Genomic DNA, 57671 nt, shown 5'->3' on the forward strand with positions numbered 1-57671 from the left:
TAGATCTTAAAAAACCAATTTTAATGCTTACCGACGCCGATTATATCGAAAACGGAATGAGCGATTTATTGGCAGATTCAGGTCCGGCATACGACATCAACATTAAAATATTCAATAAACTTCAAAATACAATCACGGGCTGGCCGGGTGGAAAACCAAATGCAGAAGACACCAACCGTCCTGAAAGAGCAGAACCTGCTAAAAAACGTGTCTTGATTTTCAGTCCGCATCCTGATGATGATATCATTAGTATGGGAGGAACATTCATGCGTCTGCAGGAGCAGGGACATGAGGTACATGTTGCTTACCAGACTTCAGGAAATATCGCTGTTGCGGATGATGAAGCATTACGTTTTGCAAGATTCGTGATTGATTACAATGAGAAATTCAACATAAAAAGCGAAGAAGCTGATAATATTTACAAAAAAGCACAGACATTTTTAGAAAATAAAAAGAACAGTGAAATTGATATTCCCGAAGTAAGATATATCAAAGGCTTGATCAGAAAAGGAGAGGCGAGAGCGACAAGTCATTTTGTTGGATTAACCGATGATCAGATTCATTTTATGGAACTTCCTTTTTACGAAACTGGAACAATCGAAAAGAAACCAATTGGACCCGAAGATATTCAATTGACAATGGATTTAATTGAAAAAATCAAACCACACCAAATATATGCTGCAGGAGATTTAGCAGATCCACACGGAACACACAAAGTTTGTCTGGATGCAATTTTTGAAGCTGTAAAAGCTTTAAAACCAAAACCATTCATGAACGACTGCTGGCTTTGGTTATATAGAGGAGCTTGGCAGGAATGGGGAATTGACGAAGTTGAAATGGCAGTACCGATGAGCCCGGATCAGGTTTTGGCAAAACGCCACGGTATCTTCAAACACCAATCACAAAAAGATGGAGTTGTTTTTCAAGGAACAGATGCCAGAGAATTTTGGCAGAGAGCCGAAGACAGAAATGCGGAAACAGCTGCGTTATATCAACAATTAGGTTTATCAACTTACGCAGCGATGGAAGCTTTTGTGAGATGGCATTATTAAGATGCTAAGGTTCTGAGATGCTAAGATTCTAAGGTTTTTTGCCATTACTCGAGCGATAGCGAACAGGCGAAGCAATCACACAAATTTCCACAAATTAAATTCGTGATAATTCGAGTAATTCGTGGCGAAAAAAAAATCATTTTAATCCGTTTAATCTGTGGCAAAAAGAAAAATAATAATAGCTTTGTAAGCAATTAGAAGCAAGAAGAAAGAATGAGTCTATATTTTCTTTTCTCTTGCTTCTTTTTTCTTTAAAAAATGGAACAAGACAAAAAACTTCTCATAAAATTAGCACATACCAAAATGCCTTTCGGGAAATACGAAGGTCGTTTTTTAATTGATTTACCTGAATATTATGTCGTTTGGTATCATAATAAAGGTTTTCCAAAAGGAGAATTAGGACAGCAGTTACAGCTTATTTATGAGTTGAAATTAAATGGGCTGGAAGAGTTGATTCGGAATATTAAAAAGCAATATCCCAAAGGACAGTAATTAAAAAAAGACTGTTTTAATTGTTAGTAACTTTGTCTCAGTATATTAACTTCTTTTTAGTGTTTTTATATTTTTACAGTAAATATTAAAAACCTAGTAATGGAAAACAATTCCCAACAATCAAAACCGGGAGAAAGCCAGGGCAGATATGCGATAATACTGGCTGTATTGGCACTTATTTTTGTTTTTGTACCACATTTAGCTTTTAAAATAGCTTATATAGTATTGGCTGTTCTCGCAATAATTTTGGGAGCAATTGGTTTATCAAAAGCAAAAAAAGCAAACGTTTCGACCGGACTTGCCAAGATAGGGCTTGGGTTAGGAACAGGATTGATTTTTATTCCTTTAATAGTATATTTTTCTGTCTTTTTTGCTGTTAAATCTGACTATGTGAAAGATAAAGTGTCTAAAAGTCAAGTAGAAGCTATTAGAGCAGATATAAAACGCCATCGTGATTCTGTAATCAAATCTGAAAAAATAATTAAAGATACTGCTCAGGTGAAAGACTTAAAATAATTGATTTTTGACATTATTGAGTAACAGTATCGAACCCATTTTAAAGATATTTCTTAAAAATAATGCTAATAAAAGCTTAAAATTATCGATTACAAAACCAAGTAGTCAATCTGTTTAAAAATTTGCAAATTATCTCATTCTGGAATTGATAAATTATCTAATTAAATTTGTACTTTTGCCAAGTTTTTTACACAACTACTTACAAACAACAACAGAATGAATCAAACAAAATATATTTTTGTTACAGGCGGTGTGACTTCTTCATTAGGAAAAGGGATCATTGCAGCATCTTTAGCAAAATTGTTACAAGGAAGAGGATACCGTACAACTATTCAAAAATTTGATCCGTATATTAATGTGGATCCGGGAACATTGAACCCTTATGAGCACGGAGAATGTTATGTAACAGATGATGGTGCCGAAACAGATTTAGATTTAGGTCATTATGAGCGTTTTTTGAACGTTCCTACTTCTCAGGCAAATAACGTTACAACAGGAAGAGTTTATCTTTCGGTTATTGAAAAAGAAAGAAGAGGGGAATTTTTAGGAAAAACAGTTCAGGTTGTTCCTCATATTACAAACGAAATTAAAGACAGAATGCAATTGCTGGGTAAATCTGGCGATTATGATATTGTAATTACTGAAATTGGTGGAACAGTGGGTGATATTGAATCATTACCTTACATTGAGTCTGTTCGTCAGTTAGTTTGGGAATTAGGAGAAAATAACGGAATCGTTATTCATTTAACATTAGTTCCTTATTTGGCTGCTGCGGGTGAGTTGAAAACAAAACCTACACAGCACTCTGTAAAAACTTTGATGGAAAGCGGAATCAAAGCTGATATTTTGGTTTGTAGAACGGAGCACGAATTGTCTCAGGAATTACGTCAAAAACTGGCTTTGTTTTGTAACGTTAAAAAAGAAGCAGTTATTCAGTCAATCGACGCTTCAACGATATACGAAGTTCCAAATTTAATGCTTGAAGAAGGATTAGATGTTGTGGCTTTGAAAAAATTAGATTTACCTAAAAAAGCATCTCCGGATTTAAAAACATGGAATACTTTTTTACGCAGATTAAAAAATCCGAAACAAACCGTAAATATTGGTTTGATTGGAAAATATGTAGAAATGCAGGATTGTTACAAATCTATTTTAGAGGCATTTATTCATGCAGGTGCTGCAAATGAAACTAAAGTAAATGTAATTTCTATTCACTCAGAACACATCAATATTGATAATGTTGCAGAGAAATTAAGTGTTCTTGACGGAGTTTTAGTTGCTCCGGGATTTGGTGAAAGAGGTATTGAAGGAAAAATTGAAGCAGTTCGTTATGCACGTGAAAATAACATTCCGTTTTTTGGAATTTGTTTAGGAATGCAGATGTCTGTTATCGAATATTCAAGAAATATTTTAGGTTACACTGAAGCCAATTCTACTGAGATGAACGAAAAAACGCCTCATCCGGTTGTGAGTTTAATGGAAGAGCAAAAAAATGTTACAGATAAAGGTGGAACAATGCGTTTGGGAGCTTGGAAATGTAATATTAAACCAAATACGCTGGCACACAGAATTTATGGTGAAACAACCATTTCAGAGCGTCACCGCCACCGTTATGAGTACAATAATAAATACGCAGACGAATTGCAAAAAGCGGGTTTAAAAGCTTCTGGAGTTAATCCTGATACTGGATTAGTAGAGATTGTAGAACTTGAAAACCACCCGTTCTTTATTGGTGTACAATACCACCCTGAATACAAAAGTACAGTAGCAAATCCACATCCAATTTTTGTGAATTTTGTAGCTGCTGCGGTAAATGCGCATAAAAAATAATAATTAATATTCTAAGAGGTTGTAACTTTTAAGCTATAATCATAACTAATAACTTCTGACGGATAACTTTTTTAAATAAATAATGGAAGAAAAAAAATTTGACCTTAATTCAATCATTGGTTTTGTATTGATATTCGGAATCCTGATTTGGATTATGTACCAAAATCAGCCTTCTGATAAAGAAATTGCTGCTGAAAAAGCCAAGAAAGAATTAGTAGCTAAACAAGAAGCTCAGGCAAAAGCCGATAAAGCTAAAACTATTGCTGCACCAGTTGCTGCGGCTACACCAGGCGATACAGTTCAGTTAGCACAATTGCAAAAAACTTTAGGCGGATTTGCATATTCTGCTACGCTTCCTTCTGCAAAAGACTCTTTTACAACTATCGAAAACGAAAAGATTAAACTTAAAATCGCTAATAAAGGTGGTTATATAGTTGAAGCAACGCTAAAAGAATTCGAAAAATTTAAAAAAGGTTCAGGACAATTAGTTGAATTAATTAAGGATAACAATTCTAATTTAAATATTCAATTACAAACTACAGATAACAGAACTTTAAACTCTAAAGATTTGTTTTTTGAACCAACATTGACAAAAAATGGTGCAGACCAAATTTTAACAATGCGTTTAAAAGCTGGAGCTAATGAATTTTTAGAATATAAATATGTATTAAAACCAAACGATTATTTAATTGGTTTTGATGTTCGTTCTCAAGGATTGAACAGAGTTTTAAATTCTTCTAAACCATTAAACTTGGCTTGGGATTTAAAAACATACAGAAATGAAAAAAGTGTTTCTTACGAGAATCGTTATGCTGAAATTTACTATAACTATGCAGATGGAAAAGAAAGTTATGTAGGTCAGGGAGATCACAAAGAAGAAACACCTGAAAAAGTAGATTATATTGCATTTAAACAACACTTTTTTGCTACAATTCTTCAAACAAATACTGCTTTTGAGAAAGCTGATTTAGTTTCTGAGAATTTAGTTAAGGACGAAAAAGTGGATACTCTTTTTACAAAACAGTTTAAAGCAACAGTTCCATTGGCTTTCTCTAACGGAGAAATTGATTATAAGATGAACTTATACTTTGGTCCGGCTGATTATAAAGTATTGAAATCTTATGATAAAGAATTCCAAAAAATTATTCCGTTAGGATGGGGAATTTTTGGATGGATCAATAAATGGATTTTCGTACCATTATTTGGATTCTTAAGCTCTTATATTGCTTACGGAATTGCGATTATCATTTTTACTATTATTATCAAATTGGCTATGTCGCCAATTACATATAAGTCGTTTTTATCACAGGCTAAAATGAAAGTTTTACGTCCGGATATTAATGAGTTGGGTGAAAAATACAAAAAAGACCCAATGAAGAAACAACAGGAAACAATGAAACTGTACAACAAAGCAGGAGTAAACCCAATGGCAGGATGTATTCCGGCATTGATTCAGCTTCCGTTTATGTATGCATCGTTTCAATTCTTCCCATCAGCTTTTGAGTTAAGACAAAAAAGCTTCCTTTGGGCAGACGATTTATCATCTTTTGACTCGGTTGTAAAATTACCTTTCCATATTCCTTTGTATGGAGATCATATCAGTTTGTTCCCAATTTTGGCAGCAATTGCAATTTTCTTCTATATGAAAATGACTTCTGGAGATCAGCAAATGGCTGCGCCTCAGCAAGAAGGTATGCCGGATATGGCAAAAATGATGAAAATCATGATTTATGTTTCGCCATTAATGATGTTAATTTTCTTTAATAGTTATGGTGCAGGTTTAAGTTTGTACAACTTTATCTCGAACTTAATTACTATTGGAATTATGTTTGTAATTAAAAATTACATCGTAGACAGCGAGAAAATTCACGCTCAAATTCAGGAAAACAAATTAAAAGAGCCTAAAAAGCCAAGCAAGTTTCAACAGCGTCTTCAAGATGTAATGGAGCAGCAAGAGGCCGCAAAAAAGACTCAAAATAAAAAGAAATAAATTTTAAAAATCCCGATCTAATCGGGATTTTTTATTTTAATGAGTGTGTTCCCTTTTCAAATAAGAATGAAAATTTTAACTTTGAGAATGAATAAACATACTTTATGAAACTAATTTTCGTTTAAGTTAAAAATTGAATACAAGATGATTTCTAAAAAAATAATAATTGGGCTGCTATTGCTAAATGTTTTCTTTGTAAATGCCCAGACTGAGTTTAATAAATTAGATGCTAACGGAAAGAAAGATGGTGTTTGGAAAGGTGTTTACGAATCAAAACGTCCGCGATATGTAGGAACTTTCAGCCATGGAAAAGAAACCGGAATTTTTAAGTTTTTTGATGATACTAAAAAAGGCGACGTAATTGCAACACGCGATTTTACGGCTAATGATGGAAGCTCATATACTATTTTTTATGATCAGAATAAAAATATAGTAAGCGAAGGAAAAGAAATTGGTAAGGATAGGGAAGGCGAATGGAAATATTATCACAAAGCTTCTAAGATTTTGATGACTTCTGAAACTTATAAAAAAGGTAAACTACACGGTTTAAGAACGGTTTATTATCCGAATAACCAAGTTGCTGAGGAAATGACTTATGTGAACGGTTTAAAAGAAGGAAATTATAAAAAAATAGGGCAAAACGGAACCATTCAGGAACAGTCTGTATTTAAAAATAATGAATATGAAGGCGATGCTGTTTTTTATGATTCAGATGGAGTTGTAGCTTCTAAAGGAAAATTTGTAAAAGGAAAAAAAGCCGGAATGTGGCAGTTTTACACGAAAGGTAAATTGACTAAAGAAGTTAATATGAGCGATCCAAAAAGTGCTTACAAAGCCAATTCAAAACCTAAAAACGAATAATATTAGTGCCCTCTTGTGCGGGCATTTTTTTGCCACGAATTACACGAATTTTCACGAATTAATTTTTTGCTTTCTTTAGTTAAATGAAAATTCGTGGAAATTTGTGTAATTCGTGGCAAACCTTTTTTATTCAAAATAAATTCGTGAATTCGTGGCTGTTTTTTTGTTCAAATGTTTAAATTTGATTGAGCTAATATTTTGATTCAATGGATTTAAACGAACTTGCTGGAAGATTCTTTTTATTGTTTTTTTCGATTTTGGTTTTGTACTTTTTCTCCAATAGAAAAGATAACGAAACTATAAATCCGTTGATGGTTATTGTGGGTTTGTGTACTTTTTCGCTTTGCTATTTATTCACCAAAATTGAAATAGGAGTCGGGATTGGTTTTGGTTTGTTTGCTATTTTTTCCATTTTAAGATTTAGGACACAATCGTTTACTGTAAACGCAATCATCTTTCTTTTTGCTACGATTACGCTTTCTATTTTGGACATTATGTATCCTTTTGAGAAAATAGAAATACTCTTGTTTTTTCAAATTATCATTATTGGTTTTTATGTTGTGGCGTCTATTATCGTAAATAGAAAAGCTTCAAAATATCTGAATACTGTTGATGTAAAAATTGCATTTGCAGGTGATTTTTCTTTAGAAAATGGAACTATCCGCAAAGCAGTTCAGGAAAAAATCAATATTCAGGATTTTGATTTCAAGATCGTTTTAGTGAATACAGTAACCAACGAAATTGATCTTTTAGTTTTCTATTAATTATTAAAAGGCCGAACCTGTTTAATATATAAATCCCGATTTTCGCCAACGATTTTAAATTCTATATCTACAGGATGAAAGAGGTTTTTTCGCCAATAACGGTACATTTTTTCTTCAATTTTACTGCTCACAAGAAAAAGTCGGCTCATTTCTTTTCGGCTTAACAAAGGCTCGTTATTATTGAGATTTGAATTTGAAGTATAATCCACATCAAAATCATCATCGTCGGTTCCGGAGTTTAAATGATACGCTACAAACTGCTCGCAGATTTCTCTTTTTTCTGGTTTTACAACCGAGTTTTCTCCTTTTTGAACATTTACTGTAATTCCGGGAAAATCTCCTCTGAAAATGTTTTTCGTAATCACAACACCATTTGCTAATTCATCAGGAAACGAACGATGGACTAAAACGCCCATTGCAATATTTTGCTGGTCGATTCCAAAAAGTTCTCTTTCGTTGTATGAAGCTTCATTCCATACACTTGCCCAAACCTGTTTAATCGCTTTTTCGAAAGTTTTAATGCTGTCTCCAAGAATTCCGGTTTTAGAATCATATAATCCGGCGCCGTTAAAATCGTCTAAATCTTCGGCATTTGTTGAGGAACGGAATCTGAAGTTTTTAAATTTAGCATCTTTAAAAGTCACATTCAATTTTGAAATTAATTCAGGATCAATCGGTTCTTTTTTAATGGCATCACGAATCTTTTTCAATTGCTGATCCACCCAAACCGTTGAATCTTTCTTTGTAGAATTCAAAAGTTCTTGTATTAAGGAAGAAATCGATTCTTTCTGAATGTGTTTGGTATAAAAATAAAACGGAATGGCATGAGCATTTTCAGGAACTTTAAATGGAATTTCTTTTGAAATTGCAATTAAATACGACATGTTTTGTGCTTTTGAACCAATGTAATTAACTCCTTTTTTAGGAATTTTAGACAAATCAACTAAATCAGTAATGCTATTATCAATGATTAATTTTTTCTTTTTAGAATTCGTTTTGATGACAATTTTTTTATCAGTCTCTTTTATAAAAAAAGTATCAACCTGAATTTTTAGTTCTACTTTTTTGGAAAGTAATCTTTTGATGTTTTCATCTTTTAAAGCCAATGTATAAGCCATAATTGGAATTTTTCTGTTTTTACCTAAAAGGACCAAATGGCTCAATGGTGTTTGCAGTTCGTTGACAATAATTCCTCTTACATTTGGTAAAATATCCGGTGTTCCATCTAAAACTATAATTTCGTCAGGATTTGGTTTTACTTTATCCAGCTCTTTGATTTTGTATTGTTTTAAAATGCCAATGTTATTTCCTGAAACGACTTCCTGATATTTTATTTCATTAAAAATATAATCTGATTTTACACACGGAATTTTAAATTTTTCTAAACGAAACCATTCCATCTGCTCAGGATTATTCAAATAGAATTTTAGATTTTCTCCAATAAAAGTTGATTTTTTAACCAAATAGAAAAAACGTTCGATTTGTTCAATTGGCATATGATCTGAAGCGGCGAGTTCAAAAATCCATTTATCAGTTCCTTTGATATGATTGAGATTTCCCAATAAAAAATCCCTGTCTTTTAAAGTGTTGCTGTAATTTTCATTGTTGAAAATTTGGAGATCATAATTGTAATGCAGATAATTCGTTACAAAATCATAATGCAGCGGAATCAATGTACTGTTGAAATAATACATTTTTTGTTTTCGTAAATCATAAACCACTTTTACCGATTCGATATTGGAGAATTTATCAGATAAAGGTTTTCCTCTAAATGCTTTATACGCTTCATAATCAGCTAATGATGAAGAATATCTTTGTGCACTCAAAGACATGAAAATGAAAAAGAAAACTAAGCCGTAAATGTGTTTTTTCATGACAATTGTATTGAATATTAAAAGTAAGTATTTAAACCATAAGTTTTATCTACCATGGGATTATATAAACTAATTGAAACGAGTTAGATTATATAAAATATGGCGTATCTTTGCACCCTTGTAAAATTAAAGATTTTAAAATGAAACGTGTAGTTGTTGGTCTTTCTGGTGGAGTAGATTCTAGTGTTGCCGCTTATTTATTGCAGCAGCAAGGATACGAAGTTATTGGGCTTTTTATGAAAAATTGGCATGATGACTCGGTTACTATTTCTAACGAATGTCCTTGGTTAGAAGATAGTAACGATGCTTTATTAGTGGCTGAAAAACTTGGAATACCGTTTCAAACTGTTGATTTAAGCGAAGAATACAAAGAAAAAATCGTTGATTATATGTTCAACGAATACGAAAAAGGACGAACTCCAAATCCTGACGTGCTTTGTAACCGTGAAATCAAATTTGATGTTTTTATGAAAATCGCACTAAGTCTTGGTGCCGATTATGTTGCAACCGGACATTACTGCCAAAAAAGCGAAATTGAGGTTGACGGAAAAACGGTTTATCAATTGATTGCCGGAAATGATGTGAACAAAGATCAATCTTATTTTTTATGTCAGTTATCTCAGGATCAATTGTCTAAAGCATTGTTTCCAATTGGTGCGCTGACAAAACCTGAAGTTCGCGAAATTGCGGCTGAAATGGAATTGGTAACTGCAGAAAAGAAAGATTCGCAAGGACTTTGTTTTATTGGAAAAGTTCGTTTACCTGAATTTTTACAGCAAAAATTGCAGCCAAAAGAAGGTACAATTGTTCAGATTGATAAAAACGATCCAATCTACAACTTTGAAAAACCAGCTGAATTATCTTTAGAAGAAAATCTAAAAATTGAAGCTCAAAAATTGGATTATCTTCCAACAATGGGAAAAATTATGGGTAAACACCAAGGTGCACATTATTTTACTGTTGGTCAAAGAAAAGGATTGAACGTGGGTGGAACTACAGATCCGTTATTTGTAATCGCTACAGATGTTGAAACCAATACAATTTATACCGGTTTAACCAGCAATCACCCTGGATTGTTTAAAAAAGCTTTGTTTGTTGGAGAATCTGAAGTACACTGGGTTCGCGAAGATATGAAGTTAAAAACAGGTGAAACAATGGAAGTTATGGCGAGAATTCGTTACCGTCAGCCATTGCAAAAAGCGACACTTCATCAATTTGAAAACGGAATGTATGTTTCTTTTGAAGAACCACAATCTGCCATAACAGAAGGTCAGTTTGTTGCCTGGTATTTAGAGAATGAATTAGTTGGTTCGGGAGTAATTTCTTAGCTTTATACTTTTTTACGAAGGATTTCCTTTTAAAAGAGTATATATGAAACAGAACTTTACTTTTCTTTTACTATTGTTTTCGACTTTAATGTTTTCTCAGGAAGAAGATGCCTGGGTATATTTTAACGGAAAACCAAATTCACAGGATTTTTTCAATAATCCATCGTTGACTCTTTCGCAGAGATCATTAGATCGCCGTACAGCACAAAATATTGCTTTAAATATTACAGATGCACCTCTGGAAATTACTTACGTAGATCAGATAAAAGCGAGTACAGGAATAACAGTTTTGGCACAGTCAAAATGGTTAAATGCACTTCATGTTAGAGGAACTCAAACTAATATTACGGCTTTAAAGCTGCTTTCGTATGTTGATAAAGTAGTTTTTGCCAATAAGACATTAAATGTAACTTCAAAAAAAGTTTCTCAAAATAATATTGCTGCAGTAAAAAATAAGCTGGAAACAACAATTGATTATGCATACGGAAATTCTGCAAATCAAATCCAAATGCTTAACGGTCAGGTTTTGCATCAGCAAAATTATACAGGTTCCGGAAAAATAATTGCTGTTCTGGATGCCGGATATCCTGGTGTAAACACAGCTGAACCTTTTAAACGATTACGAGATAATAATTTGATTTTAGGAGGTTATGATTATGTCAACAGAAGCACGAATTTTTATACCGGCGACGATCACGGAACTTTAGTATTATCGACAATGGGCGGTTACAAAGAAAATTCTTTAGTAGGAACAGCTCCAGATGCCTCTTATTATTTATTTATAACAGAAAATGATGCTTCTGAAAATCCGGTTGAAGAATCGTATTGGGTTGAAGCCGCAGAACAAGCTGATGCTTACGGAGTTGATATTATTACCACTTCATTAGGGTATTTTGGTTTTGATAATGCCAATTACGGCCACACTTATAGCGATATGAATGGCACGACAAACTTTATAACAAAAGGCGCCGAAATTGCTTTTAGTAAAGGAATTATCGTTTTGGCATCTGCCGGAAATGAAGGAAACCAAGTTGAAAATCATGTTGGATCGCCTGGAGACGGTATTTCTGTTCTTACAATTGGTTCTGTAAATGCTATAAAAGTTAAAGCTGCTTCTAGTTCTATCGGGCCAAGTTTTGACAATCGTATAAAACCAGATGTAATGGCGCAAGGTGTTGCAGCTGTTGTTGCAAACACGACTGGAGGGATTGGTACGGCAAACGGAACTTCTTTTTCATGTCCTATTATGGCAGGAATGGTTGCTTGTCTTTGGCAGGCATTTCCATCAAAAACAAATCAGGAAATTAGACAGATGATTATTGAATCTGCAGATCGATATACAACTCCGGATAATAATTATGGTTATGGAATTCCTAATTTTGGATCGACTTTAAGTGTAGATGTTTTTCAGTCTTCATCGAATTTTTCAGTTTATCCAAATCCGACAAAATCTAATATTTCTTTTTTGTTTGCAGATGAAACGGCTTCTGTGTCTATTTATTCCATTTTGGGACAAAAGCTGATTGAAAAACAAATAACAAATCAAAATCCGGTTCTTTCTGTAGAAAGCTTAACCAGCGGACTGTATTTTTATACTTTTAAATCTGGAGGTTTACAAAAAACAGGAAAAATAATAAAACAATAATAGTTTTAATGAACAGAATTACACAGCTTTTCAATATAAAATACCCAATTATTCAAGGAGGAATGATTTGGAACAGTGGTTATAAATTAGCATCGGCAGTAAGTAATGCCGGAGGTTTAGGTTTAATTGGAGCAGGTTCAATGTATCCTGAGGTTTTAAGAGAACATATTCAGAAATGCAAAAAGGCGACTGATAAACCGTTTGGAGTTAATATCCCGATGTTGTATCCCAATATTGAAGAGATCATGAATATCGTGGTTGAAGAAGGCGTGAAAATCGTTTTTACATCGGCAGGAAACCCTAAAACCTGGACTTCATTTTTAAAAGAAAAAGGAATAACGGTTGTACACGTTGTAAGCAGCAGTGTTTTTGCATTAAAAGCTCAAGAAGCAGGCGTAGATGCCATTGTTGCCGAAGGCTTTGAAGCAGGCGGACACAACGGACGTGACGAAACTACGACTTTAACGTTGATACCAATGGTTAAAGAAAAAATACAAATCCCTATTATTGCTGCAGGCGGAATCGCAACCGGAAGAGGAATGCTGGCTGTTATGATTTTAGGTGCTGATGGAGTACAGGTGGGAAGTCGTTTTGCGGCATCAATAGAATCTTCTGCCCACAATAATTTTAAAGAAACGATAGTTAATATAAAAGAGGGAGGTACTCAATTGACTTTGAAAGAATTAGCTCCAGTTCGATTGGTAAAAAATAAATTTTATAATGATGTTCAGGCTTTGTATGAAAAATGTCCTTCTAAAGAAGAATTAGTAGAACTTTTAGGAAGAGCAAGAGCCAAAAAAGGAATGTTTGAAGGAGATCTTGAAGAAGGAGAACTTGAAATAGGACAAATTGCCGGACTGATTCATGAAATTTTGCCTGTAGAACAAATTGTTCAACAAATGATGGCCGATTTTAAAGCTGCTCGCGAAGAAAAAGCTACATTTGAGTTTTAATTACCTGCAAGAAATATTTTATGAATTCTATTCGCACTTATATAATAGCATTGTTTCTGGCTTTTGGATTACAACAAGTTCAGAGTCAATCGTATCATTTTAAAACGTCGGGATTTAGTGTTTTAGAAAAAAATGAAAAAGGAAAGTGGGGACAGTGGTCTGATCTTGATTTGGTTAATCTCTCTGTAGTTTTAGATACTGATAAACACAGGATTGTAGTTTATTCTCAGGAAATACAGCTTTTTAGCATTCTGGATTACATCGAAAGGGAGGAAAACGATACCGATATTGTATATTCTTTTATGTGCAAAGATAATGACGGACGAGAATGCAAACTTTCTATTATTACACGTAAAAAGCAAGATAACCGCAAACAGCTTTATATCAACTACGACGATCATATTATCGTATATAATATTTTTACGGTATAAATTTTTAAGTAATGTACTATATAGCAAACCCGGCAGATTTTAAAATCTGCCGGGTTCGCTATATAAAAAAACTTAGTATCTCAGAACCTTAGCAACTTTCCTCTAAACTTCAATATCCTTAATAAACTCATCATATTCCAGATAAAACATTTCCAGAGCATGCATGTTTTCGTTGAAGAAATCAAAAATAGCATCCCAGTTATTGCGATTGCTAAAACCTACTCCAGGTTTTTCAACCCAAATTCTGCTAATCGTTTTACCACTTTCTAAAGTGTAGTTTTTTTCGAAAACCAAGTCTTTAATAAATTCCTCTTCAAGGATGTTTTTTAAAGCTTCAATCTTTTCAAAATACGCATTTCGTTTTTCGTCGCTGCGATGTTCAATATCAATTAAAACCTGCGCTTTTTTATTGTCTACATAAAATTTAAAAGAGAAATCTTTTATTTTGGTATCATAAAGAACCCATTTTCTTGGATACTTTTCTGCAAAAGCAACCCAAAATTCCCTTTTTATTCTTTGTGATTCTTCTCTGCTGTACATTTTTATGGCTTTGTTTTAGAAAACTTGTAGAACCGCATTTTCTAGAGTATATTTATATTTTAATTTGAAAGTACAAAAATAAACTTTGAATATGGATTTTCAAGATTTTTTGCAATATGTTCCTAATTTAATTCCAGTTGAACTTCCGGCAGAATCATCACACGCAAAAATGGCGCCTCTAGAGCGCATTCAGGCGTTGAAAAATTTAGATATTGACGCAAAAAATCCAAGAATTGCTGCAGTTATGATGTTGTTTTATCCCAAAAACGGAAAAACACATTTAATTTTAATTGTTAGAAATGCATACAATGGTGTTCATTCATCGCAAATCGCATTTCCAGGCGGAAAATATGAACTTACAGATCACGATTATAAGGAAACAGCCTTACGAGAAACCAGTGAAGAAATTGGTGTCAATCCCGAGAAAATTGAAATTATAAAGCATTTTACACCTATGTATATTCCGCCAAGTAACTTTTTGGTGCATCCATATCTGGGAATTGCCAAAGAAGAACTTGTATTTTATCCAGATGCCCGAGAAGTAGCTGATGTTCTCGAACTGCCGTTATCTGTTTTTTTAGACGATGAAATTATAATCGAAAGCAAATTATCAACTTCTTACGGAAATGATATTTTGGTTCCGGCGTTTAATATCCAAAATCATATTGTTTGGGGAGCAACCGCAATGATTTTAAGTGAATTGAGAGATGTACTAAAATTTACTTTCTCAGAAAAATCACAATAACGTTAATTTAACATTTTGATAATCATTGAGATACAGATTTATTTCGTAAATTGTATATTAGTATTGCTAAAAGAATAATTTTTGTATGTTTGCGACTTAACCTAAAAAACACAAAAAGACGTTATGGGATTGTTTAAACGAAATCCTTTTGGGCATATATTATTCATCAAGAAATGGTTAATCCGTATTTTGGGAGCCATGACTCATAGAAGATATAGAGGTTTTAATGAATTACAGATTGAAGGATCTGAAATTATTAAAACACTTCCAGACAGAAACGTTTTATTTATATCCAATCACCAAACTTATTTTGCCGATGTTGTGGCAATGTTTCATGTGTTTAACGCAAGTTTAAGCGGACGTCAAGATACCATTAAGAACATTGGTTATTTGTGGCAGCCAAAAATGAATATTTACTACGTGGCTGCAAAAGAAACGATGCAGGCCGGATTACTGCCAAGAATTTTAGCTTATGTTGGCGCAATTACCGTAGAAAGAACTTGGCGTGCAAAAGGCGTTGACGTAACCGAAAAACGTGACGTAAATCCAAACGATACCGAAAATATCCGTATTGCCCTTGAAGACGGCTGGGTTATTACTTTTCCGCAGGGAACAACAAAATCTTTTAAACCCGTTCGTAAAGGAACAGCACATATAATCAAACAGCATAAACCTATCGTAATTCCTATTGTTATTGATGGTTTCCGTCGTTCTTTTGATAAAAAAGGACTTCGTATGAAAAAGAAAAATATCCTTCAGTCTTTCATTATCAAAGAACCTCTTGAAATTGATTATGAAAACGACACAATCGAAGAAATCGTAGAAAAAGTAGAATACGCTATCGAACAGCATCCATCTTTCTTAAAAGTAATTCCAGCCGAAGAAATCAAAGCACAGGAAGAACTAAATAAATTCAGACAGTGGGAGTATTAGGAATTTTAGATTTCTGATTTTAGAGTTTAGATTGTTTTTTTTGTTTCAAGTTTCAGGTTTCAAGTTAAAGGAGAGACCTTAGAATCTTAGCAACTTAGAACCTCAGTATCTTAGAAATCAATTTTCTTCAACTCCTTATAGTTCACATACAATCTGCGTAGTAAAGTTCCGTATAGCAATCTGTAGAAGCACCAGAACAATCCAAAGAAACCTAATATTACTAAGGTTAATATTCCAATTGTAGCAAACATTGCTTTTCCGTCTATGGCAAGTTTTTCTCTTAAAAAAGCCATATCAGGATTGTAAACAAAAGCGATAAAGAAACTTAATATGGATGTAATTACAATCATTCCCAAGTTGTACCAAACATAATACTGAACCGTTTTTCTGGTTCTTAAAATGGCACTCATTAATGATTTTGTGGCAACAGTTGTAGAAATTGTAGTGTAGTTTTTGTAAAAAATAAACACGAAAACTAATCCAACTAAATAATTCAAATAAGTTAAGTATTCAAGCGTAACCACAATTTCCGGATGATTTATTTTTCTTAAAACATCATCAGTATTGATAAATAAGTTTGAAAAAGTCCAAAACGAAATCTCCAAAATACTGATAATCAAAATCCATTTCACAATTGAAGATGACTTTTTGTGAATCATTTTATAGATTTCTTTTTCAGAAATTTGTTCAAAAGAATCAGAGTTCTTCTGCCAGTCTTTTTTTAGTAAATCCAGTTCTTTCATAATAATTTTTAAGGATTTAGTATTTTTTTAAGTTTCCCTTTAATTCTGTTCATTTTCACGCGCGCATTCACTTCGCTGATTCCTAAGGTTTCGGCTATTTCCTGATAATCTTTGTCTTCTAAATACATAAAAACTAATGCTTTTTCGATGTCGTTAAGCTGATAAACAGCTTTATACATCAATTTAATCTGTTCTTCCTCTTCGTAGTTGTAATCTACATCTTTTACAAAATGCTGATGACTCTCATAATCTACGGTAGATATGGTTCTTTTGGTTTTACGGTATAAGGTAATGGCTGTATTTAAAGCGACACGATATGTCCAGGTCGAAAATTTACTGTCGCCTCTAAATTTCGGATACGCTTTCCAGAGCTGAATAGTAATTTCCTGAAACAAATCTTTATGAGCATCTTCGCCAGCAGTATATAACCTACAAATTTTGTGGATTATATTCTGATTTGCCTGCAATTGCGCAACAAATGACTGTTCTAGATTTTCGCTCATAAAAGTATTAGTAGTGTTGAAATCTATTTTGTTACAAGACTTAATTATTTTTTCGCCACGAATTTCACAAATTTTCACGAATTACTTCTCAAAATAGTAAAGATAAAGTTGAGTTTAAGTTTTTGAAAATTCGTGCTAATTCGTGCAATTCGTGGCAGCCTGTTACAACTGACGTGTTTTGTAATAATTAATCATCAAATCAATAAACTTGCTATAGCTTTCCATTCCATCTTTTTGATTGTTTGATTTTAAGAAACTATCATATATAAAATGAAAACCTTCATCAATAAAAGTATCATATTGTTTCCAAAAATCCTGACTTTCCTGATAGTTTTTTAAAATTCCCGGATTTACTTGTTTCTTTAAAACCTCAAAGATTTTCTCGTTTTTAAACTTCCAGATTCCAAGGCAATAACGCAAAGCAAAACTATATCCTGAATACTGATAATATAAATTATCATTTTTTACAGTTGCCAAAACGCCTATAAAATTGCATTCGTTTTCACTCGCAAAACCTATTTGATGTGCCATTTCATGAGATGCTGTAAGCGGAAAAGAATACATCGGTAATAAATCATTCACCTGCGCCTCATTTGTAAACGGATTCAAATAACCGCCAAATCCCATATAAGTTAGCGGTACACTAAACAGCGATTTTTTTACGCTTAAAGTTTTATATTTAAAATAAGGATGTTCTTCGGCTAAATTATCATATCCGTTAAGATTCATCTTAAAAACCTCTTCCTGAGAATAGGGAAAATTGATTTTTTCATCTTTATTTTTTGTGATTTTAAACTGAACTTCATTCGTTTTAACAATCAGTCTTTTTGTAAAGGCCAATAAATCAGCATCGGTATATTCTCTTTTGATTTCCATTTTTTCGAAAAGAGGTTTACGATAATAATTGAAAGCCCAAAGAAGATGAAAGAAAAAGTAAAAAACAGAAATTTTGCCTATAATTTTTAAAAGATGATCTTTCCAGTCTGTCCTCCATGTTTTTCGTATTCTCCAAAACCAGCTTATCATAGATAAAATTAAAACTGCGTAAATACAATCACCGACAGAAAATGAAATTTTGCCCAAAAGTATTCGTGAGAAATGCGAAATTCTGATGTATAAATTATTACTGTAAAGACCTTCTACAAAATCAGGAAAAAACGGCAGGATTTTAAAAAAAATAATCTGAACTAAAAGAAATAGGGGAAGGATATATTTTCGTGTCACGGTTTTACTTTTGGGTTAAAAATAATAATTAAAATACTAGTTCGTTTTCTTTTTTGTAAATTTGTTACTCAATAACAAGGAAAATGACACGAATCACTTTAAATATTCCTGATAATGAATTGTCATTCTTTATGCAGTTGATAGAAAAATTCAATTATGAAACCGTAATTAATGAATTTTCTGTAACTGAAGAAATGAAAAATTTGTTAGATGAAAGAAGATCAACTTCAAAAGCAGATGATTTTCTTCCTTGGAACGAAGCCAAAAAACAATTACGTTTCAAATCAGAGAAATGATTTTTAATATTGTTATTGAGCCGAGAGCACTTATTGATATACAAGATGCGATTGATTATTATGAGTCTAAACAAAGTGGTTTAGGCGAATATTTTTATCAAGTGATTGATGAACATTTAGATAAATTATCTAAAAATCCTTTTTTTGAAATCAGATACAAAGATTATCGAGGTCTTCCCACTAAGAAATTCCCGTTTATTATCTTTTATTTTATAGATGAGAATGTGAAAACAGTATATGTTATGTCTGTTTTTAATACCTCGTTAAATCCCTCAAAATATCCTCTTTAAAAAGTTTGACTTTACTTTTAAAATTCTTTGATTTAAATTGAGTATTTGTATCATTCAATTTTAGAGCCATTATAATTTGTGCTAATTCGTGGAATTCGTGGCGGAAAAAGCATTTAAACTTTGTAACTTTGAAGCTCTTAATTGTTAAACTTCAAACAAAATATAATGAGTCAGGAAATAAGAAATCTGGAACCAAAAGCACTTTGGAACAAATTTGCAGATTTAAACGCCGTTCCGCGTCCGTCAAAGAAAGAAGAGCGTGTAATCGAGTTTATGAAAAACTTTGGAAACAGCTTAGGTTTAGAAACATTCGAAGACGAAATCCGAAATGTAATCATCAGAAAACCGGCAACTCCGGGAATGGAAAATCGCAAAGCCATTGTAATGCAAGGTCATTTAGATATGGTTCACCAAAAAAATGCCGATACCGTTTTTGATTTTGATACACAAGGAATCGATATGTATGTTGATGGTGACTGGGTTCGCGCTCGCGGTACAACGCTTGGTGCAGACAATGGGCTAGGAGTGGCGACAATTATGGCAATTTTAGAAAGTAAAGACATTCCGCATCCTGCAATTGAAGCTTTGTTTACAATCGACGAAGAAACCGGAATGACTGGTGCTTTAAATTTAAAAGGAGGAATTCTTCAAGGGCAGATTTTATTGAATCTGGATACGGAAGAAGATGATGAAATTGATATTGGATGCGCTGGCGGAATCGATGTAACGGCTACAAGAGGTTATAATGAAGAAGAAGTTCCAGAAAGCTCTGTTGGATATACTATTACCGTAAAAGGCTTAAATGGAGGTCATTCTGGAATGGATATTCATAAAGGTTTAGGAAACGCAAATAAAATCATGAACCGTTTATTATTTGATGGCTTTGAAAACTTTGGATTACAGGTTTCTGAAATTAACGGAGGAAGTCTTAGAAATGCAATTCCGAGAGAAAGTGTTGCTAAAGTAATTATTTCTCAAATGTTTGATGAAGCGTATGTTTACGATATGCAGGAAATTATTGCTGACATCAAAGCAGAATACAAAACAACTGAACCAAATTTATCTATCGAAATTGTAAAAGGTGATTTACCTGAAAAAATAATGGATTTAGGTGTTCAGGAAGGAATTATCAGAGCGATTTACGCAGCACAAAACGGAGTTTACAAAATGAGCGCTGATATGGCTGATTTGGTTGAAACTTCAAATAATATTGCTCGTGTAGTTGTAAAAGACGGAGAAATTTTGGTTGGATGTTTAACGCGTTCTTCTGTAGAATCTTCAAAATTTGATTTGGCTAATTCTTTGCGTTCTGCTTTTGAATTAGTAGGATGCGAAGTTGAACTTACTGGTTCTTATCCGGGATGGACTCCAAACGTAAACTCTGAAATATTAGAAGTTTTAACAGATATTTACGAAAAGCAAAATGGGGAACAGCCAAAAGTTGTGGCTTGCCACGCTGGTTTAGAATGCGGAATTTTAGGAACAAATTATCCTGAAATGGATATGATTTCTTTTGGACCAACAATTCACGGAGCACACTCTCCAGATGAAAGAGCTAGTATTTCATCTGCTCAAAAATATTGGAAATTTGTATTAGAAATTCTTTCGAATATTCCGGTTAAATAGTCTCAGTTTACAGTCTCAGTATTCAGTCACAGTTTTCAGTTTTCTTAGAGACTGAAAACTGCGACTGCGACTGAAAATTTAATCCCTTTTAGGAGAATTTTTCTTCTCTCTTTTTTCTTCTTTCTTTTCTTTAGCCGTTTTTAACGGTTCTTTTTTTGCTGTTTTTTTAGCATCTTGACCTTTTGCCATAATGTATTGATTTTATTTGTTTTACTGTTTTGTTATAGTAAATATAGCTTTTTAAAAAATCATAAGGCATAAAAAAATCCCCAATTTTAAAAATTGAGGATTCATATGTTTTTTGTAAAAGTGAAATTTTAATTTCTTTTTAATACTTTATATTGTTCATAGCAGCCGCTTATGGCATCTAAAATCTGTAAGTCATTTGCAGACTGAATAAAAGCATCAGAATAGTTGCAGCGATGCATAATTTCTGGAATTTCATCTTTGCTGATTCCTAATAAAACGGCAATAGTTTCACGATCGTATTTAGTCTCTAAAAGATTTCTAATCGTATCGTCTTTTTTCATGTCCTTGAGTTTTTTAAGCTCCCGGCTGTTTTTTCCAAAGAAATTATAAAGCATATCGGCCGGATTAAAAATAGAACCCAATACTTTTCCAAAAGCATTTGGAGAATATTCACCCGCTTCATAACCTTGTGTAAGACCCGAAATACTGTAACGATAATTTTCTTTGGTTGGAATTAATTTTGAATCAATTTCAAGATAACCAGTTAAATTAAAAGGAGCAATGACAACTTCTTCAAGGGCAATTGCTTTTTCAGTAAGCTGAATTCGAGTTACTTTATTTTTTATCCAGTCATTTGTTACTCTGATTCTAAGAGATTGAAATCCTAAAAGAGAGAAATGAATCGTATCATTTGGCTGTACATCAATTTCAAAATACCCTTTTGCATCAGATTTTGCGCCGCGTACTTTGTTGGTGTTAATGATATTTACATTTGGAAGAGGTTGTTTACTATCATCGTTTATAATATAACCCGAAACTCTTTGCGGAGTTGTAGATTCAGCATCTTGTGCAAAACTTATGGCAGAGAATAGTAAAAAAAAGAAAACTGCGAAATATTTCATATCCTGATTTAAAGCACTAAAAGTAGTAAATAGAGATTAAATATTTCGTAGTCTTCGAATATAATTATCAGAAAATTAACAAAGTCAGCAATGTTGCTTTTTGTGTTTAAATAAAAAGGGATCAGGAAGGTTGAGTTGTATTGTTTTAGATTACAAAACTCATTTCTAGAGATTAAATTTACCCATTGGTCGTAAAAAAACATTTAACACATAGAAACATAGGTTTTATATGTGTAAAAGGATATAAAAAGAAACTTGTTTCTAACACATAGCTCTCTATGTTTGCTTTAAATAAGTGAAACGCCTTTTTTGAGAGTACTAAGTCTATGTTTCTATGTGTTAAAATTAATTATAATCAACGGGTTAAGATTCTTTAATGAAAAAAAATCCCAAATTCCATTTATGTCAGGAATTTGGGATTTTGTATTAAGATATTAAAGTATTAATCTCTTCTTGGTCTTCTTGGTCTTGGTGAATCACCGAAACTTTCAGAACGTCTTGGAGCTCTGTCAGAACCACCTTCGTTTCTTGGAGCAGAACTTCTAAAACCACCTTCTCTTTTTGGAGCAGATGAATTTCTGTCGCTTCTGAAACCACCTTCTCTTGGAGCAGAGTTTCTGTCGCTTCTAAATCCGCCGCCGCCAGAACCTTCACGTCTTGGGCCGAAACCTCCAGAACCTTCTCTTCTTGGTCCGCCAGAACTACGTCCGCCGCCACGGTTATTGTGGTCACGTCTTCCTCCGCCGTCATTTTTAGAAATTTCAACATTAATACGACGTCCTTCTAACTGAACGTTGTTTAAAATATCCATTACTTTATCAGTATGCTCAGGATCAGTATTAAAGAAAGAGAAACCTTCTTTTACATCCACTTTGAAAACGTCATCACGACCTAAGTCTAATGTTTCTTTCAAGTAATCTTTAAGAGACATCCAGTCGAAATTATCTCTAGAACCGATATTTACAAAATAACGAACTGCTCCGTTGTTATTGAATTCTCTTGGCTCAGAATCGTTTCTTTCACGTCTTTCTCCAGAAGATTGAGTAGAGATATCTCTATTCTTTTTGTAGTAAGCAATGAAACGGTTAAATTCTACCGAAACCATTTTCTTAATCAATTCTTCTTTAGATAAACCTTCAAGAACATTGTTAATAGCTGGTAAATAGTTGTCAATTTCGTGATCAACCTCAGTATCTTTAATTTTATTAGCTAAGTGTAATAATTGAATTTCACAGATTTCGATTCCAGAAGGAATAGTTTTTTCTTCGAATTTTTGTTTGATGATTCTCTCGATAGAAGAAATTTTACGCAACTCACTTTTTGTAACAATTACAATAGAAGTTCCTAATTTTCCAGCTCTACCAGTACGACCAGAACGGTGGTTGTACGTTTCGATTTCATCAGGTAATTGGTAGTTTACAACGTGCGTTACGTTATCAACGTCAATACCACGTGCAGCAACGTCAGTAGCAACAAGCATCTGAATTTGTCTTCCACGGAAAGATTTCATTACACCATCACGTTGTGCCTGAGATAAATCTCCATGCAACGCAGCAGCGCTATATCCATCTTCAATTAATTTTTCAGCTACAGCTTGTGTGTCTCTTTTAGTACGACAGAAAACTACAGAGAAAATATCTGGATTTGCATCGGCTAAACGTTTTAAAGCTTCGTAACGGTCACGAGCATTTACTAAGTAAAATTCGTGAGAAACTGTTGCAGAACCAGAGTTCTTAGTTCCAACAGTAATTTCAACCGGTTCGCTCATGAATTGTTTTGCAATTCTGGCAACCTCTTGCGGCATAGTTGCAGAGAACAACCATGTACTTTTTTGATCTGGAGTATCTGATAAAATAGATACGATGTCTTCATAGAATCCCATGTTTAACATCTCATCAGCTTCATCAAGAATACAGTAATCTATATTTTTAATGTTTACTAAACCTCTGTTAATCATGTCTTGCATTCTCCCCGGAGTAGCCACAATAATTTGTGCGCCTCTTTTAATCTCTCTGGCTTGCTCTGTAATACTAGCCCCGCCGTAAACTGCTACCACATTAATACCTTTTTCGTATTTTGAGTAGTTTTTAAGTTCGTTGGTAATCTGTAAACAAAGTTCTCGTGTTGGCGATAAAACTAATGCTTGTGTGTTTCTATTGTCAGCATCAATTTTTTGAATTAGCGGAAAACCGAAAGCTGCCGTTTTCCCTGTCCCTGTCTGAGCCAACGCAACCATATCTGTGTCTTTTTCCAATAATAGGGGAATCGCCTTTTCCTGTACCTCTGACGGATTTTCAAATCCTAGATCTAAAATCGCCTTCAGTAACGATTCATTCAATCCTAATTGTTCAAATTTATTCATATGTGTTTTTAAAATAGGGTGCAAAATTACTGTTAATTATTCAGATAAACTAATGCTATTTTAAGATTTATAGATTTGTTATGATTTGATTATCAAAAAGTTATGTTTGGGGTAAAATCATTTTTCAAAGAAATCAAAAAAAATACGTCGTGAAATATCAATTTAGCCCAATAAAATGTTGTATTTCAAACAATTATTTTCTTGTGTTCAGGAAATCAATAAGTTGCTCAGTTGCCTTGGCGCGATGGCTGATTTTATTTTTAATTTCTGAAGATAATTCAGCAAAAGTCTCCTTATAATTTTCCGGTTGAAAAATTGGATCATATCCAAAACCATGATTTCCGGCTTTAGCCAAAGTAATATTTCCTTTTGCTAAACCCGTAAAAAGATGCTGCTTTCCTTCTAAATTTAAAGCAATAACGGTCTTAAACTGCGCACTGCGGTTTTCTTCATTTTTTAAAGCCTCCAAAAGTTTGTTCATATTATCATCGGCATTTTTTTGTTCACCCGCATATCGGGCAGAATAAACGCCTGGTTCACCGTTTAAAGCTTTTACTTCCAGACCTGTATCATCAGCAAAACAATCATAGCCATATTTTTCTGTAACATAATTAGCTTTTAAAATGGCGTTGCCTTCAATAGTATCAGCAGTTTCAGGAATTTCTTCGTGACAGCCAATATCTTCCAAGCTTAATAGCTGAATAGATCCGTTTAGAATACTTTGAATTTCCTTGATTTTGTTTAAATTATTAGAAGCGAAAACCAGTTTCATATTTTGTATATTTAGAAGTAAGACTATTTTAATTACAAATTTAGAATTCTTATATTTGATAGTTACCAAAAAATAAAAATAAATGCAATTATCTGTACTGTATAAAAAAATAATGCCCTTTGTAAAACCGTACAAAAAAATGGTAATTGCCACTTTACTGCTTACATTTTTAGGTTCTTTTGCAGCACAGGTAAATGCTGTAATATTAAAATATACCGTCGATGCTATCAATAATTTAATGGTGGCGCACGAACCTTTATCAAAAGGATTTCATTTATTAGAGATAATAAGTATCGTGCTGCTTACTAAAGAATTAGTAAACTCAATTGTACAATTCGGGCAAAAATTTTATGGAGAAAAACTCCGAATTTTTATAACCCGCGATATTTCGCAGACCATCGTAGAAAAAATTCTAAGTTACAGAATGGAGTTTTATACTTCTGATGAAAATGAAAGCGGAAAACTCCAAACCAGAATCGATCTCGGTATAAGCAGTTTAACACGATTAGTTCAAAATTTCTTTATTGATATTCTGCCATTGTTTGCCAACGCTTTTGTGGCTTTGGTCATTATGTTTTATGCTAATGTTTATGTGGGTTTGGTAAGTTTATGTATTATCCCGATTTACTTTTATATCAGCCAATTGCAAGCCACAAAACTGAGCGGTTTCAGACGAAGAATGCGTAATTATCGCGAAACCAAAAACAACGGAATCATTAGTTTAATTGAATCCATAACCGTTATTAAATCTTTCGTTCGCGAATCGACTGAAGCAGATCGTCATGAAAAGATTCAATATGAAATGACCGAAAATCAGCTGGCAACCAGAAAAACCAGTTTTATTTTTGAAAGCATAAAAAGCTTCGTTGAACAAATAGGAGTGGTGATTATCATCATTTTGACCGCTTATTTTGTTTTGAATAATCAAATGACAATTGGTGCGATCATGTTTCATATTATGTTGTTTAATAATGTTTCGTCGCCAATTAGACAATTGCACCGAATTTATGATGAAGTAAATGATGCCTTAATTTATTCCGAAGGATTTTTTGATATTTTAGAATCAGATCAGGAAATAGAAACCAGCGGAACTTATATTCCGGAAAAAATTACCGGATTGATTGAAGTAAAAAATGTAGATTTTGTTTATCCAAACGGAACTCAGGCACTTTACGATATTAATTTTACGGTTAAACCGAATGAAACAACAGCTCTAGTTGGATTAAGTGGAGCCGGAAAAAGCACGATTATTAATTTACTGGATAAATTTTATCTGCCTTCATCCGGACAAATATTTTTGGATGGAATTGATTTAGTGGATTATGATACCGATTTTCTGCGTAAAAATATTGGATTAGTTCTTCAGAAAAATCACATTTTTAAAGGTACAATTGGAGAAAATATTTTATACGGAAATCCCGAAGCTTCAGAATCTGAAATTATTGAAGCTGCAAAGCAAGCCTACATTCATGAACAAATTATACAATTGCCAAAAGGCTATGATTCTGATGCGCATTTGCTTTCCGGCGGACAACAGCAGCGAATTGCTATTGCCAGACTTTTTCTGAAAAACCCGCCTATAATTTTTCTGGATGAACCTACAGCGAGTTTAGACGCAATTGCAACAGAACAAATTAAAAAGTCTTTAGACGCGATTAAAAAAGACAGAACTGTGATTATTATATCGCACAGTATTTCTCAAATTATTGATGCTTCAAATATTATTGTTTTAGAAAAAGGAAGATGCGTCGAAAAAGGAACACACGACGAATTGTACGATAATAAAGGAGCATATTACCAAATATTTATGGCAATGGCAAACAGTTTAAATATTGAAAAAATCACGCAGACTTTTGATTAATACGATTCAGAGTTATTTTTTCGATAAGAAAAACAAAAGCGATTCCAAAAGTATAAGCTAAAATATCTGACCAAAGAAAACCTTGTCCTAAAACATATCTTCCAAAAAGTGTTTTTCGAAGTTCAATAATCCATTCTGCCTGATAAAGCTGTAAAAACTCAATGCAGTAACATAGTAAAAGAGAAAATAAAGCGACTATAAAAGCTCTTTTAGCCGGAAGAAATATTCTAACCAAAAAATAAATCATAACCGCATAAAGAGCATCGCCAATCCATAAAGGAATAAAGTGGATTTTTCTTGAAAGGATTCCGAGAATAATAGTGCAGAGAAATAAAATGAAATATTGTATTCTGGATTTTTTCAAAGTTTTAATAGGCTTGGTTGGGAGCAAATATAGGTCAAATCTTAAAAAGCTGGATTTAATGGCACGCAGATGACGCAGATTTAAACAGATTTATTCTCGCTGTTTTGTCATTCCGACAGAGGAGGAATCGCATAAGTAACTCCGCAACAGCAAGTAGCCAATCTTTGTCGATTCTCTAGTGCGATTCCTCGTTCCTCGGAATGACAAACTTCATGTTTACGGTATATTATACATCGCAAGTCAATCAATAAAAACAAAATAAATCTGTTTAAATCTGCGTCATCTGCGTGCCATTACGTCCAGCTTGGTGCGATTGCTTCCTTCCTCGCAATGACAAAAAAGTACATTTTTAGGCATCGAAAAATACAAAGACTAAAATAAGTTTACTTTATTTCATAAATTTATCAGTTCTAAAAACTATCTATTTAAAAATAACCACATGAATGCAAAATTTTTCGCTCTGATTACCGCTTTATTACTTGTTGGAAATCAGGGTTATTCTCAAAAAGACAATTCGTTTAACGTTAAAAAACAATTGGAGTATTGTGCAGAGCAGGCTTCAAAAACATTAAAAGTGATTCCGGATGACGGGACTTCACCAAGAACGGTTCCGAATGGAAGCAAAGACTGGAAATTTGTAAATTGCAAAGACTGGACAAGCGGATTCTGGCCTGGAGAATTGTGGTTTTTATACGAAGCAACAAAAGATAAAAAATGGGAAAAAGAAGCGGATAAATTTAGCCGCTTTTTAACGCCTTTGTCGGTTAGTAAAGCTGCTGACCATGATTTAGGTTTTCAGATTTTTAATAGTTTCGGAAACGGATACAGATTGACTAAAAACGCAGCATATAAAGAAATCATTCTAAAAACAGCCGATACTCTGGCAACACTTTTTAATCCAAAAGTAGGAACAATTCAATCTTGGCCTCACAATAAAATGGGCGGACACAATACCATTATCGATAATATGATGAATTTAGAATTGTTGTTTTGGGCTTCTAAAAACGGCGGAAATAAAAAGCTGTACGACATTGCAGTAAAACATGCCGAAACAACAATGGCAAATCATTTCAGACCAGATAATACTTCTTATCACGTTATTATTTATGATTATGAAACCGGCAAGAAAATAAAAGGTAGAACGGCTCAGGGATATAGTGACGACAGTATGTGGGCACGCGGACAAGCGTGGGCGATTTACGGTTTTACAATGACTTACAGAGAAACAAAAGATCCTAAATTCCTTGATTTTGCTCATAAACTAGCTCGTGTTTATCTGGATAAATTAACAACAGAAGATTTAGTTCCGTATTGGGATTTTAATGCGCCAGATATTCCAAATGCTCCCAGAGATGCTTCTGCGGCAGCAATTGTTTCTTCGGCACTTTTAGAGTTGAGTTCTTATACGAAAGATAAAACGCTGAAAAACGAATATTTGACAAAATCTAAAAAAATGATTGTGTCGCTTTCAGATAATTACCAAAGCCACGATGTTAATTCAGCATTTTTATTGCACTCAACAGGTCATAAACCTGCCGGAAGCGAAATTGACTGCTCTATAAATTACGCAGATTATTACTATCTTGAAGCACTTTTAAGACTTCAAAAACTGAAATAAAAATTTTAAATTATGATTAGGAAAGTAAGCCAGATTTTATGTGTCGTTATGATGGTTTTGACGCTTATAAGCTGTAAAAACGCAAAACAAAAACTTCAGGAATATGTAACAACTTATAATAGTACAGCTGCCAATTTTAAGGCTGAAGATGTTACACTTACAACGGCAAGAGGATATATTAATGATGATAAAATCGAATTGCGGTTTGAAACTAATTTAGAGCAAAATGCAGCTAATAAAGCAAAAGCAGAATCATCGTTTCCAAAACTGTTGAAAGAAATGATCAATAAAGATCAAATTCCTAAAGAACTGGTTGAAGAAGGTATTCAGTTTGATGCTTATTTTTTAGCCGATGATAATACGGTTTTTGTAAAACAAATAATCAACAAAGAATCTTTGGCTGAATTACTAAAATAATATTCAGATTATAACATTTATCAAATCCTCTTTAAACAATTTTAAAGAGGATTTTTTTTTAGTTATTAAGTTAATTCTTTTCATTCTTTCGTTACTGTAATCTATTTGTAGTTAAATAGTTACATTTTAAACTTTTGTGACTTCATTTTGTTTTTGTGTTATAATTTCATTATGTTTGAGTTAAAAATAAACCAAAAACCTAAAAAATTATGAAAAAAATTACCCAAATCGCATTTGCTTTTGCTATTGCATTATTGCTGGTAAGTTGTAAAAATACCAAGCAAAAAATACAGGAACATGTAAGTACCTACAACAACTCATCTTCCATAAAAGGTAACGGGATTACCAGTACTTCTGCGAAAGCGTTTTTAAATGATAATAAAATTGAAATTAGAATTGAAACCAACTTAGAAGGTGATGAAGCCAATAAGCAGGCTGCAGCCGATTCATTTCCGGATTTGCTAAAAGAAATGATTAAGAATGATCAAATTTCTACAGAGTTAATAGGCGAAGGTGTAAAGTTTGATGTTTACTTTTTGGCCTATAATAATATTATTTTAGCTAAAAGAACAGTTGATAAAGAAGAATTAGCAGTTTTAGAAGGAACTGCAGAAGGAAATAAAGAAACAGCCAAACTTTAAGTTAAAATTAAAGTATTGAAAATAGCCTCTTTGTAAATCAGGGAGGCTATTTTCTTTTCGTTAAGAATGATAATTCTTATTGCATTAATTCTAACATTAAGTTATGTTTGTGTAAAAGTCTACCTAATAAAACCTATAAAACTATGATCAAAAAAATTACCCAAATCTCATGCACGATTGCTATTGCTTTGTTTTTAGTAAGCTGTAAAAATACCAAGCAAAAAATTCAGGAATACGTTAATACGTTTAATAATTCAAGTGCACTTTTTCATAATGATATTATCAGCAGTGCAAGTGCAAAAGCATTTTTAAATGAAAATAAAGTCGAAATAAGAATTGATACTAATTTAGAACAAAACGAATCCAGTAAATCTATTTACAACCAAATGTTTCCAGCCTTGCTTGGTGAAATGCTGAAAAGTGATAGAGCTTCAATGGAACTAATTAGAGAAGGAGTAACGTTTGAAATGTTCTTTTTGGCCAATAACAGTACCATACTTGCTGAATTAAAAGTAGATGAAAAGGAGTTAAATAAAATTTTAAGCAAAAATAACACTCCTGCTGTAGACAGAAAAGAACTTTCAAGTTCTGGTATGAATCCAGAAATGCAGCAAATGCTGGCCATTATGAACCAAAATATGCCAATTGTTAATGAAGACGGAACAAAAATCATAAAAATTGAAATTAGCGATAAAAATGAACTGGTTTATAAAATTGAAGTGCCAAAAAAATATTCTGAATTGCTTAAAGGAGAAGGAGCAAAGGTTTTAATGAAAGAAAGTATTTTAAGAAGCAGTGATTTAAAAACTATTCTGGGGTCTATACAACGTTATAACATTACAACAATTAAATATCTGTATCAGGATGCTAAAGGAAATCTGGTAAACGATATTATTTTGACTGAAAAAGACCTGAAATAATCATGGATGACAGATCAACCTGGCGAACCGTATTAAGTATATTATCGGTTATAATTTTGGGCGGAAGATTGTTGTATACTTGTTCCAACATGAATAAACCCCGTTATGAAAATGATCCTGTAATGGAAAGTTTTCGAAATTCTCAGGAAGCCATGAAAGAGAATTTTAGACAGCATCAGGAAATGCAAAGGAAAATGTCAAATGCTATATTATATTCTAATTATGAAACTTTAGACAGTTTGTCGGCTTTGCAAAAAGATAATTACGGTATTCAAAAACTCGAAAAAGATTCACTAATATACATTGCATTAGATACTCAGATAAAAATACCAAAGGATTTTTATCTTCAAAACAAACACGATGATTCGTTGAGAATGGCATTTAAATCGCCGGATAATCTAAATGTTTTTATTCACGATTTTGAATCTAAAGCAGAAATAGAACCAAGTTTTAAAACCTTAAAAAACAGCGATAATCTGCAAAAGTTTAAAGTAGAAAACACTATTGGAGACGTTAAGGCAATATCATACAAAATAACCAAAGAAAATAAAAGATATAATGGTTATGCTTTATGTTTTAAAAATGACGGATACCTTAATTTCTACGAATTCGAAAGCAGTAAACTTCCTCTTGATAAATTAAAAGGACGCGCTATTGAATTCTTTTCTCAAAATATGAAAGAAAAGAAATAAACTTCTTAAAATTAAAAAGCCTCTTTGAAAACTCAAAGAGGCTTTTTGTTTTAATTACGTTTGGTAACGTTTGTCAAATTATCAGGGAAATACAATTCTGATAGATTTGTAAATTCATCACCACGCATAAAGATATTAATATCTACATCTGCAAAAGATGTTTTTCCGGCAGCAGCCAAAAGTTCGTTTGCAGAATGAAGTGTGTTTTTATGAAAATGATAAACACGATCTGATTTATCGGTTACAACCAAACCTTTCATCAGCATTTTATTTTGAGTCGCAACTCCCGTTGGACATTCGTTATTATGACAGCGTAATGCCTGAATACAGCCTAAAGAGAACATAAAACCACGCGCGCTGTTACACATATCTGCGCCTAAAGCAACGGCGTGCAGGATTGAATATCCTGAAATAATTTTTCCACTTCCTATAATGCGTATTTTGTCGCGAATATTTAAACCAATTAATGTTTTGTTTACGAAAATAAGAGCCGGTTCAAAAGGCATTCCAACACCATCTGCAAATTCTAACGGAGCAGCTCCGGTTCCACCTTCGGCACCATCAACAGTAATGAAATCCGGGTAAATATCTTCGGCGATCATTTCGTGGCATATTGCTTCAAATTCAGCCGTGTTTCCTATACATAATTTAAAACCAATAGGTTTTCCATTTGATAAATCACGTAATTGTTTCACAAAATGCAAAAGTCCTTTAGAATCAGAGAAAGCATGATGTCCGGGAGGAGAAAGAATCATTGTGTGCGGTTCAACACCTCTAATCTTAGCAATTTGCTCTGTATTTTTTGCCGCCGGAAGCACACCGCCATGTCCTGGTTTTGCGCCTTGCGAAAGTTTAATTTCAATCATTTTAACGTTTGGAAGATTGGCTTTTTCCGAGAATTTTTCAGGACTGAAATTTCCTTCGGCATCGCGGCATCCAAAATATCCGGTTCCTATCTGCCACGTAATATCTCCGCCGCCGGCAAGATGAAATTCAGTTAAACCACCTTCACCTGTATTTTGGTAAAAGTTTCCTTTTTTAGCACCAATATTTATGGCACGCACCGCATTTTCGCTCAGCGAACCAAAACTCATTGCAGAAACATTAAATAATGAAGCTAAATAAGGTTGTTTACAGTCTTTTCCGCCCACTAAAACACGCGGTAATTCTTCATTTACTTTTGCCGGAAAGATAGAATGCTTTATACCTTCATAAGTTTCCGTATTTAAATTTTGCTGAGTTCCAAAAGGCGTACTCGAATCAATATTTTTGGCTCTTTGATAAACAAGTGAGCGCTGGTTTCGTGAAAAAGGTTTTCCATCTGTAGATCTTTCGATGAAATACTGCTGAATTTCCGGGGCAATCATTTCAAATAAATACCTGAAATAACCCAAAACCGGAAAGTTCCTTAAAATAGCATGCTTTTTTTGAGAAGCATTATAAGCTCCAATAATCAATAAAATTGGGATAATAAAAACAAGTAGATAACCTCGACCTGTATAATGATAAATTGCAAGAACAATTAGAAACAATAAGAATCCGTAAATAAAGAATTTTTTTCTCATGTTTAAATAATAATAGTAATAAGGTAATAATTTAATTAGTTGTACCGTAATCGAACATAGACGTGTTTAATGCCTTTTTTATCCGATTCTCTTTCGTCGATTTCCAGAATATCCGTTAATGATTTCAGCATTGGCGTAAGCTTAGAATAACCATAATTCCTTGGGTCAAATTCTGGTTTTTTCTTTACAATCAAATTGCCCACATCGCCAAGAAATGCCCAGCCGTCATCATCTTCAATATCTTCAATTGTAGCTTCAATAAGTTCAATGGTTTGTTTGTCAACTTTGTGAAGTGCTTTCTCAGCAGGTTTTTCTACAGGTTTTTTGGTATCTGCTGCGGTTGCTTTTGGTTTTTTCTTTTGAATGGCACCGTCCAGAACCTCAATATAAATAAACCTGTCGCAGGCAACGATAAAAGAACTTGGGGTTTTCTTTTCACCAATGCCAATTACTTTCATCCCAGATTCACGAAGTCGAATCGCCAGACGGGTAAAATCGCTGTCGCTGGAAACAATGCAAAAACCATCTAATTTTCCCGAATAAAGCAAATCCATTGCATCGATAATCAATGCCGAATCTGAAGAATTTTTCCCAACCGTATAACTATATTGCTGAATGGGAGTAATGGCATGCTCTAATAAAACTGCTTTCCATCCGTTTGCATTTGGCTTGGTCCAGTCTGCATAAATACGTTTTGTTGTAGGTGTTCCAAACTTTGCAATTTCTTCCATCATCCCTTTTACATTGCTGTAGGGCACATTATCGGCGTCAATAAGAACAGCTAACTTTAATTCTTTTGAGTTGCTTACAGGCATTTTTTAGATATTAGAAATTAAGTACAATCAAAGTTAAAATTAAAATTCGTTTTTAGGTGAATTTGTTGGTGAATAAGTGTTTTTGACCGTGTTAATTATTTTGGTTATAAATAAGGTTTCTGTTATAAAAATTAATTAAGGATAAATTTGTCTTTTATAGAGGATTTAAATATATTTGTAAGAAATTAATCAATCAGTATATGTTTTCAAAAGCATGTGAGTACGGAATCAGGGCTTCTATTTTTATAGCAACCAAATCTTCAGAAGGAGTTAGGGTTGGAATAAAAGATGTTGCCAAAGAAATTGATTCGCCGGAACCTTTTACAGCCAAAATTATGCAGATTTTAACCAAAGCCGGAATCATCTATTCAGCAAAAGGAGTAGGAGGAGGTTTTGAGGTTTCGAAAGAAGCATTAAAATCAATAAAATTAATTCAAATTGTGGATGCGATTGACGGCAATACGATTTATAAAGGCTGCGGAATTGGCCTGAAAGAATGTTCAGAAATTCATCCTTGCCCTGTGCACAATCAATTTAAAAAAATACGCGAGCTGCTTTTGGCAATGCTTACTAATACTACTTTAGAAGAGCTGGCACTTGGCGTAAATGCTGGAGATTATTATTTAAAAATTTTCAATAAAACCGAATAAATATTATAATTTAAATTTACAGTAATGAATAAAAAAGTCACAATTTCGATGGTAATGCTAATGGGATTTTTAGCACTAACTTCTTGCGGAAAGAAAGAAGCAGCTCCTGCTGACGAATCGACAGAAATAAATGAAACAACATCAGATGAAGGTGTAAAGCCTGAAGCAGGCGTTGAAAATGTTTTGGTTATTGAAGGAAATGACCAAATGCAGTTTAATAAAACCGAACTAAAAGCAGTTGCCGGAAAACCGATCAAACTTACTTTAAAACACGTTGGTAAAATTCCAAAAGAAGCAATGGGGCATAACTTGGTAATCCTTCAGCAAGGAACAGATGAAAGTGCTTTTGCTGCAAAAGCGATCGAAGCAAAAGCTACAGATTATATTCCGGTTTCTGAAAAAGCTTCAATCGTTGCCCACACAAAATTATTGGGCGGGGGTGAAGAAGATACTATCGAATTTACAATTGATAAAAAAGGAACATATAACTTTTTATGTACTTTTCCTGGTCACGTGGCTATGATGAAAGGTGTATTAATTGTAGAATAAATCATAAAACTCTAAGTCTGATTTTGGTTTGGAGTTTTTTTAAATATCAATAAAGGATAATTTTGTCTTTTATTAAAAATAGAAATATATTAATATTAATTTTTACGAAAAATGGAAAATTTAAAAAACAAAACAATCGGGTCATTTGTGGCTCAGGATTATAGAACTGCGGCTGTATTTTCTAAATATAAAATAGATTTTTGCTGTAAAGGAAACAGAACCGTTTCTGAAGTTTGTGAAAAGGAAGAAATTAATTCTGATGCGCTGCTTCAAAGTATTTATGATGTTTTGCAGTCTGAAAATAGCAACGGCATCGATTTTAATTCCTGGCCTTTAGATTTATTAGTTGATTATATAGAAAAAACGCATCACCGTTATGTGGAAGATAAAACACAAGTTTTGCTGAGTTTTCTAGATAAATTATGCAGTGTTCATGGTTCAAATCATCCTGAATTATTTAAAATAAATGAATTGTTTATTGGATGTGCAGGAGAGTTGGCGCAGCACATGAAAAAGGAAGAACTGGTTTTATTTCCTTTTGTAAAAAGAATGGTAAAAACGAAAGAGGCTAACGGAGTTTTATCGCAGCCTTCTTTCGGAACGGTTTCAAATCCAATCGCCATGATGATGCACGAACATGAAAATGAAGGCGATCGTTTTAGAGAAATTGCTGAGTTGACTAATAATTATACGCCTCCGGCTGATGCATGTACAACTTATAAAGTGACTTATGCAATGCTTAATGAGTTTGAAGAAGATTTACATAAACACATTCATTTAGAGAATAATATTTTGTTTCCAAAAGCAGTTGCGCTGGAAGAGGAATTTGCTTAACTATAATTTTAACTAGAGAAAAACACTGATAAATTCCAGTTATGGAGTATTATCGGTGTTTTTTATTAGAGTGAATTTAAAAAAATTAAACACATAGAAACATAGATTATTGTAAACTTAAAAAAGGCGTTTCACTTGCATTAACAAACATAGCTATGTGTAAAAATCTAGATTTTTAAAAATATCTTTTTACATTCTTTTAAAATCTATGTTTCTGTGTGTTTTAAAAAAAAGCATATTATGAATTTTCAAAAAACCTGGATAATCTGTTGTTTCTTTAATTTTTTAATAGCCTGCACATTTGGGTTATTAATGCGGTTTATGTTTCTTTTTCCTTTAAATTTTATAAACTACAGTTTTATACTTCATGTGCATTCTCATGTTGCTATGCTGGGCTGGGTTTACATGATTATTTATGTCTTGGTAATTCATTTTTTTATTCCGAAAGAAAAAAGCCGGAAACCTGTATATAACAGATTGTTTTGGTTAACAGAACTTTCTGTAACAGGAATGATGCTTGCTTTTCCTTTTCAGGGTTATGGGCTCTTTTCTATTGCATTTTCGACAATGCACATTTTGCTGAGTTATCTTTTCTGCCGATTAATTTGGAAAGATCTTCCAAAACAAAAAACGTCTTCACAAAGACTTTTAAGTGTTTCTGTTTTATTTATGGTTTTTTCTACTTTAGGAGTTTGGTGTTTGGGTCCGGCAGTAAGTACATTAGGAAAACAAAGCGCCTTTTATCAAATTGCGATTCAATTTTTTCTGCATTTTCAGTTTAACGGTTGGTTTTTATTGGCGGTTTTAGCTTTGTTTTTAAAACAATTTCATCATAAAATTGATGAAACCGACTTTAGAAAATTCTATATTATTTTGATTGTTTCAACAATTTTAACGGTTTCATTTCCCATACGCTGGTTTGTTGAGAGCAATGTTTTAAGGTGGATAAATACCTTTGGAGTTGTATTGCAGCTAACAGCTTTTATTTATTTCTATAAAATGCTCAGGCCTCAAATAAGCGATTTTAAAGCTAATTTAAATAAAGAGGCTAAAAAGTTTTACGGTTTAGCATTATGCTCTTTATTCTTAAAAATAGGAATTCAATTGTTGATTATTTTCCCAAATATTGCAACAATTTCACACAAAGTCAGGAATTTTGTAATTGGATTTATTCATTTAAGCAGTTTAGGAATTATTACTGGATTTGTGTTTGGAATATTACTTCAGAATAAAATGCTTTCAAGTGATTCTTTATCTTTAAAAATGGGAGTGAAATGTTTTATTTTTGGATATGTTGGGACAGAAGTTTTATTGTTTTTACAAGGAGGATTTTTCCTTTTCAATAAAGGAACAATTCTAGGTTATTATCAAAATATATTTGGTTTTAGTTTATTGCTTGTTTTAGGATTAATATTGATTACGGCATCTGCTATAAACAAAAAACAAGAGTCGATCCATTCCTAAAATCTTCCCTTGTTTTTTCACTAATCAACCTATTCAAAATTTTAAATCTTCTCTGCTTCTTTATTTATAGTTTCAATTGTTTTTTCATTGTTTACACCTAAACCTTCCTGCTGAAAAACTAATTCTCCTTCGGTATTAAAAACGCTTATAATATTAGAATGCGAAAAATCTACAGGAGATATTTGTTTATAATTGACAGCCAAAACTGCTGCAAATTCGCGTGTGTTTTCTTCAGATGAACGAAGAAAAAGCCACGTTTCCTGATTCATTTTATTAGCAATTGCAAAAGTTTTTAATCTTTCGGGCGTATCGGTTTTAGGATCAATACTTACTAAAATAAGTTTTACATTCTTTTTGGTGTTTTTATTGAGTTTTGCTTCAATATCGCGCATGTCTGCAACTAATCTGGGGCAGGCGGCTTTACAACTTGTGTAAATCATTACCATAACCAGCACATTTCCTCTCAGGCTTTTTAATTCAATATCGTTTCCGTTTTGAGTTGTCCATTTTGAAGGAAGATTATAGATGGATAAATCAGTTATTTCCTTTTTTGTTACTGCAGTATCCTTTTTATTTTCTTTACAGCTCTGCAAAGAAACCAGCAGAATAAAAACCGCAATTATTGTTTTTTTCATTGAAATTAATTTAAAGATTAACTTTTGGTTTTGTTGAACTGGCGCATCTAAAACCAAGATTTCGGGTTGAATATTGCGCTTTAAGACTTCCTCTGAAAGCGTAACGCATAAATGCCGCATAATCCATTAAATCGGATGCGTTTACAGAAGCGCTTCCACAGAATAAATTCTTGTCGCTGCTTTTATCCTTTCTCGATTCTCCGGATAAAAAAATGCTGTTAAAGTCAGAAGTCCATTCCCAAACCAAACCATGCATATCGTAAACTCCCCAATAATTTCTAAACGTTTTTCCTACTTCATTTTCATACGTTTTCGACTTTTCGTACCAGGATAAAATGTAATTATTGAATTCTTTTTTGGTTCTGGCATCCACTGTTTTTGCATCGGCCATTGCTGCATATTCCCATTCATCCATTGTAGGTAGACGTTTTCCCTGACATTCGCAGTATTTTTTTGCTGCAAACCAGGAAACAGCAGTTATGGGCGAATTTGGTTTTGAACTGCCAAAATCAAAATCATTTTCCCAATACGACAAATAGGTTTTATCGGCAAAAATTCCCTTAATTTTCGATTTACTGTACGTTGGATTTTTTTTGATGAAACTCAAAAATTCAGCATTGGTAACAGGATAAATGTCTAAATAAAAAGAGTTTACAAATACAGGTTTTTTAGATGAGGCTCCGTAAAGAGGAACAAAACGTCCCTCTTTTATCAGAGCCATTCCAATTTCCTGCGCTATTGTTACGCCTGTAAACATCAGGAAAAAGGTAAGAATGAAAATAAATTTTTTCATGCTTTGTTTTTGATTGTTATCGCAGTGCTTTTACCATTTCCGGAGTAACTTCTGTTTTGTTATTTCCCCAGCTGTTATAGATATACGTAAGCACATTAGCTATTTCATCGTCAGATAAATTTTGAGCCGGCATTACATTGTTGTATTTTTTTCCGTTTACGCTTACTTCTCCGGTTAAACCGTGTAAAATTGTTTTAATCGCACGTTTAGAATCAGCATTTAAATAATCTGATTTTGCAAGAGGAGGAAAAGTATTTGGAATTCCCTGCCCTTCAGATTGATGACAAGCAAAACAAGTAGTGCCAAAAATTTGTTTTCCAATTTTGATTCTCTCTTCGGCAGTTCGTTTAGGTGTTGCAGTTTTTGCAGTTGCATTTTCAGGCATTTTTTGGATAGTTCCGCCTTCTGGCAGATAAATTCCTTCCTGAATCGTTCCAGAATAAATGTTTTTATTTTCTTTTCCTTCTACTTTCAACATTCCTAAAGCTCCTTTATTAAAGGCTCTAAAAATAGAATGGTCAACCAGAATAAAAGTTCCCGGAGTTTCTACTTTAAAATCAACAATTGCAGCACCGCCGGCCGGAATTAAAGTGGTTTGCACATTTTTATTAATTACGGTTCCGCCATCGACATGAACATGGTCAAATATTTCTCCAATAACATGAAAAGACGATACTAAGTTTGGACCTCCGTTCCCAACAAACAAACGTACCGTTTCTCCCACTTTTGCAGTTAATTCGTTTCCGTTTGTCAGCGAACCTACTTTTCCATTAAATACAACATAATCAGGAGTTTCTTTTACGGCTTTATTCATATCAAATGGCTGCAGGCCTTTTGCGCCATATTCGCCCTGCGTATAAAAATCACCCTGCATTACATAATATTCCTTGTCAACAGGAGGAAGTCCGCCTTCTGGTTCAACCAAAATCAAACCATACATACCATTTGCAATGTGCATTCCAACAGGAGCTGTTGCACAATGATATACATACAGTCCCGGATTGATCACCTTAAAGCTGAAAACTTTTTCATGTCCGGGAGCAACAAGCGAAGAAGTCGCCCCGCCGCCAGGTCCGGTTACGGCATGTAAATCAATATTGTGCGGCAATTTATTATCCGGATGGTTTTTTAAATGAAATTCTACTTCATCTCCCACACGTGTTCTAATGAAACTTCCCGGTACAGAGCCTCCAAATGTCCAATACGTATATTTTACACCATCAGTCATTGTGCCTTCCTGCTCTTTGATTTCCATGTTTAATTTAAGTTTCATGGCAGTTCTGTTTCCTACAGGTTTCGGTACCATTGGAGGGGCTGTAAGTTCAGCATTCATTTCTCCTTCGGTCATTATATCAGTATAGTTTACTGATTCTTCTTTTTTACAACTTCCTAATAAAATCGTAAAAAGTAAGCATAACAACATGTTCATTTTAATCGAAATGTCATTTTTCTTTTTCATAAGGTTTTGGTTTTATTTAGTTTTAAATCAGGAGTAAAAATAAAAGACTATTTTGTCTTTTATCATGATAAAAGTCATGAAATACTTACTAATAAAACCTTTATATTAAATTATTGTGTACACTTTTATTACAGTTAACTGTTTTAAATTCAATTCTTTAAGTATGTGTAAATTTTTTGTAAATTAATATTTTGATATTTTTTTAATAAAAACAAATGCTCAACTCCATTTTAGAATAATAATCATTATTTTTGCGACCTGTATAAATAAAATTATTACTTCAAAATATATTTATGGTAAAAGATTTATTCGAAAGAATTCAGGACAATAAAGGACCTTTAGGAAAATGGGCTTCTCAGGCAGAAGGTTATTACGTTTTCCCAAAGTTAGAAGGAGAGTTGGGTCCTAGAATGACGTTTCATGGAAAAAATATTTTAAACTGGAGTTTAAATGATTATTTAGGATTAGCTAATCATCCTGAAGTTCGTAAAGCAGATACGGATGCTGCGGCTCAATATGGCGCTGCATACCCTATGGGAGCTCGTATGATGTCTGGACACACAACTTATCATGAGCAATTAGAAAATGAACTGGCTTCTTTCGTTATGAAAGAATCTGCTTATTTATTGAATTTTGGTTATCAGGGAATGGTATCTATTATTGATGCCTTGGTTACAAAAAATGATATCATTGTTTATGATGTAGATTCACATGCTTGTATTATTGATGGTGTTCGTTTGCACATGGGTAAACGTTTTACTTACAAACACAATGATCTTGAAAGTATGGAGAAAAACCTGCAGCGTGCTACTAAAATGGCCGAAGAAACAGGCGGAGGTATTTTATTTATTACCGAAGGTGTTTTTGGAATGCGCGGACAACAAGGTAAACTGAAAGAAATTGTTGCTATGAAGCAAAAATACAATTTCCGTTTATTAGTTGATGATGCACACGGTTTTGGTACACTTGGTAAAACAGGTGCCGGAGCAGGTGAGGAGCAGGGAGTTCAGGACGATATTGATGTTTACTTCTCGACTTTTGCAAAATCAATGGCAAATATTGGAGCTTTTGTAGCTGCAGATAAAACAGTTATTGATTACTTAAAATACAACTTACGTTCGCAAATGTTTGCTAAAGCGTTACCAATGATCCAGACAATTGGTTCTTTGAAACGTTTAGAATTATTGCGTAATTCATCTTCTATTAAAGATAAGCTTTGGGAAAATGTAAATGCATTACAAAGCGGTCTTAAAGAAAAAGGATTCAATATTGGAGATACTAATACTTGTATTACTCCGGTTTACTTAGAAGGAAGTATTCCTGAAGCAATGGTAATGGTAAACGATTTAAGAGAAAACTACGGTATTTTCCTTTCTATTGTTGTTTATCCGGTTATTCCAAAAGGAATTATTTTATTAAGAATGATCCCGACAGCTTCTCATACTTTATCAGATATTGAAGAAACTTTAACGGCTTTTGAAGCAATTCGCGAGAAATTAGTTAACGGAACTTATAAAGAAATTGCAGAACGCACAACAGTTGACGTTTCGTAATTAATTTAAAAATAGATTTCCTTAAGTGGAAATTATGTAAAAAAATCCATTTGTTATACGAATGGATTTTTTTTATTTAAAGTAACTTTAATTCATAAATCACAAAATAAAAAACTCAGCATTATGAAAAAAGTATTAGCAATAGCAACCCTTATTTTGACAGTTCTTATTTCCTGTAAAAAAGAAACGACTACTACAGAGCCAGTACAAATTACACCAAGCCCGCCAAAAGAGGCTGAAATTGTAGAACCAGCAGGAGATCAATGTTATGCATGGAGAGCAAATGGAAGCGTAATTGAACTTAGTTTTAATGTAAACTCACATCAGGAAGTAAATGGAAAATTAAGCTATAACCTGATAGGAAAAGATAAAAATGAAGGAACACTGATTGGAAATATGAAAGGCGATACTATAGTTGCCGATTACACTTTTAATTCTGAAGGGACTTCATCAGTACGAGAAGTTGTTTTTTTACAAAAAGACGGAACTCTTATTGAAGGGTACGGAGATGTTGTACAAGCTAATGACAAAGTATCATTTAAAGATAAAACAAAACTAAAATTTGATCAGAAAAATGCGCTGACCAAAGTAGATTGCAAAGTGGATTAATGAATTGTTATTAAAGTAAAAAATCCATTCGTTTTGGGGGCGAATGGATTTTTTTATGTTTTATTTTAAAAAGTTAATTACTCTTTGGACTTACATAAATCAACGTACCTCCAAAACAACTATTTTCGCCAGTTAATATTCCCAGGTTAAATAAAGCATGTGCATACATTTTTAATTCTTTGTGATCAAGATATGAAGACCATTTTTGATTCTTCTTAATTTTTTGAGTTAGCAAATTAAAATTAATTCTTGATTGCAATTTCTTTAAATCATTTTCAGAATAATCTTCAATTGCAAGGTTTGCTATTGCGCTGTCATTCTTGAATTCAAAATACCTATTCTTGTTTTTTATAGCGGTTTGATAGGCTTTAATTATTCCTCTTTCATCATAGTCAATATTATATTCTCTATGTATTGCTCCTTGCAGAAAATTGGCTTTAGTGCAGATTTCTCTAACTTTATTAGTATTCAGATTTTTTATCTTAACTACCAAGAAAAATTGAAAAGTACCGCCGTTATTTATTGCTCTAACATAATTTTGATATAAAATATCGCTGTCATCTTTTGTAAATGAAAGTGAAATTAATAACGCCAATATTATACTGAGTTTTTTCATTTATGAAAACTGAAAACTGCGACTGAAAACTTATAAATACTTCAAATAAGTCTTTCTCTGACAGTGAATTTTCGGATCAAAGTTTTTCCAAAGCAAATGAATCGCTGTGTTTTCAGCTAATTCAGGCGTTCTGATGCAATTTTGAATTCCTTTTTCAGAAAAAGTTTTAAAATATTCATCAAAAATAATCGCTGTAACGCCTTTATTTTGATAATCGGGATGAACTCCGATAAGATAAAAAACAACATCTTTACTTTTCTTTCTTGCCTTTAAAAGATGGAGAAAACCAAACGGAAAAAGTTTTCCTTTAGCTTTTTGTAATGCTTCTGAAAAACTTGGCATTACAATACTAAAAGCAATTAAATTATCCTCTTTATCTACTACAAACTTTATATATTCAGGATTGATAAAGCTAATGTATTTCTTTTTAAAATATTCTTTTTGAACATCTGAAATAGCTACGAAAGAAGCCAGTTTAGCATAAGATTCATTAAACAAATCAAACATTTTATCCACGTGCGGCATTATGTCTTTTGTTTTCGTGAAAGTTAATGCTCTAAGTCCGTAACGCTTTTTGATTAATTCCTGAGCTTTCAGGAAAAATTCAGGCTTTACATTTGAAAAAGGGAAAATGCTTTCGATATATTCTTTCTCAATTTGAAAACCTAATTGTTCAAAATGAGTAACATAATAAGGATTATTGTACCATGTAATCATAGTCCCTATTTGATCATAACCTTCTGTAAGAACGCCAACTTTATCTAAGTTAGAAAAGCCCATAGGGCCTTCGGCATGTTCTAAGTTATGTTTTCTGCCTAATTCATAAACTTTTTCAAGAAGTGCTTTAGTAACCTCTATATCATCAATAACATCAAACCACCCAAAACGAACCTTTCTTTTATGCTGATTATTTACTTCTGCCCAGTTTATAATAGCCGTAATTCGTCCAACAATTTCATTGTCTTTGTAAGCCAGATAAAAATAAGCTTCTGCATTATCAAACGCAGGATTTTTAGTTTTATCAAAAGACTCTAATTCATCAGCAATAATAGGAGGAATCCAATAAGGATTATCTTTATAAAGTGAGAACGGAAATTTTATATATTCGGTTAGTTCTTTTTTAGTTTTGGCTTCTTTGATTGTAATCATTAAGGTCGTATTAACTCCTTTTTTAAAGGTTTGATTATTAAAATTATTCGTATTTAGCTTTACGTTTTCTTTCTTTTTCCTGATAATCTACTTTTTCTTCTTTATTATCAGAGTTTTTCTTTGCTTTCTCTTTGTTTTTATTGGCAATTTGTTTTTCCTTGTACCATCCGTCATATCTCCAGGAGAAACCAACTCCTCCATATAAAATAGAAGGCGTGTTTTTGAAATTAGTACTTATAGAAGCATCAACCTGCATATTTGAAGATAAAAGGTATGCAGCACCGCCACGCACAATGGCATCACTGTAAAAATCGCTTTTGTATCCTTGATTTTCAACAAATCCAGACCATTTGTCATTAAATCCGTGTGTTAAGGTTAAAACATAACCATAACTTGGATAATCTGTTCCAATATAATCTGCAATAATATTGGTTACAAAAACCCATCTTCCGCCGCCAAATAAGTTTTGAGTTACTAAGGCAACTTTAGGAGAAATATCTCCATTTGGAGAAAAATAATACGGATTGTCTGCACCAACAAAATTCGCTCCGGCAAAAATAGAAACAGCCGGAATTAATTCGCGCCATTGAAAACTGTGATTCGCTTTATAACTATAAATATTAGCTTCTTTTTTATAGTTTTTATAAGGATCGTAAATCAGGTATTTAGCTCCTAAAACGGTCTGTCTGAAGTTGTTCTTTTTATAACTGGTATATGGACTATCAAAGTTTTCCATTTGATACTGAACATCTAAAATAAATTCCAGCTGTTCTAAAAAAGCGCCATATCTAACGGTTAAATCTGTACCAAAACCGGTAGCGTCATAATCTAATAAGTCGTGTTTTTCTTTAATACCATAAATGCCAATTTCGCCCTGAATTACTGATTTTCCAACCGCATAAGCCGACATAGTTTCGCCCGGACGATTCGAATTAATCACATCAGTATATTGTGCGAAGAAAAATTGTGGTACTAAAAAAAGAAACGCAAAGAGTAAGTTTTTAATTTTCAACATAAATGTATTTTTTGATTAAAAGCTATAACGCATTTCAAATGTACTATATTTTATTATTTATTTAAGATTGATATTTTAATTTTAAACAACGGATTTACTAATTTTGGAAAAAAATTATATGATCATGCAAGAAGCATCTTTTACAAATTTGTTTAAAACGATAATGTGGATTATTGCGTTTTATTATATTTTTAAATTTTTGGCCCGAATCTTTTTGCCGGTATTGGTTAAAAAAGCGGTAGAAAAAGCAGGAGAAAATTTTCAAAGACAACAACAATATAGTCAGGATAATTCCTGGCAGCAAACTCGTAATAACAATAATGACGAAATAATCATTAATACTGCTAATGCTAAAAAGCCTAGCGAAACCAAAAAGGTAGGCGATTATGTTGATTACGAAGAAATAGATTAAGTTTGTATCCTTGTAGTATTAGGATTCATCATTTAACCAAACCAGCCAAAATTGAAAATAGTAAATAAATTCTATCCGCACGCCCTTGTAATCCTGGGCTTTATTCTTGTTTCCTTAATTTACTTTTATCCTGTTTTGCAGGGAAAACAGATTTTCCAGTCAGATATTGCTCAATACACCGGAATGGCCAAAGAGCAAAATGATTTTAGAGCAGCAGAACATACAGAGCCTTATTGGACAAATTCTGCTTTTGGCGGAATGCCGACTTATCAGTTAGGAGCAAATTATCCTAATGATTTCGTTGGAAAAATAGATGATATTTTACGTTTTTTACCGCGTCCGGCTGACTATTTATTTCTATATTTCTTAGGGTTTTACGGTTTGTTATTAGTTTTAAAAACAGATCCTTTAAAAGCTTTTATTGGCGCAATTGCGTTTGGTTTTTCTACTTATTTAATTATTATTCTTGGCGTTGGACATAATGCAAAAGCTCATGCAATTGCTTATATGCCATTGGTTATTGCCGGATTTATACTCGTTTTTCAGAAAAAATATATTTGGGGAGGTTTACTCACCATGTTTGCGGTTGCGTTAGAGGTTAATGCCAACCACTTTCAAATGACCTATTATTTATTGATTTTCTTATTGATACTTTCAGGTTATTATGCTTTTACTTTTATAAAAGACAAAGAATACAAACCGCTTTTAATTGCCATTGGAACTTTGGCTGTAGCCGGAATTTTTGCAATTGGTGCTAATGCAGGAAATTTATTAGCGACAAGTGAATATGCTAAGTTTAGTACACGAAGCAACAGTGAATTAACTTTTAATCCTGACGGAAGTAAAAAGGAAAATGAAAACGCTTTAAGCCGTGAATATATTACGGAGTACAGTTACGGAATTGCCGAAAGTTTCAATCTAATTGCTCCGAGACTTTTTGGAGGGTCAAATCATGAAAATATAGGTAAAGACAGTAGTATGTATACCTTTATGACTGATCATAATGTAGAACCTTCAAAGGCAGAAGATTTTGTATCAGCAATGCCAACTTATTGGGGAGATCAGCCAATTGTCGCTGCTCCGGCATATATTGGAATTGTAGTATTCTTTTTGGCAGTCTTAGCTTTATTTATTGATGACCGAAAAATTAAATATGTTTTTCTTTCAGGAGCATTATTTTCACTTGTGCTTTCTTGGGGAAAAAATTTCTCGCTGTTAACAGATTTCTTTATTGATTATGTGCCAATGTATGATAAGTTTAGAGCTGTATCATCTATTCAGGTAATCTTAGAGTTATGTATGCCAGTTTTAGCCGTGATGGGAATTCAGTCGTTTTTTAAAGCAAAAGACGAACCTAAATTACAGCAAAAAGCGCTTGTTCAAACTGGAGTTTTTGGATTGGGAGTTATATTAATTTTAGTAATTGCCAAAGGTTTCTTCCATTTTTCAGGAAGCAGTGATAACTATTTTCTTCAAATGTACGGACAAGAATTTGTTGATGTTTTAATAGAAGATAGAAAAAGTCTTTATTCTGCAGATTTACTTCGTTCAGGATTCTTTATCGTAGTAACATTTGGAGTTTTATGGTTGTTTATAAAAAATAAATTTTCGCAGACAACAACTTTAGTTATCGTTGCTCTTTTAATGATTTTTGATTTGTTTTTTGTAGATAAAAAATATGTTTCGGCAAAAGATTTTGTGAGCCCGGTTCAGATTGCGGCTCCTTTTCAGGAAACAGCTGCAGATGCTAAAATTTTAGAAGATACAACGCATTACAGAGTTTTTGATATTGACGGAAATATGTCAAGCGCAACAGCTTCTTATTTTCACCATTCTATTGGAGGTTATCACGCTGCAAAACCAAGAAGAATGCAGCAATTGTTTGATTACCAAATTGGTAATAAATCAAAGAACATGAATCTTGAAGTGCTTAATATGTTGAATGTTAAGTATGTAATTCAGGCAGATAGTACAGGTGCACCTATACCAGCAGTTAATCCTGATGCAAATGGAAATGCTTGGTTTGTAGAGACTGTTAAGCTTGTAAATAAACCAGATGATGTAATGAAAGCATTAGATCATATCGATACTAAAAAAGTGGCTGTTTTTAACGTGCATGAGCATGAAAGTAAATTCCAAAATGCCCGTATGAAAAAACAATGGGATACAACCGGAACCATAAAAGTAGTTCAATACAAGCCAAATTACATTAAATATCAATCGAATAATGGAAAAGATGGTTTAGCTGTTTTCTCTGAAATCTATTATAAAAATGGCTGGAATGCTTATATCGACGGAAAATTGACAGATCATTTCCCAGTTGACTATGTTTTAAGAGCAATGGAAATTCCGGGCGGAAAACATACTATCGAGTTTAAGTTTGAACCACAGGTTATTAAAACGGGTGGTACAATTAATCTTGTAAGTTCAATTGGAATGTTTGTGCTTTTGATTGGCGGAATCTATTTTGAGAGAAAAAAGTTTAGTAAGCAGTCTCAGTAATTAGTCTCAGTTTTGCTTTGTGAATCTTTGCTATATTTTGTGTGACTTTGTGAAATGTTATTTCGCAAAGATTCACAAAGATTTCACTGAGTTTCGCAAAGTTGGTAATAACTTCTAAATTTGCACTTTAAAATAATAAACGATTTTCCTTGGAACAAAAAAAGCTCTTAATTATAACTTATTACTTTCCTCCAGCGGGTGGGCCGGGAGTACAGCGCTGGCTGAAATTTGTAAAATATCTGCCAGACTTTGGTGTTCAGCCCATTGTTTATGTTCCAGAAAATCCAACTTACCCAATTGTTGACGAAGGCTTGGTAAGCGAAATATCAGATAAAGTAATAGTTCTTAAAAATAAAATTTGGGAGCCTTACCAATTAGCTTCTGTTTTTTCAAAAAACAAAACCAAGAAAATCAGTTCAGGGATTTTTCCACATAAAAAAAAGCAAACCTTTTTAGATAAAGCTTTTCTTTGGGTACGTGGCAATCTATTTATTCCGGATGCGAGAGTTTTTTGGGTAAAACCTTCAGTTTCTTATCTTGAAAAATACATCAAAGAAAATAATATTGATACAATCGTAACGTCGGGTCCGCCGCACAGTTTACATTTAATTGGTTTAGAATTAAAAGAAAAACTAAATGTAAAATGGTTTGCAGATTTTCGTGATCCGTGGACAACGATTGGTTATCATAAAGCGTTGCGTTTATCCAGTTATGCTGCAAAAAAACATAAAAGTTTAGAACATAAAGTTCTTAACTCTGCTGATACTATAATTGTAACAAGCAAAACTACAAAAACCGAATTTCAGGCAATTACCAATAAGCCAATTTCAGTAATTACAAACGGTTACGATATTGAGAACGTTGAGAAACAAACTTTAGATACTAAGTTTTCACTTGCTCATATTGGTTCGTTTTTATCAGACAGAAATCCAAAATTTTTATGGGAATGTCTGGTTGAATTACTTCAGGAAATTCCGGATTTTAAAACCCATTTAGAAATTAAATTAATTGGTGCCGTAAGTCAGGAAGTTTTAGATTCGATTGAAGAATTTAAACTAAATGATTATTTGAACCTATTAGGATATGTTTCGCATAATGAAGCTATAGCCCATCAAAAAAAGTCTCAGGTTTTACTTTTAATCGAAATAAACTCTGAAGATACTAAAAGTATTATTCCGGGGAAATTGTTTGAATATATGGTCTCCAATCGTCCAATTATTGCTATTGGACCGCAAGGTTCTGATTTTGCCGATATTATAAAAGAAACCAATACAGGTGTATTTTTTGATTATTCAGAAAAAGCGAAGCTAAAAAGTGTAATTTTGGACTTTTATAATCAATTTTTAGAAGGAAAATTACAAGCTAATGGTGTTGGTTTACAGCAATATTCACGAAAAAACCTTACTAAGCAATTAGTACAATTGATCAATTAATAACAATTTCAAAAACAAAAGGAGAGCAGAAAATCAAAAATCTAAACTCTACAATCTAAACTCTGCAATCAAAAAATGGGTATTGTCTTAAACCAGTCTTTTAAAAACACTATAATAACATACATTGGCTTTGGAATTGGAGCCATTAATACACTCTATTTATATCCTGTTTTTTTAGGCGCAACTTTTTATGGTTTAACTAATTATGTAACGTCTTGTGCCAATGTGATTATGCCTTTATTTGCAATTGGGATGCAAAATACCTTGGTTAAATTTTATTCGCAATATCAAACCGACGAAGAAAAATCCCGTTTTTTATCTTTTACGGTTTTATTTCCTCTGCTATTAATAATTCCACTTTTACTGATTGGACTTGTTTTTTATGATGAAATTTTATTTTTTGTTTCAAAAAAGAATGCGATTGTAAAAAGTTACATCTGGTTAATTCCATTTATAGGATTGTGCATGGCCTATTTTGAAATTTTTTATGCCTGGCTTAGAGTAAATATGCATTCCGTTTTTGGAAACTTTGTCAAGGAAGTAGGCTTGCGATTATTTTCATTATTTCTATTAATAGGTGTTTATTACAACTGGCTTAGTGTAGAAGGTTTTGTGTACGCAACAGCAATTTTGTATTTTCTGGCGTTCCTTATCACCATGTTATACGCATTTAGTATTCAGAAACCAACTTTTCAATTTACAATACCAACCAATACAAAAGATATATTAGTATATACTTTTTATATTATTTTATCTGGAAGCGTTGCCAATTTGCTTTTGGATGGTGATAAAATGATATTAAATCAATACATGCAGATTGAAAATATTGCCTTCTATTCTGTTGCTACTTATATTGCTTTGGTAATTTCAGTTCCGAGTCGTGCGATGCACCAGATTGTATATCCCATTACGGCAAAATTAATGCATGAAAATAAGCATGACGAATTGAATGATCTTTATAAAAAAACTTCTATTAATCTGCAGATTGTGGGTGGTTTTGTAATGCTCTGCATATTTGTAAATATTAATCAACTGTACGAATTAGTTCCAAAAGAATACAGCGGCGGAATTGCAGTTGTATTTATGATTGGTTTGTCTAAATATTTCGATTTGATTTTAGGAAACAACAATGCAATTATTTTTAATACTAAATATTACCGAATGGTATTGTATTTAGGATTAATGCTGGTTGTGTTGACTGTAGTTTTAAATATGATCTTTATTCCAATTTTTGGAATTTTTGGGTCAGCGTTTGCCACTTTACTGTCTATCACATTATACAGTTTGGCCAAGCTGCTTTTTGTTGTCAAGAAACTTCATTTATATCCTTTTACAAAAGAAACGCTTTCTTCAATGCTGCTTACATTTGTATTGTTTTTAGTTTTCTATTTTTGGGAATTTCCATTTTACCAGCTTATCAGCATTGCCTTAAAATCAATTTTGGTAACAATTCTATATGTTTATCTAAATTATAAATTTAATATCTCTCCGGATATTAATAAGGTTATTGATAATATTTTCAGAAAAATTGGGATAAAGATTTAAGAACTTTCATTATTGTTATATAGCAGAATTCCTAACTTCATTATTTAAGGGTATTATTTTTTCATTATCGAAAATAAAAGATACTTTTTTATATAACATCTTGAAATTGTGAAGGAAATCTTAAAAAAATCACCCAATTTATTTTGTTTTTCAATTTATTACAATTAATTTTATGTAGATTTTTATTACATCTCTTTCATTGACAGTATGAGAAATATTTACATAAGGCCAGTAAAAGTGGTGTCTTAATGTTTTTTTAAATTAAATAGCTATCCAAAATTATTAAATTTAAGTATCACATGCAGACAAACCCAACAAATGATTATGAAAAGCAATAAGCTAAGTCAGGAACAAAGTGTACAGGTGTTTTCCAATATGATATCAAACAAAGTTCATAATGGATTTACACTAGAAGAGAGAAATGATGAATTACTTTTTGCGGTTCTTTCTAAAGGAGGAAAAGTAGTTAACCACAGTTTAAATTTCATGATTTTTTGTTTAACCCTCGGATTATGGTCATTTGCTTGGCTATATTTAACATTAGAGGCTTCCAAACAAAAAAAGGTATTAGTTGCCATTGACGAAGATGGTTTTCCTTTTGAAGAAAAATGCTTAGTAGCATAAAATATTTCAGTCTAAAATAGTTTAGCCCTAAATTACATTTATTAAGATTGTAATTTAGGGCTAACTTTTTTTATAATAGTTCCGTTTATAATTTATCTTTTAAATAAATTCCTGTAACTGATTCTTTTATTTTAACAACATCTTCGGGTGTTCCTGTGGCTAATAAATGTCCCCCATTTTCACCGCCTTCAGGACCTAAATCAATAATCCAGTCGGCACATTTTATTAAATCTAAATTGTGTTCAATTACAATTATCGAATGTCCTTTTTCGATTAAAGCATCAAATGAAGCTAATAATTTTTTAATATCATGAAAATGAAGTCCTGTTGTAGGTTCATCAAAAACAAATAAGGCTTTATCTTTTGTTGCACCTTTCACTAAAAAAGAAGCTAACTTAATACGCTGTGCTTCACCACCAGAAAGAGTAGATGAAGATTGCCCCAACTGAACATATCCTAAACCAACATCTTGCAGCGGCTGTAGTTTTTGCGTGATTTTAGTCTGCTTGTTTTTTTCGAAAAAAGCGATTGCATCATCAATCGTCATAGTCAGCACATCGTTGATGTTTTGATTATCAAAAGTAACTTCAAGAATCTCTTTTTTAAATCGTTTTCCACCGCAGGTTTCACAAGGCAGTGAAACATCAGCCATAAAGACCATTTCAACGTTTATAGAGCCTTCTCCTTTACAAGTTTCACATCGGCCTCCATCAACATTAAAAGAAAAATGTTTGGCCTGATATCCTCTTATTTTCGATAATTTTTCTTTTGCATACAAATCACGAATATCATCATATGCTTTTATATACGTTACCGGATTTGATCTCGAACTTCTTCCAATTGGGTTTTGATCCACATATTCAATATGTTTGATCTGAGAAAAAGAACCTGAAATTTCACTGAATTGCCCTGCTTTTTCAGCAGCATTTTCCAGTTTTTTCTGCATGGCAGGAAATAAAATTTTCTTGATCAGCGTACTTTTTCCACTTCCTGACACTCCGGTTACAACCGTTAAAACATCCAAAGGAAAAGTAACATTAATGTTTTTAAGGTTATTTTCTCTGGCGCCAATAATATCAATATGATTTTTGAATTTTCGTCTTTTCTTTGGAACCGAAATTTCTAAATCGCCATTCAGGTATTTCGACGTAAGAGAATCTGATTTTAAAATCTCAGCATAAGTTCCCTGTGCAACTAGTTTTCCTCCAAAAGTTCCGGCTTCCGGCCCAATATCAATAATCATATCGGCAGCTTTCATGATATCTTCGTCGTGTTCTACTACGATAACAGTATTTCCTAAATCACGAAGAGAAAGTAAAACTTTAATTAATCGCTCCGAATCTTTTGGGTGCAGACCAATACTTGGCTCATCCAAAATATACATCGAACCAACCAAACTGCTTCCTAATGAAGTAGCAAGATTAATACGCTGCGATTCTCCTCCGGAAAGTGTAGCCGAATTTCGGTTTAACGTTAGATAATCTAAACCAACTTCTGTCAAAAATGACAAACGATTATTGATTTCAACCATCAAACGTTTAGCAATTTGCTGTTCGTAAACATTCAGTTCAATATTTTTAAAGAAAGTAACCAAATGTCTAATTGGAAGATCAACTAAATCTGAAACCGTTTTTCCATTGATTTTTACGTATGAAGCTTCTTCTCGTAAACGTTTTCCACGACATGCGTGACATTTTGTTTTTCCGCGGTAACGCGAAAGCATGACACGATTTTGTATTTTATAATTTTTTTCTTCGAGTTCTTTAAAGAAATCATTCAGACCCTGAAAATATTGATTTCCTTTCCAGATTAAATCTTTTTGATCTTCTGAAAGCTCAAAATAAGGTTTGTGAATTGGGAAATCAAATTTATAAGCGTGTTTTACCAATTCATCTTTATACCAGCTCATGCTTTCGCCGCGCCAAGGATAAATGGCACTTTGAAAAATGGATAAAGAAGTATTCGGTACAACCAGATCAGCGTCGATTCCAATAATATTTCCGTAACCTTCACAAACCGGACAAGCTCCGTAAGGATTATTAAAACTGAATAAATGTACGTTTGGTTCTAAAAATGTAATTCCGTCTAATTCGAAATTGTTAGAATAAGAAAACCTTTTTTCTGAACCTACTTCCTGAAGGTAACAGATTCCTTTTCCTTCAAAAAAGGCAGTTTGTACGGCATCAGAAAGACGATTGTAAAACTCTTCCTCTTCTTTAACCACAATACGGTCAATGATTAATAAAATGTCTTTATTGTCCAGTTTATGCAGTTCTGTTGGTGTAAATTCATCTAAACGAACCATTTCGTTATCGACTAAAATACGGGCAAAACCTTGTTGTAAAAGCACTTTAAGTTTGTCTTCAAGTAAACGGCCTTCTTCTAAATGAATAGGGGCAAGCAAAAGCCATCGACTGTCGATTTCAAGCGTTTTTACATCTGAAACAACATCTGTAACGGTATTTTTTTTGACTTCCTGCCCAGAAACCGGAGAATAGGTTCTTCCAATTCGGGCGAATAAAAGTTTAATATAATCGTAGATTTCTGTAGAAGTTCCAACAGTCGAACGAGCATTTGTTGTATTTACTTTCTGCTCAATGGCAATTGCAGGCGCAATTCCTTTTATATATTCTACTTTTGGTTTGTCTAAACGTCCCAAAAACTGACGTGCGTATGATGATAAACTCTCAACATAACGGCGCTGTCCTTCGGCATATAAAGTATCAAAAGCTAAACTTGATTTCCCTGATCCTGAAAGTCCTGTAATTACAACAAGTTTATTTCTCGGAATGGCAACATCTACATTTTTTAAATTATGTACTTGTGCGCCTTTTATTATAATATTTTGCTTCGGGTCGAGTGTAGAAAGATCAATTTGCATAAAAAAAGTCAATTTTTACAAAAGTAATCAATTTTGAATAGAGTTTTGTTAAGGATATTGTTCCAAATCTTAACAGAATTACCATGTTTGTTTTTGATTAAAGAAGGTATTTGAACCATTGGGAATATAAGTTTATCTCATTACAATACGTTTCCCGTGGTTGAAACCATGGGCTATGTTTGATTATTTTTGAGAAATTGTTTGAAAACATAGCCAGCGGTTTTAACCGCTGGGACCCAAAGTATATCATCACGATCCGTTTCCCGTGGTTGAAACCACGGGCTATATTTGAATTTGTTTGAGAAATTGTTTCGAAAAAATAACCAGCGGTTGAAACCGCTGGAAACATGTATAATAATCACAATCCGTTTCCCGTGGTTGAAACCACGGGCTATATTTGAATAGGTTTGAGAAATTGTTTGGAAATATTGCCAGCGGTTTCAACCGCTGGACGCAAAGTATATCATCACAATCTGTTTCAGATGGTTGAAACCTGTGTTATGCTATAAAATCTTTTATTTTACTAAAAATTATTGTTTCACTCTAAAATATGCTATTTTAGAACTGTTTTAGTATTATTTAATATCCTGACCAAATTTGAAAACTAAACTAACTACCTTATTATTTTTATTGAATTTCTTGCTTTTTGCGCAGGAACTTCCACCAATTGTTAAATATTCTTCATCTGTTTACGGAGCTGGAAATCAGAGCTGGATGATTTCACAGGACGATGAAAATTATTTATATTTTGCTAATAACGATGGACTTTTAGAGTATAACGGGACCACTTGGCAATTATACCCTGGGCCAAATGAAACGATTATCCGATCTGTAAAAGTGATTGGAAATAAAATCTATACAGGCAGTTATATGAATTTTGGTTATTGGACCAGAAATGAAAATGGCAAACTAAAATACACATCACTCAGCGATAAAATTAAAAGCAAAATTTTAGATGATGAGCAGTTTTGGAATATCTTAAAATACGATCAATGGATTCTGTTTCAATCCTTAAACCGAATTTATATTTACGATACTAAAACCAGAAAGTTTAATATCATCGCACCAAAAAATGGTGTTATAAAGTCATTTTCGGCAAAAAATGCTATTTATTTTCAAACGATCAAAGAAGGACTTTTTGAAATTGAAAGCGGGAGAGCAAAATTAGTTTCAGATAATCCGACTTTAAAGAAATTTACAATTGCGAATGTTTTTACGACAGATGATGGTTTGCTGATTCAAACGCAGCTTGACGGAATTTATAAACTGACAGGGAATTCCCTAACCAGAGTTGCAACAGATGTCGATGCAGAATTAAAATCGAGTTTCGTTTACAGCAGCCAGCGTCTTCAGGACGGGAGTTTTGCTTTGGGAACGGTTTCAAACGGAGTTTTTATTTTATCAAATAACGGTAAACTAAAATATCACCTTACACAGAGTAAAGGTTTGAGTAATAATACGGCTTTGTCACTTTTTGAGGATAAAGATCAAAACTTATGGGTGGGATTAGATAACGGAATTAACTGTATTAATATTCAATCACCCGTACACAGTTTTATAGATGATACCGGAGTTTTAGGAACCGTTTATGCATCGGCAGTTTTTAACGGGATGCTTTACATTGGAACAAATCAGGGATTGTTTTGTAAGCCAACACAGAGTAATGCGGAGTTTAAATTTATAACCGGAACAAAAGGTCAGGTTTGGTCACTGTTTACGTATGATAATACACTTTTTTGCGGACACGATTCGGGAACTTTTATCATTACAAACGATTCGGCAAGAAGTCTCTTTTCGGGTTCAGGAACCTGGAAATTTGAGCCTTCTCCAGCAAATAAAAACCAATTAATTCAGGGAAATTATTACGGACTTTCGGTTTTAGAGAAAGTAAATAATCAGTGGATTTTTAAAAACAAAATTCAGGGATTTGATTATTCATCCAGATATTTTGAAATTACAAAGAATCTTGATGTTTATGTTAGCCATGAATACAAAGGGATTTTTAGATTAAAACTTGGTAAATCTCTTTTGCAAACGCATGATTTTTACACTTACAAGTCTCCGCAGAAAGGAATAAATGCGAGTTTAACGACTTTTAATAATTCAATTTATTACGCTTACAAAGGCGGAATTTTCAAATTAAATCCTAAAATAAGACAATTCGAGAAAGATACTGTTTTAAGTTCGATTTTTGAAAAAGATGAATATACATCAGGTAAATTAATTGTAGACCATTCGAATAAAATCTGGTTATTTTCTAAAAACTACATTCATTATTTCTCTGCCAGTAAATTGAGCAGCCAATTAAAGCAGAATATAATACCTATTCCGTCCTCTTTAACGAATTCGATGCTGGGTTATGAAAATATTACACAAATTTCAAAATCAACGTATTTAATAGGTACAACAGATGGTTATTATACCTTAAATATCGACGATTTAAGTTTTAAAAACTACGATGTTTTTATTACCGATATATTGATAAACAAACAAAACGAAACATTTAAAAATGTAGGTATTCAAAGTGAAGGCAGTTTTGATTCTGATGAAAATAACATTACGCTTAATTATACCGTTCCGGAATACAATAAATACATCAATTCTGAATATCAATATTTATTAGAAGGTTTTCAGGATGACTGGAGCGAGTGGAGTACAAAGGCAACGGTGAATTTTAAAAACCTTTCACCGGGAAAATACACCTTTAGAGTTAGGGCAAAATATGCCAATACAATTTTGCAGAATACTGCCGTATACACATTTGTAGTTTTAAAACCGTGGTATTTGACCAATTTAGCCTGTTTTGTCTATTTTCTTCTGATTTTGGCTATGGCCTATTTTATCAATAAAGCATACCGAAATTACTATCAAAAGCAAAAAGAAAAGCTTATTGAAGAAAATAACCTTTTATTAGAGATTCAGGAGCTTGAAAACGAACAACAATTAATGAAGCTTCGAAACGAGCAGCTTTCGCAGGACGTTGATAATAAAAACCGTGAACTGGCGGTTTCAACAATGAGTTTAAACAGTAAAAACGAATTGCTGGCTTTTATTAAAGAAGATTTGAAGAAAACATCTCAAAATGACAGTTCCAATATCAAATCTGTAATTAGTACCATTAACAAAAACATTACAGAAGAAGATTCATGGAAAATATTTAAAGAAGCCTTTGATAATGCCGATAAAGATTTCCT

At 32.9% G+C, this 57671-nt stretch carries 52 protein-coding genes (1 of these 52 running past the window's edge); 34 read left to right on the forward strand and 18 right to left on the reverse strand.

Annotated features, from left to right (window positions below; genetic code table 11):
* The 7 genes from APR43_RS04335 to APR43_RS04365 form a co-directional block, all read left to right on the forward strand.
* A partial coding sequence (locus APR43_RS04335; protein WP_205720330.1) for a PIG-L family deacetylase occupies nucleotides 1–1052 on the forward strand: 1052 nt, incomplete at its 5' end.
* Between the two features lie 258 nt (nucleotides 1053–1310).
* Entirely contained in the window at nucleotides 1311–1544 is a 234-nt protein-coding gene (locus tag APR43_RS04340; protein WP_053473755.1) for a DUF3820 family protein, read from the forward strand.
* A 99-nt stretch (nucleotides 1545–1643) separates the two neighbouring features.
* On the forward strand, nucleotides 1644–2060 hold the full coding sequence (locus APR43_RS04345; protein ID WP_053473754.1) for a hypothetical protein: 417 nt from the start codon (nucleotides 1644–1646) through the stop codon (nucleotides 2058–2060).
* A 216-nt stretch (nucleotides 2061–2276) separates the two neighbouring features.
* Nucleotides 2277–3890 (forward strand): CTP synthase, encoded by a 1614-nt coding sequence (locus APR43_RS04350; RefSeq protein WP_053473753.1) that lies wholly within the window; start codon nucleotides 2277–2279, stop codon nucleotides 3888–3890.
* 82 nt (nucleotides 3891–3972) lie between these two features.
* Nucleotides 3973–5880 carry a membrane protein insertase YidC gene (gene yidC / locus APR43_RS04355; RefSeq protein ID WP_053473752.1) on the forward strand — a complete coding sequence of 636 codons (1908 nt, stop codon included), beginning with the start codon at nucleotides 3973–3975 and terminating at the stop codon, nucleotides 5878–5880.
* A gap of 144 nt (nucleotides 5881–6024) precedes the next feature.
* Nucleotides 6025–6741: a toxin-antitoxin system YwqK family antitoxin gene (locus tag APR43_RS04360; RefSeq protein ID WP_053473751.1), complete on the forward strand. Its 717-nt coding sequence runs from the start codon at nucleotides 6025–6027 to the stop codon at nucleotides 6739–6741.
* Nucleotides 6742–6947: 206 nt separating this feature from the next.
* The gene (locus APR43_RS04365; protein WP_053473750.1) at nucleotides 6948–7505 is read left to right on the forward strand and encodes a DUF4956 domain-containing protein; all 558 of its coding nucleotides are present in this window, start codon (nucleotides 6948–6950) and stop codon (nucleotides 7503–7505) included.
* Here the strand turns inward: APR43_RS04365 and APR43_RS04370 are convergent.
* A complete protein-coding gene (locus tag APR43_RS04370) occupies nucleotides 7502–9379 on the reverse strand; it encodes a PEP/pyruvate-binding domain-containing protein (RefSeq protein WP_053473749.1) in 1878 nt (625 codons plus the stop codon). The two genes, APR43_RS04365 and APR43_RS04370, sit on opposite strands and share 4 nt — an antisense overlap.
* Nucleotides 9380–9519: 140 nt before the next feature.
* On the opposite strand from APR43_RS04370, the gene mnmA reads away from it, so the two are divergent.
* The 4 genes from mnmA to APR43_RS04390 are packed head-to-tail and all read left to right on the forward strand — an operon-like array spanning nucleotide 9520 to nucleotide 13736.
* Entirely contained in the window at nucleotides 9520–10707 is a 1188-nt protein-coding gene (gene mnmA / locus APR43_RS04375) for a tRNA 2-thiouridine(34) synthase MnmA (protein ID WP_053473748.1), read from the forward strand.
* A 43-nt stretch (nucleotides 10708–10750) separates the two neighbouring features.
* Nucleotides 10751–12352: a S8 family serine peptidase gene (locus tag APR43_RS04380; protein ID WP_053473747.1), complete on the forward strand. Its 1602-nt coding sequence runs from the start codon at nucleotides 10751–10753 to the stop codon at nucleotides 12350–12352.
* Nucleotides 12353–12360: 8 nt separating this feature from the next.
* Complete coding sequence (locus APR43_RS04385) at nucleotides 12361–13305, forward strand: NAD(P)H-dependent flavin oxidoreductase (protein WP_053473746.1); 945 nt, start codon at nucleotides 12361–12363, stop codon at nucleotides 13303–13305.
* 20 nt (nucleotides 13306–13325) lie between these two features.
* Nucleotides 13326–13736 (forward strand): hypothetical protein, encoded by a 411-nt coding sequence (locus APR43_RS04390; protein WP_053473745.1) that lies wholly within the window; start codon nucleotides 13326–13328, stop codon nucleotides 13734–13736.
* A 102-nt stretch (nucleotides 13737–13838) separates the two neighbouring features.
* Here APR43_RS04390 and APR43_RS04395 read toward each other — a convergent pair whose 3' ends face one another.
* A complete protein-coding gene (locus tag APR43_RS04395) occupies nucleotides 13839–14276 on the reverse strand; it encodes a DUF4268 domain-containing protein (protein WP_053473744.1) in 438 nt (145 codons plus the stop codon).
* 91 nt (nucleotides 14277–14367) lie between these two features.
* Here APR43_RS04395 and APR43_RS04400 point away from each other — a divergent pair, with 91 nt between their 5' ends.
* Entirely contained in the window at nucleotides 14368–15021 is a 654-nt protein-coding gene (locus APR43_RS04400; RefSeq protein WP_053473743.1) for an NUDIX hydrolase, read from the forward strand.
* Nucleotides 15022–15144: 123 nt separating this feature from the next.
* The gene (locus tag APR43_RS04405; RefSeq protein ID WP_053473742.1) at nucleotides 15145–15954 is read left to right on the forward strand and encodes a lysophospholipid acyltransferase family protein; all 810 of its coding nucleotides are present in this window, start codon (nucleotides 15145–15147) and stop codon (nucleotides 15952–15954) included.
* A gap of 110 nt (nucleotides 15955–16064) precedes the next feature.
* Here APR43_RS04405 and APR43_RS04410 read toward each other — a convergent pair whose 3' ends face one another.
* From APR43_RS04410 to APR43_RS04420, 3 genes are all read right to left on the reverse strand, one after another.
* Nucleotides 16065–16697, reverse strand: coding sequence for a hypothetical protein (locus tag APR43_RS04410; RefSeq protein ID WP_053473741.1), 633 nt, complete (start codon nucleotides 16695–16697; stop codon nucleotides 16065–16067).
* 8 nt (nucleotides 16698–16705) lie between these two features.
* On the reverse strand, nucleotides 16706–17200 hold the full coding sequence (locus tag APR43_RS04415; RefSeq protein WP_007810116.1) for an RNA polymerase sigma factor: 495 nt from the start codon (nucleotides 17198–17200) through the stop codon (nucleotides 16706–16708).
* Between the two features lie 162 nt (nucleotides 17201–17362).
* Entirely contained in the window at nucleotides 17363–18424 is a 1062-nt protein-coding gene (locus APR43_RS04420) for a DUF3810 domain-containing protein (protein WP_053473740.1), read from the reverse strand.
* A gap of 83 nt (nucleotides 18425–18507) precedes the next feature.
* On the opposite strand from APR43_RS04420, the gene APR43_RS04425 reads away from it, so the two are divergent.
* The 3 genes from APR43_RS04425 (at nucleotide 18508) to APR43_RS04435 (ending at nucleotide 20636) form a co-directional block, all read left to right on the forward strand.
* Entirely contained in the window at nucleotides 18508–18720 is a 213-nt protein-coding gene (locus tag APR43_RS04425; RefSeq protein WP_053473739.1) for a hypothetical protein, read from the forward strand.
* On the forward strand, nucleotides 18717–19010 hold the full coding sequence (locus APR43_RS04430; protein WP_053473738.1) for a type II toxin-antitoxin system RelE/ParE family toxin: 294 nt from the start codon (nucleotides 18717–18719) through the stop codon (nucleotides 19008–19010). The genes APR43_RS04425 and APR43_RS04430 overlap by 4 nt, the downstream gene beginning before the upstream one ends.
* A 165-nt stretch (nucleotides 19011–19175) precedes the next feature.
* Nucleotides 19176–20636 carry an aminoacyl-histidine dipeptidase gene (locus APR43_RS04435; protein WP_053473737.1) on the forward strand — a complete coding sequence of 487 codons (1461 nt, stop codon included), beginning with the start codon at nucleotides 19176–19178 and terminating at the stop codon, nucleotides 20634–20636.
* 317 nt (nucleotides 20637–20953) lie between these two features.
* On the opposite strand, the gene APR43_RS04445 is transcribed toward APR43_RS04435, so the two are convergent.
* The 3 genes from APR43_RS04445 to APR43_RS04455 form a co-directional block, all read right to left on the reverse strand.
* Entirely contained in the window at nucleotides 20954–21727 is a 774-nt protein-coding gene (locus tag APR43_RS04445) for a carboxypeptidase-like regulatory domain-containing protein (protein WP_053473736.1), read from the reverse strand.
* Between the two features lie 442 nt (nucleotides 21728–22169).
* Complete coding sequence (locus APR43_RS04450) at nucleotides 22170–24089, reverse strand: DEAD/DEAH box helicase (protein ID WP_053473735.1); 1920 nt, start codon at nucleotides 24087–24089, stop codon at nucleotides 22170–22172.
* Between the two features lie 193 nt (nucleotides 24090–24282).
* Nucleotides 24283–24861, reverse strand: coding sequence for a non-canonical purine NTP diphosphatase (locus APR43_RS04455; RefSeq protein ID WP_053473734.1), 579 nt, complete (start codon nucleotides 24859–24861; stop codon nucleotides 24283–24285).
* 82 nt (nucleotides 24862–24943) lie between these two features.
* On the opposite strand from APR43_RS04455, the gene APR43_RS04460 reads away from it, so the two are divergent.
* Nucleotides 24944–26722, forward strand: coding sequence for an ABC transporter ATP-binding protein (locus APR43_RS04460; RefSeq protein ID WP_053473733.1), 1779 nt, complete (start codon nucleotides 24944–24946; stop codon nucleotides 26720–26722).
* Here APR43_RS04460 and APR43_RS04465 read toward each other — a convergent pair.
* Nucleotides 26703–27086, reverse strand: coding sequence for a DUF2809 domain-containing protein (locus APR43_RS04465; RefSeq protein WP_053473732.1), 384 nt, complete (start codon nucleotides 27084–27086; stop codon nucleotides 26703–26705). The genes APR43_RS04460 and APR43_RS04465 overlap by 20 nt on opposite strands.
* A 439-nt stretch (nucleotides 27087–27525) precedes the next feature.
* Between APR43_RS04465 and APR43_RS04470 the strand changes: the two genes are divergently transcribed.
* The 5 genes from APR43_RS04470 (at nucleotide 27526) to APR43_RS04490 (ending at nucleotide 31374) form a co-directional block, all read left to right on the forward strand.
* Nucleotides 27526–28704: a glycoside hydrolase family 88 protein gene (locus APR43_RS04470; RefSeq protein ID WP_053473731.1), complete on the forward strand. Its 1179-nt coding sequence runs from the start codon at nucleotides 27526–27528 to the stop codon at nucleotides 28702–28704.
* A gap of 12 nt (nucleotides 28705–28716) precedes the next feature.
* Nucleotides 28717–29121: a hypothetical protein gene (locus APR43_RS04475; protein ID WP_053473730.1), complete on the forward strand. Its 405-nt coding sequence runs from the start codon at nucleotides 28717–28719 to the stop codon at nucleotides 29119–29121.
* 209 nt (nucleotides 29122–29330) lie between these two features.
* Nucleotides 29331–29762, forward strand: coding sequence for a hypothetical protein (locus APR43_RS04480; protein ID WP_053473729.1), 432 nt, complete (start codon nucleotides 29331–29333; stop codon nucleotides 29760–29762).
* Nucleotides 29763–29905: 143 nt separating this feature from the next.
* Nucleotides 29906–30682: a hypothetical protein gene (locus tag APR43_RS24610; protein WP_180861388.1), complete on the forward strand. Its 777-nt coding sequence runs from the start codon at nucleotides 29906–29908 to the stop codon at nucleotides 30680–30682.
* A gap of 2 nt (nucleotides 30683–30684) precedes the next feature.
* Nucleotides 30685–31374, forward strand: a complete 690-nt coding sequence (locus APR43_RS04490) for a hypothetical protein (protein ID WP_053473728.1) — start codon at nucleotides 30685–30687, stop codon at nucleotides 31372–31374.
* A gap of 50 nt (nucleotides 31375–31424) precedes the next feature.
* Here APR43_RS04490 and APR43_RS04495 read toward each other — a convergent pair whose 3' ends face one another.
* Both APR43_RS04495 and APR43_RS04500 read right to left on the reverse strand, forming a co-directional pair.
* The gene (locus APR43_RS04495; RefSeq protein WP_053473727.1) at nucleotides 31425–32939 is read right to left on the reverse strand and encodes an FMN-binding glutamate synthase family protein; all 1515 of its coding nucleotides are present in this window, start codon (nucleotides 32937–32939) and stop codon (nucleotides 31425–31427) included.
* A gap of 35 nt (nucleotides 32940–32974) precedes the next feature.
* On the reverse strand, nucleotides 32975–33754 hold the full coding sequence (locus APR43_RS04500) for an NYN domain-containing protein (RefSeq protein ID WP_053473726.1): 780 nt from the start codon (nucleotides 33752–33754) through the stop codon (nucleotides 32975–32977).
* A gap of 200 nt (nucleotides 33755–33954) precedes the next feature.
* Between APR43_RS04500 and APR43_RS04505 the strand changes: the two genes are divergently transcribed.
* From APR43_RS04505 to APR43_RS04520, 4 genes are all read left to right on the forward strand, one after another.
* On the forward strand, nucleotides 33955–34404 hold the full coding sequence (locus tag APR43_RS04505; RefSeq protein ID WP_053473725.1) for an RrF2 family transcriptional regulator: 450 nt from the start codon (nucleotides 33955–33957) through the stop codon (nucleotides 34402–34404).
* 24 nt (nucleotides 34405–34428) lie between these two features.
* Nucleotides 34429–34953 (forward strand): azurin, encoded by a 525-nt coding sequence (gene azu / locus APR43_RS04510; protein WP_053473724.1) that lies wholly within the window; start codon nucleotides 34429–34431, stop codon nucleotides 34951–34953.
* Between the two features lie 111 nt (nucleotides 34954–35064).
* Nucleotides 35065–35787, forward strand: coding sequence for an iron-sulfur cluster repair di-iron protein (gene ric / locus APR43_RS04515; RefSeq protein ID WP_053473723.1), 723 nt, complete (start codon nucleotides 35065–35067; stop codon nucleotides 35785–35787).
* 240 nt (nucleotides 35788–36027) lie between these two features.
* Complete coding sequence (locus APR43_RS04520) at nucleotides 36028–37251, forward strand: hypothetical protein (RefSeq protein ID WP_053473722.1); 1224 nt, start codon at nucleotides 36028–36030, stop codon at nucleotides 37249–37251.
* Nucleotides 37252–37292: 41 nt separating this feature from the next.
* On the opposite strand, the gene APR43_RS04525 is transcribed toward APR43_RS04520, so the two are convergent.
* Genes APR43_RS04525 through nirK form a run of 3 tightly spaced genes read right to left on the reverse strand, consistent with a single transcriptional unit; the run spans nucleotide 37293 to nucleotide 40138 of the window.
* Nucleotides 37293–37886, reverse strand: coding sequence for an SCO family protein (locus APR43_RS04525; protein WP_053473721.1), 594 nt, complete (start codon nucleotides 37884–37886; stop codon nucleotides 37293–37295).
* A 10-nt stretch (nucleotides 37887–37896) separates the two neighbouring features.
* Nucleotides 37897–38679, reverse strand: a complete 783-nt coding sequence (locus tag APR43_RS04530; protein ID WP_053473720.1) for a formylglycine-generating enzyme family protein — start codon at nucleotides 38677–38679, stop codon at nucleotides 37897–37899.
* A 16-nt stretch (nucleotides 38680–38695) separates the two neighbouring features.
* On the reverse strand, nucleotides 38696–40138 hold the full coding sequence (gene nirK, locus APR43_RS04535; protein WP_053473719.1) for a copper-containing nitrite reductase: 1443 nt from the start codon (nucleotides 40136–40138) through the stop codon (nucleotides 38696–38698).
* A 293-nt stretch (nucleotides 40139–40431) separates the two neighbouring features.
* Between nirK and APR43_RS04540 the strand changes: the two genes are divergently transcribed.
* Nucleotides 40432–41691 (forward strand): aminotransferase class I/II-fold pyridoxal phosphate-dependent enzyme, encoded by a 1260-nt coding sequence (locus tag APR43_RS04540; protein WP_053473718.1) that lies wholly within the window; start codon nucleotides 40432–40434, stop codon nucleotides 41689–41691.
* Nucleotides 41692–41814: 123 nt separating this feature from the next.
* Nucleotides 41815–42300 (forward strand): hypothetical protein, encoded by a 486-nt coding sequence (locus APR43_RS04545; RefSeq protein ID WP_053473717.1) that lies wholly within the window; start codon nucleotides 41815–41817, stop codon nucleotides 42298–42300.
* A 73-nt stretch (nucleotides 42301–42373) separates the two neighbouring features.
* On the opposite strand, the gene APR43_RS04550 is transcribed toward APR43_RS04545, so the two are convergent.
* The 3 genes from APR43_RS04550 to APR43_RS04560 are packed head-to-tail and all read right to left on the reverse strand — an operon-like array spanning nucleotide 42374 to nucleotide 45080.
* Nucleotides 42374–42916: a hypothetical protein gene (locus APR43_RS04550; RefSeq protein ID WP_053473716.1), complete on the reverse strand. Its 543-nt coding sequence runs from the start codon at nucleotides 42914–42916 to the stop codon at nucleotides 42374–42376.
* Between the two features lie 30 nt (nucleotides 42917–42946).
* Nucleotides 42947–44065 carry a hypothetical protein gene (locus APR43_RS04555; RefSeq protein WP_053473715.1) on the reverse strand — a complete coding sequence of 373 codons (1119 nt, stop codon included), beginning with the start codon at nucleotides 44063–44065 and terminating at the stop codon, nucleotides 42947–42949.
* Nucleotides 44066–44108: 43 nt separating this feature from the next.
* Complete coding sequence (locus APR43_RS04560) at nucleotides 44109–45080, reverse strand: transporter (protein ID WP_053473714.1); 972 nt, start codon at nucleotides 45078–45080, stop codon at nucleotides 44109–44111.
* Between the two features lie 124 nt (nucleotides 45081–45204).
* Here APR43_RS04560 and APR43_RS04565 point away from each other — a divergent pair, with 124 nt between their 5' ends.
* The 5 genes from APR43_RS04565 to APR43_RS04585 all read left to right on the forward strand — a co-directional run bounded on the left by APR43_RS04565 (nucleotide 45205) and on the right by APR43_RS04585 (nucleotide 51596).
* Complete coding sequence (locus APR43_RS04565) at nucleotides 45205–45492, forward strand: DUF4834 family protein (protein ID WP_053473774.1); 288 nt, start codon at nucleotides 45205–45207, stop codon at nucleotides 45490–45492.
* Between the two features lie 51 nt (nucleotides 45493–45543).
* A complete protein-coding gene (locus APR43_RS04570) occupies nucleotides 45544–47994 on the forward strand; it encodes a YfhO family protein (protein WP_053473713.1) in 2451 nt (816 codons plus the stop codon).
* A 149-nt stretch (nucleotides 47995–48143) separates the two neighbouring features.
* Nucleotides 48144–49427, forward strand: coding sequence for a glycosyltransferase family 4 protein (locus APR43_RS04575; RefSeq protein WP_053473712.1), 1284 nt, complete (start codon nucleotides 48144–48146; stop codon nucleotides 49425–49427).
* A 75-nt stretch (nucleotides 49428–49502) separates the two neighbouring features.
* On the forward strand, nucleotides 49503–50972 hold the full coding sequence (locus APR43_RS04580) for an oligosaccharide flippase family protein (protein ID WP_053473711.1): 1470 nt from the start codon (nucleotides 49503–49505) through the stop codon (nucleotides 50970–50972).
* Nucleotides 50973–51296: 324 nt separating this feature from the next.
* On the forward strand, nucleotides 51297–51596 hold the full coding sequence (locus APR43_RS04585; protein WP_053473773.1) for a hypothetical protein: 300 nt from the start codon (nucleotides 51297–51299) through the stop codon (nucleotides 51594–51596).
* A gap of 85 nt (nucleotides 51597–51681) precedes the next feature.
* Here APR43_RS04585 and uvrA read toward each other — a convergent pair whose 3' ends face one another.
* Complete coding sequence (gene uvrA / locus APR43_RS04590; RefSeq protein WP_053473710.1) at nucleotides 51682–54477, reverse strand: excinuclease ABC subunit UvrA; 2796 nt, start codon at nucleotides 54475–54477, stop codon at nucleotides 51682–51684.
* Between the two features lie 597 nt (nucleotides 54478–55074).
* Here uvrA and APR43_RS04595 point away from each other — a divergent pair.
* Nucleotides 55075–57671, forward strand: the 5' portion of a protein-coding gene (locus APR43_RS04595) for a triple tyrosine motif-containing protein (protein WP_053473709.1). The gene runs 205 nt beyond the window's last position; the window shows 2597 of its 2802 coding nt (coding positions 1–2597); it begins with the start codon at nucleotides 55075–55077; the stop codon falls past the right edge of the window.

This window comes from Flavobacterium sp. NLM (assembly GCF_002210235.1).
GTDB classification, from domain to species: domain Bacteria; phylum Bacteroidota; class Bacteroidia; order Flavobacteriales; family Flavobacteriaceae; genus Flavobacterium; species Flavobacterium panici.

Excerpts from the sequence above, each read along its gene's own strand:
- APR43_RS04340 (WP_053473755.1), top strand. The coding sequence starts at position 1,311 with ATGGAACAAGACAAAAAACTTCTCATAAAATTAGCACATACCAAAATG.
- APR43_RS04345 (WP_053473754.1), top strand. The coding sequence starts at position 1,644 with ATGGAAAACAATTCCCAACAATCAAAACCGGGAGAAAGCCAGGGCAGA.
- APR43_RS04350 (WP_053473753.1), top strand. The coding sequence starts at position 2,277 with ATGAATCAAACAAAATATATTTTTGTTACAGGCGGTGTGACTTCTTCA.
- yidC (WP_053473752.1), top strand. The coding sequence starts at position 3,973 with ATGGAAGAAAAAAAATTTGACCTTAATTCAATCATTGGTTTTGTATTG.
- APR43_RS04360 (WP_053473751.1), top strand. The coding sequence starts at position 6,025 with ATGATTTCTAAAAAAATAATAATTGGGCTGCTATTGCTAAATGTTTTC.
- APR43_RS04365 (WP_053473750.1), top strand. The coding sequence starts at position 6,948 with ATGGATTTAAACGAACTTGCTGGAAGATTCTTTTTATTGTTTTTTTCG.
- APR43_RS04370 (WP_053473749.1), bottom strand. The coding sequence starts at position 9,379 with ATGAAAAAACACATTTACGGCTTAGTTTTCTTTTTCATTTTCATGTCT.
- mnmA (WP_053473748.1), top strand. The coding sequence starts at position 9,520 with ATGAAACGTGTAGTTGTTGGTCTTTCTGGTGGAGTAGATTCTAGTGTT.
- APR43_RS04380 (WP_053473747.1), top strand. The coding sequence starts at position 10,751 with ATGAAACAGAACTTTACTTTTCTTTTACTATTGTTTTCGACTTTAATG.
- APR43_RS04385 (WP_053473746.1), top strand. The coding sequence starts at position 12,361 with ATGAACAGAATTACACAGCTTTTCAATATAAAATACCCAATTATTCAA.
- APR43_RS04390 (WP_053473745.1), top strand. The coding sequence starts at position 13,326 with ATGAATTCTATTCGCACTTATATAATAGCATTGTTTCTGGCTTTTGGA.
- APR43_RS04395 (WP_053473744.1), bottom strand. The coding sequence starts at position 14,276 with ATGTACAGCAGAGAAGAATCACAAAGAATAAAAAGGGAATTTTGGGTT.
- APR43_RS04400 (WP_053473743.1), top strand. The coding sequence starts at position 14,368 with ATGGATTTTCAAGATTTTTTGCAATATGTTCCTAATTTAATTCCAGTT.
- APR43_RS04405 (WP_053473742.1), top strand. The coding sequence starts at position 15,145 with ATGGGATTGTTTAAACGAAATCCTTTTGGGCATATATTATTCATCAAG.
- APR43_RS04410 (WP_053473741.1), bottom strand. The coding sequence starts at position 16,697 with ATGAAAGAACTGGATTTACTAAAAAAAGACTGGCAGAAGAACTCTGAT.
- APR43_RS04415 (WP_007810116.1), bottom strand. The coding sequence starts at position 17,200 with ATGAGCGAAAATCTAGAACAGTCATTTGTTGCGCAATTGCAGGCAAAT.
- APR43_RS04425 (WP_053473739.1), top strand. The coding sequence starts at position 18,508 with ATGACACGAATCACTTTAAATATTCCTGATAATGAATTGTCATTCTTT.
- APR43_RS04430 (WP_053473738.1), top strand. The coding sequence starts at position 18,717 with ATGATTTTTAATATTGTTATTGAGCCGAGAGCACTTATTGATATACAA.
- APR43_RS04435 (WP_053473737.1), top strand. The coding sequence starts at position 19,176 with ATGAGTCAGGAAATAAGAAATCTGGAACCAAAAGCACTTTGGAACAAA.
- APR43_RS04445 (WP_053473736.1), bottom strand. The coding sequence starts at position 21,727 with ATGAAATATTTCGCAGTTTTCTTTTTTTTACTATTCTCTGCCATAAGT.
- APR43_RS04450 (WP_053473735.1), bottom strand. The coding sequence starts at position 24,089 with ATGAATAAATTTGAACAATTAGGATTGAATGAATCGTTACTGAAGGCG.
- APR43_RS04455 (WP_053473734.1), bottom strand. The coding sequence starts at position 24,861 with ATGAAACTGGTTTTCGCTTCTAATAATTTAAACAAAATCAAGGAAATT.
- APR43_RS04460 (WP_053473733.1), top strand. The coding sequence starts at position 24,944 with ATGCAATTATCTGTACTGTATAAAAAAATAATGCCCTTTGTAAAACCG.
- APR43_RS04470 (WP_053473731.1), top strand. The coding sequence starts at position 27,526 with ATGAATGCAAAATTTTTCGCTCTGATTACCGCTTTATTACTTGTTGGA.
- APR43_RS04475 (WP_053473730.1), top strand. The coding sequence starts at position 28,717 with ATGATTAGGAAAGTAAGCCAGATTTTATGTGTCGTTATGATGGTTTTG.
- APR43_RS04480 (WP_053473729.1), top strand. The coding sequence starts at position 29,331 with ATGAAAAAAATTACCCAAATCGCATTTGCTTTTGCTATTGCATTATTG.
- APR43_RS24610 (WP_180861388.1), top strand. The coding sequence starts at position 29,906 with ATGATCAAAAAAATTACCCAAATCTCATGCACGATTGCTATTGCTTTG.
- APR43_RS04490 (WP_053473728.1), top strand. The coding sequence starts at position 30,685 with ATGGATGACAGATCAACCTGGCGAACCGTATTAAGTATATTATCGGTT.
- APR43_RS04495 (WP_053473727.1), bottom strand. The coding sequence starts at position 32,939 with ATGAGAAAAAAATTCTTTATTTACGGATTCTTATTGTTTCTAATTGTT.
- APR43_RS04500 (WP_053473726.1), bottom strand. The coding sequence starts at position 33,754 with ATGCCTGTAAGCAACTCAAAAGAATTAAAGTTAGCTGTTCTTATTGAC.
- APR43_RS04505 (WP_053473725.1), top strand. The coding sequence starts at position 33,955 with ATGTTTTCAAAAGCATGTGAGTACGGAATCAGGGCTTCTATTTTTATA.
- azu (WP_053473724.1), top strand. The coding sequence starts at position 34,429 with ATGAATAAAAAAGTCACAATTTCGATGGTAATGCTAATGGGATTTTTA.
- ric (WP_053473723.1), top strand. The coding sequence starts at position 35,065 with ATGGAAAATTTAAAAAACAAAACAATCGGGTCATTTGTGGCTCAGGAT.
- APR43_RS04520 (WP_053473722.1), top strand. The coding sequence starts at position 36,028 with ATGAATTTTCAAAAAACCTGGATAATCTGTTGTTTCTTTAATTTTTTA.
- APR43_RS04525 (WP_053473721.1), bottom strand. The coding sequence starts at position 37,886 with ATGAAAAAAACAATAATTGCGGTTTTTATTCTGCTGGTTTCTTTGCAG.
- APR43_RS04530 (WP_053473720.1), bottom strand. The coding sequence starts at position 38,679 with ATGAAAAAATTTATTTTCATTCTTACCTTTTTCCTGATGTTTACAGGC.
- nirK (WP_053473719.1), bottom strand. The coding sequence starts at position 40,138 with ATGAAAAAGAAAAATGACATTTCGATTAAAATGAACATGTTGTTATGC.
- APR43_RS04540 (WP_053473718.1), top strand. The coding sequence starts at position 40,432 with ATGGTAAAAGATTTATTCGAAAGAATTCAGGACAATAAAGGACCTTTA.
- APR43_RS04545 (WP_053473717.1), top strand. The coding sequence starts at position 41,815 with ATGAAAAAAGTATTAGCAATAGCAACCCTTATTTTGACAGTTCTTATT.
- APR43_RS04550 (WP_053473716.1), bottom strand. The coding sequence starts at position 42,916 with ATGAAAAAACTCAGTATAATATTGGCGTTATTAATTTCACTTTCATTT.
- APR43_RS04555 (WP_053473715.1), bottom strand. The coding sequence starts at position 44,065 with ATGATTACAATCAAAGAAGCCAAAACTAAAAAAGAACTAACCGAATAT.
- APR43_RS04560 (WP_053473714.1), bottom strand. The coding sequence starts at position 45,080 with ATGTTGAAAATTAAAAACTTACTCTTTGCGTTTCTTTTTTTAGTACCA.
- APR43_RS04565 (WP_053473774.1), top strand. The coding sequence starts at position 45,205 with ATGCAAGAAGCATCTTTTACAAATTTGTTTAAAACGATAATGTGGATT.
- APR43_RS04580 (WP_053473711.1), top strand. The coding sequence starts at position 49,503 with ATGGGTATTGTCTTAAACCAGTCTTTTAAAAACACTATAATAACATAC.
- APR43_RS04585 (WP_053473773.1), top strand. The coding sequence starts at position 51,297 with ATGAAAAGCAATAAGCTAAGTCAGGAACAAAGTGTACAGGTGTTTTCC.
- uvrA (WP_053473710.1), bottom strand. The coding sequence starts at position 54,477 with ATGCAAATTGATCTTTCTACACTCGACCCGAAGCAAAATATTATAATA.